Annotated in this window: 49 protein-coding genes, 1 tRNA gene and 1 pseudogene; 11 read left to right on the top strand and 40 right to left on the bottom strand. The window is 73.8% G+C overall.

All coding sequences use genetic code 11. From position 1 onward, the window contains the following. Window positions 1-172 precede the first annotated feature (172 nt). From C5507_RS16635 to C5507_RS16615, 5 genes are all read right to left on the bottom strand, one after another. Window positions 173-505, bottom strand: a complete 333-nt coding sequence (locus C5507_RS16635; protein WP_091932660.1) for a small basic family protein — start codon at window positions 503-505, stop codon at window positions 173-175. Window positions 506-509: 4 nt separating this feature from the next. After that, entirely contained in the window at window positions 510-1,421 is a 912-nt protein-coding gene (locus C5507_RS16630; RefSeq protein WP_242611019.1) for a DUF881 domain-containing protein, read from the bottom strand. Beyond that, window positions 1,418-2,086 (bottom strand): cardiolipin synthase ClsA, encoded by a 669-nt coding sequence (gene clsA, locus C5507_RS16625; RefSeq protein ID WP_104529626.1) that lies wholly within the window; start codon window positions 2,084-2,086, stop codon window positions 1,418-1,420. Before clsA ends, C5507_RS16630 begins: the two co-directional genes overlap by 4 nt. A gap of 149 nt (window positions 2,087-2,235) precedes the next feature. Beyond that, entirely contained in the window at window positions 2,236-4,311 is a 2,076-nt protein-coding gene (locus C5507_RS16620) for an elongation factor G-like protein EF-G2 (RefSeq protein ID WP_104529625.1), read from the bottom strand. Between the two features lie 185 nt (window positions 4,312-4,496). Beyond that, window positions 4,497-5,021, bottom strand: coding sequence for a DUF2243 domain-containing protein (locus tag C5507_RS16615; RefSeq protein WP_104529624.1), 525 nt, complete (start codon window positions 5,019-5,021; stop codon window positions 4,497-4,499). 55 nt (window positions 5,022-5,076) lie between these two features. Here C5507_RS16615 and C5507_RS16610 point away from each other — a divergent pair, with 55 nt between their 5' ends. Then, window positions 5,077-5,277 (top strand): hypothetical protein, encoded by a 201-nt coding sequence (locus tag C5507_RS16610; protein ID WP_104529634.1) that lies wholly within the window; start codon window positions 5,077-5,079, stop codon window positions 5,275-5,277. 135 nt (window positions 5,278-5,412) lie between these two features. On the opposite strand, the gene C5507_RS16605 is transcribed toward C5507_RS16610, so the two are convergent. The 9 genes from C5507_RS16605 to C5507_RS16565 all read right to left on the bottom strand — a co-directional run bounded on the left by C5507_RS16605 (window position 5,413) and on the right by C5507_RS16565 (window position 16,245). Then, entirely contained in the window at window positions 5,413-6,861 is a 1,449-nt protein-coding gene (locus C5507_RS16605) for an FAD-binding oxidoreductase (protein WP_104529623.1), read from the bottom strand. Further along, entirely contained in the window at window positions 6,858-8,369 is a 1,512-nt protein-coding gene (gene mqo, locus C5507_RS16600; protein ID WP_207225694.1) for a malate dehydrogenase (quinone), read from the bottom strand. The genes C5507_RS16605 and mqo overlap by 4 nt, the downstream gene beginning before the upstream one ends. Window positions 8,370-8,382: 13 nt before the next feature. Then, window positions 8,383-9,309 carry an AEC family transporter gene (locus tag C5507_RS16595; RefSeq protein ID WP_104529622.1) on the bottom strand — a complete coding sequence of 309 codons (927 nt, stop codon included), beginning with the start codon at window positions 9,307-9,309 and terminating at the stop codon, window positions 8,383-8,385. Further along, entirely contained in the window at window positions 9,306-10,169 is an 864-nt protein-coding gene (locus C5507_RS16590; RefSeq protein ID WP_104529621.1) for an ATP-grasp domain-containing protein, read from the bottom strand. Before C5507_RS16590 ends, C5507_RS16595 begins: the two co-directional genes overlap by 4 nt. Then, on the bottom strand, window positions 10,162-11,694 hold the full coding sequence (locus C5507_RS16585; protein WP_104529620.1) for an aldehyde dehydrogenase (NADP(+)): 1,533 nt from the start codon (window positions 11,692-11,694) through the stop codon (window positions 10,162-10,164). Before C5507_RS16585 ends, C5507_RS16590 begins: the two co-directional genes overlap by 8 nt. A gap of 31 nt (window positions 11,695-11,725) precedes the next feature. Continuing rightward, window positions 11,726-12,895, bottom strand: coding sequence for an L-talarate/galactarate dehydratase (locus tag C5507_RS16580; RefSeq protein ID WP_242611018.1), 1,170 nt, complete (start codon window positions 12,893-12,895; stop codon window positions 11,726-11,728). Window positions 12,896-12,925: 30 nt separating this feature from the next. After that, window positions 12,926-14,257, bottom strand: coding sequence for an enolase C-terminal domain-like protein (locus C5507_RS16575; protein WP_104529618.1), 1,332 nt, complete (start codon window positions 14,255-14,257; stop codon window positions 12,926-12,928). A gap of 25 nt (window positions 14,258-14,282) precedes the next feature. Next, entirely contained in the window at window positions 14,283-15,197 is a 915-nt protein-coding gene (gene kdgD / locus C5507_RS16570; RefSeq protein WP_104529617.1) for a 5-dehydro-4-deoxyglucarate dehydratase, read from the bottom strand. A 148-nt stretch (window positions 15,198-15,345) separates the two neighbouring features. After that, entirely contained in the window at window positions 15,346-16,245 is a 900-nt protein-coding gene (locus C5507_RS16565) for a LysR substrate-binding domain-containing protein (protein ID WP_104529616.1), read from the bottom strand. A 149-nt stretch (window positions 16,246-16,394) separates the two neighbouring features. On the opposite strand from C5507_RS16565, the gene C5507_RS16560 reads away from it, so the two are divergent. The 4 genes from C5507_RS16560 (at window position 16,395) to C5507_RS16545 (ending at window position 20,031) form a co-directional block, all read left to right on the top strand. Continuing rightward, entirely contained in the window at window positions 16,395-17,402 is a 1,008-nt protein-coding gene (locus C5507_RS16560) for a tripartite tricarboxylate transporter substrate binding protein (protein WP_104529615.1), read from the top strand. A gap of 76 nt (window positions 17,403-17,478) precedes the next feature. Then, window positions 17,479-18,114, top strand: a complete 636-nt coding sequence (locus C5507_RS16555) for a tripartite tricarboxylate transporter TctB family protein (protein ID WP_104529614.1) — start codon at window positions 17,479-17,481, stop codon at window positions 18,112-18,114. Window positions 18,115-18,127: 13 nt separating this feature from the next. Then, complete coding sequence (locus C5507_RS16550) at window positions 18,128-19,645, top strand: tripartite tricarboxylate transporter permease (RefSeq protein ID WP_104529613.1); 1,518 nt, start codon at window positions 18,128-18,130, stop codon at window positions 19,643-19,645. After that, a complete protein-coding gene (locus C5507_RS16545; protein ID WP_104529612.1) occupies window positions 19,642-20,031 on the top strand; it encodes a universal stress protein in 390 nt (129 codons plus the stop codon). Before C5507_RS16550 ends, C5507_RS16545 begins: the two co-directional genes overlap by 4 nt. Window positions 20,032-20,125: 94 nt before the next feature. On the opposite strand, the gene C5507_RS16540 is transcribed toward C5507_RS16545, so the two are convergent. From C5507_RS16540 to C5507_RS16490, 11 genes are all read right to left on the bottom strand, one after another. Further along, a complete protein-coding gene (locus tag C5507_RS16540; protein ID WP_104529611.1) occupies window positions 20,126-21,292 on the bottom strand; it encodes a mandelate racemase/muconate lactonizing enzyme family protein in 1,167 nt (388 codons plus the stop codon). 83 nt (window positions 21,293-21,375) lie between these two features. After that, on the bottom strand, window positions 21,376-22,269 hold the full coding sequence (locus tag C5507_RS16535) for a LysR family transcriptional regulator (protein ID WP_104529632.1): 894 nt from the start codon (window positions 22,267-22,269) through the stop codon (window positions 21,376-21,378). Between the two features lie 312 nt (window positions 22,270-22,581). After that, window positions 22,582-22,655 (bottom strand) — tRNA-Pro (locus C5507_RS16530). An 85-nt stretch (window positions 22,656-22,740) separates the two neighbouring features. Then, entirely contained in the window at window positions 22,741-24,087 is a 1,347-nt protein-coding gene (gene der, locus C5507_RS16525) for a ribosome biogenesis GTPase Der (protein WP_104529610.1), read from the bottom strand. Then, window positions 24,084-24,785: a (d)CMP kinase gene (gene cmk, locus C5507_RS16520; protein ID WP_242611017.1), complete on the bottom strand. Its 702-nt coding sequence runs from the start codon at window positions 24,783-24,785 to the stop codon at window positions 24,084-24,086. Before cmk ends, der begins: the two co-directional genes overlap by 4 nt. 32 nt (window positions 24,786-24,817) lie before the next feature. Further along, complete coding sequence (aroH, locus tag C5507_RS16515; protein WP_104529609.1) at window positions 24,818-25,180, bottom strand: chorismate mutase; 363 nt, start codon at window positions 25,178-25,180, stop codon at window positions 24,818-24,820. Between the two features lie 90 nt (window positions 25,181-25,270). Continuing rightward, entirely contained in the window at window positions 25,271-26,347 is a 1,077-nt protein-coding gene (locus tag C5507_RS16510; RefSeq protein WP_104529608.1) for an ABC transporter ATP-binding protein, read from the bottom strand. Between the two features lie 120 nt (window positions 26,348-26,467). Next, on the bottom strand, window positions 26,468-27,970 hold the full coding sequence (arfA, locus tag C5507_RS16505; protein ID WP_104529607.1) for an arabinosylfuranosidase ArfA: 1,503 nt from the start codon (window positions 27,968-27,970) through the stop codon (window positions 26,468-26,470). Continuing rightward, on the bottom strand, window positions 27,970-28,983 hold the full coding sequence (locus C5507_RS16500; RefSeq protein ID WP_104529606.1) for an acetylxylan esterase: 1,014 nt from the start codon (window positions 28,981-28,983) through the stop codon (window positions 27,970-27,972). Before C5507_RS16500 ends, arfA begins: the two co-directional genes overlap by 1 nt. Beyond that, the gene (locus tag C5507_RS16495) at window positions 28,983-31,337 is read right to left on the bottom strand and encodes a beta-xylosidase/alpha-l-arabinosidase (protein WP_104529605.1); all 2,355 of its coding nucleotides are present in this window, start codon (window positions 31,335-31,337) and stop codon (window positions 28,983-28,985) included. The genes C5507_RS16500 and C5507_RS16495 overlap by 1 nt, the downstream gene beginning before the upstream one ends. Before the next feature lie 124 nt (window positions 31,338-31,461). Then, window positions 31,462-32,733 carry an endo-1,4-beta-xylanase gene (locus C5507_RS16490; RefSeq protein ID WP_104529604.1) on the bottom strand — a complete coding sequence of 424 codons (1,272 nt, stop codon included), beginning with the start codon at window positions 32,731-32,733 and terminating at the stop codon, window positions 31,462-31,464. 137 nt (window positions 32,734-32,870) lie between these two features. On the opposite strand from C5507_RS16490, the gene C5507_RS16485 reads away from it, so the two are divergent. The 4 genes from C5507_RS16485 (at window position 32,871) to C5507_RS16470 (ending at window position 37,253) form a co-directional block, all read left to right on the top strand. Next, window positions 32,871-34,136: an ABC transporter substrate-binding protein gene (locus C5507_RS16485; RefSeq protein WP_207225692.1), complete on the top strand. Its 1,266-nt coding sequence runs from the start codon at window positions 32,871-32,873 to the stop codon at window positions 34,134-34,136. Window positions 34,137-34,143: 7 nt separating this feature from the next. Beyond that, on the top strand, window positions 34,144-35,124 hold the full coding sequence (locus C5507_RS16480) for a carbohydrate ABC transporter permease (protein ID WP_104529602.1): 981 nt from the start codon (window positions 34,144-34,146) through the stop codon (window positions 35,122-35,124). Between the two features lie 37 nt (window positions 35,125-35,161). After that, on the top strand, window positions 35,162-35,998 hold the full coding sequence (locus tag C5507_RS16475; protein WP_104529630.1) for a carbohydrate ABC transporter permease: 837 nt from the start codon (window positions 35,162-35,164) through the stop codon (window positions 35,996-35,998). A 154-nt stretch (window positions 35,999-36,152) separates the two neighbouring features. Then, window positions 36,153-37,253 carry a LacI family DNA-binding transcriptional regulator gene (locus C5507_RS16470; RefSeq protein ID WP_207225691.1) on the top strand — a complete coding sequence of 367 codons (1,101 nt, stop codon included), beginning with the start codon at window positions 36,153-36,155 and terminating at the stop codon, window positions 37,251-37,253. Window positions 37,254-37,266: 13 nt separating this feature from the next. On the opposite strand, the gene C5507_RS16465 is transcribed toward C5507_RS16470, so the two are convergent. The 7 genes from C5507_RS16465 to ald all read right to left on the bottom strand — a co-directional run bounded on the left by C5507_RS16465 (window position 37,267) and on the right by ald (window position 43,836). After that, window positions 37,267-38,115, bottom strand: coding sequence for a pseudouridine synthase (locus C5507_RS16465; RefSeq protein WP_104529601.1), 849 nt, complete (start codon window positions 38,113-38,115; stop codon window positions 37,267-37,269). Between the two features lie 195 nt (window positions 38,116-38,310). Next, entirely contained in the window at window positions 38,311-39,150 is an 840-nt protein-coding gene (gene scpB, locus C5507_RS16460; protein WP_104529600.1) for an SMC-Scp complex subunit ScpB, read from the bottom strand. Continuing rightward, window positions 39,147-40,037, bottom strand: a complete 891-nt coding sequence (locus C5507_RS16455) for a segregation and condensation protein A (protein WP_104529599.1) — start codon at window positions 40,035-40,037, stop codon at window positions 39,147-39,149. Before C5507_RS16455 ends, scpB begins: the two co-directional genes overlap by 4 nt. 25 nt (window positions 40,038-40,062) lie before the next feature. Next, a complete protein-coding gene (locus C5507_RS16450) occupies window positions 40,063-40,578 on the bottom strand; it encodes a hypothetical protein (RefSeq protein ID WP_104529598.1) in 516 nt (171 codons plus the stop codon). A gap of 76 nt (window positions 40,579-40,654) precedes the next feature. Continuing rightward, window positions 40,655-41,560 carry a ParA family protein gene (locus C5507_RS16445; RefSeq protein ID WP_104529597.1) on the bottom strand — a complete coding sequence of 302 codons (906 nt, stop codon included), beginning with the start codon at window positions 41,558-41,560 and terminating at the stop codon, window positions 40,655-40,657. Between the two features lie 210 nt (window positions 41,561-41,770). Next, a complete protein-coding gene (locus C5507_RS16440) occupies window positions 41,771-42,682 on the bottom strand; it encodes a site-specific tyrosine recombinase XerD (protein ID WP_242611016.1) in 912 nt (303 codons plus the stop codon). Window positions 42,683-42,720: 38 nt separating this feature from the next. Further along, complete coding sequence (gene ald / locus C5507_RS16435; protein ID WP_104529596.1) at window positions 42,721-43,836, bottom strand: alanine dehydrogenase; 1,116 nt, start codon at window positions 43,834-43,836, stop codon at window positions 42,721-42,723. A gap of 231 nt (window positions 43,837-44,067) precedes the next feature. Between ald and C5507_RS16430 the strand changes: the two genes are divergently transcribed. Continuing rightward, window positions 44,068-44,694, top strand: a complete 627-nt coding sequence (locus C5507_RS16430) for a hypothetical protein (RefSeq protein ID WP_104529595.1) — start codon at window positions 44,068-44,070, stop codon at window positions 44,692-44,694. Window positions 44,695-44,805: 111 nt separating this feature from the next. Here C5507_RS16430 and C5507_RS16425 read toward each other — a convergent pair whose 3' ends face one another. The 8 genes from C5507_RS16425 to steA all read right to left on the bottom strand — a co-directional run bounded on the left by C5507_RS16425 (window position 44,806) and on the right by steA (window position 55,331). Next, window positions 44,806-45,405 (bottom strand): NUDIX domain-containing protein, encoded by a 600-nt coding sequence (locus tag C5507_RS16425; RefSeq protein WP_104529594.1) that lies wholly within the window; start codon window positions 45,403-45,405, stop codon window positions 44,806-44,808. Continuing rightward, complete coding sequence (pyrG, locus tag C5507_RS16420; protein ID WP_242611015.1) at window positions 45,405-47,141, bottom strand: CTP synthase; 1,737 nt, start codon at window positions 47,139-47,141, stop codon at window positions 45,405-45,407. Before pyrG ends, C5507_RS16425 begins: the two co-directional genes overlap by 1 nt. Next, on the bottom strand, window positions 47,116-49,488 hold the full coding sequence (locus tag C5507_RS16415) for an alkaline phosphatase family protein (protein WP_104529593.1): 2,373 nt from the start codon (window positions 49,486-49,488) through the stop codon (window positions 47,116-47,118). The genes pyrG and C5507_RS16415 overlap by 26 nt, the downstream gene beginning before the upstream one ends. Continuing rightward, window positions 49,485-50,630, bottom strand: a complete 1,146-nt coding sequence (locus tag C5507_RS16410) for a glycosyltransferase family 4 protein (RefSeq protein ID WP_104529592.1) — start codon at window positions 50,628-50,630, stop codon at window positions 49,485-49,487. Before C5507_RS16410 ends, C5507_RS16415 begins: the two co-directional genes overlap by 4 nt. Further along, a complete protein-coding gene (gene murJ / locus C5507_RS16405; RefSeq protein ID WP_104529591.1) occupies window positions 50,623-52,251 on the bottom strand; it encodes a murein biosynthesis integral membrane protein MurJ in 1,629 nt (542 codons plus the stop codon). Before murJ ends, C5507_RS16410 begins: the two co-directional genes overlap by 8 nt. A gap of 97 nt (window positions 52,252-52,348) precedes the next feature. Continuing rightward, window positions 52,349-53,206 carry a hypothetical protein gene (locus C5507_RS16400; protein ID WP_104529590.1) on the bottom strand — a complete coding sequence of 286 codons (858 nt, stop codon included), beginning with the start codon at window positions 53,204-53,206 and terminating at the stop codon, window positions 52,349-52,351. After that, on the bottom strand, window positions 53,203-54,147 hold the full coding sequence (locus tag C5507_RS16395) for a copper transporter (RefSeq protein ID WP_104529589.1): 945 nt from the start codon (window positions 54,145-54,147) through the stop codon (window positions 53,203-53,205). Before C5507_RS16395 ends, C5507_RS16400 begins: the two co-directional genes overlap by 4 nt. Next, window positions 54,144-55,331 carry a putative cytokinetic ring protein SteA gene (steA, locus tag C5507_RS16390; protein WP_104529588.1) on the bottom strand — a complete coding sequence of 396 codons (1,188 nt, stop codon included), beginning with the start codon at window positions 55,329-55,331 and terminating at the stop codon, window positions 54,144-54,146. The genes C5507_RS16395 and steA overlap by 4 nt, the downstream gene beginning before the upstream one ends. Before the next feature lie 166 nt (window positions 55,332-55,497). Here steA and C5507_RS16385 point away from each other — a divergent pair. Continuing rightward, a pseudogene (locus C5507_RS16385) lies at window positions 55,498-55,768 on the top strand (hypothetical protein); the annotation flags it as partial.

Here is a 55,768-nt window from a genome sequence, read left to right as displayed (position 1 = left end):
CCCGGTGCGACCGCCGGCTCGGCCGGGTCCGTCGCCGCGGGCCGGGCCGGCTCCGGCGGCGCCCCCGGCGGGGGCACCGCCGGCTCGGGGGGCTCCGGGTCGGGGACCGCCGGGTCGGGGACCGCCGGGTCGGGGACCGCCGGGTCGGGGACCGCGGGGGTCTGCGGCCCGGTCATGCGCGGAAGACGTGCCGCCGGATGGCCGCGGCGTTGCCGAAGATGCGGATGCCCAGCACCACGACCACCGCCGTGGACAGCTGGGCGCCCACCCCGAGCTGGTCGCCCAGGAAGACGATCAGCGCCGCCACCACGACGTTCGAGACGAACGAGATCACGAAGACCTTGGCGTCGAAGATGCCGTCCAGGCGCGCCCGGAAGCCCCCGAAGACGGCATCGAGCGCCGCGACCACGGCGATCGGCAGGTAGGGCTGCAGCCACAACGGGACCGTGGGGTCGAAGACCAGCCCGAGGAGGACTCCCGCCGCGAGTCCGAGGATCGGGATCACGGGGTCAGCCTCCGGGGGTGGGGTCGGCGCCGGGCACCCGGCGGGTATCCAGCGGTTCGGCGGATCGCAGCTCCGGTGAGCCGGCGGCGGGAAGGGACAGCTCGTCCTCCTTGGCGAACTCGAAGCGGAGGCCGAAGTTGAGCGAGTCCTCGGCCAGGGCCTGGACCTGGGGGTTGAGCAGGAAGGCCGAGGCGAGCGCGTCGGGGTCCCCGATCGCGGCGACCACGTAGGGGTTGGTCACCGGCCGGAAGTCCACGAGCACCGCTTCCCCGGCGAACCGGATCGCGCTGGTCGGGCCCAGCCGCTGCCCGTTGATGCTGATGGCCTCGGCGCCGACGGCCCAGAGCGCGTTGACGACCCGCTGCAGGTCGCCGTCCTGGACCCGGCCGCGAGGATCGGTCGCGGCGGTCCCGCCGCCCACGGGGTCGTCGTCGGCCTCGGCCTCGGCGTTGGCGAGCGTGACCAGCAGGCCCGGTCCGGTGACGGGGACGGCGCCGGTGCCCTGCTCGGCGCGCGCGAGCGCGTCCAGCGCCCGCTGGCCCACCGCGGTCGCGGCCAGCAGGTCGTCGCTGGTCCGGCTCACCTCGACGCGGAGCTCCTCCAGCTGGGCGGCCAGCTCGTCGCTGAGGGCGGACTCCTCCTGGATGTCGCTCACCAGGGCCTCGCGGATCTCCTGGCGGCCCTGCGCCTTGGCCGCGGCCTGGTCGTAGGTGACGGCGACGAGCACGCCGGCCACCGCCATGGTCAGGGCCACCAGGGCCTGCCCGCGCCACCGCGGCGGGGGCTGCTGCTCACCACGGGCGGCCCGTGCCTCCGCGGCTTGCGCGTAGGCGGGGTCGAGCGTCTCGGCGAGCACGTCGTCGAGCAGGGAGGCGCCCAGCGATCGGATGCCGCCGGCCGGACGGCCGGCGGTCACGAGCGGTTCCCGGACCGGGCGGCCCGCTCCCCGGCGACGATGCCGATCACCTGGATGACGTAGAAGGCACCGGCCAGCAGGTACAGAACCGTCCCCCAGATGGTGAACGCCCAGGCGAAGGGCTCGGCGATCGTGGCCAGCAGGCCGTCGCCGTCGGCCAGCAGCAGGCCCGGGAAGGCGTACAGCAGCAGGAACGTGGCCGCCTTGCCCAGGTAGTGCACCTGCAGCGGCGGGTAGCCGTAGGCGCGCAGCACCAGCAGCATCACGCCCAGGACGAGTTCCCGGCCGACCAGCAGGGCCACGAGCCACACCGGGACGAAGTCGCGCAGGGCCAACGCCACCAGCGTGCAGACGATGTAGAGCCGGTCGGCCGCCGGGTCCAGCAGCGCGCCCAGCCGGCTGCCCTGGTCCAGCCAGCGGGCGATCTTGCCGTCGGCCCAGTCGGAGATCCCCGCGGCCATCAGGACGACCATCGCCCAGAGGTCCTCCTCGGGCCCGAGCAGCAGCCACAGGAACAGCGGCACGCCGAGCAGCCGCAGGACCGACAGCGCGTTCGGGACGGTCCAGATCCGGTCGGGCAGGTCCTCGCGGTCCCCGACCCGCGGGGCGCCTACGCCGTCCCGCGGCACGGCCGGGGACGCCGACGGCCCGTTCGACGACGTCACGATCCCTCCAGCCCCTGCACCACCGTGCCCGAGGCTAGTGGAAGGACCTCCTGCCCCCCACCACTCGCAGGCTCGCGGCGGGTCCCTGCAGGAGGCCACCCGGCCCCGGACCGCTCGCACGCGCGCGGCGGGTCCCCGCCCGCGGCGGGTTACGCGGGGACGGCGAGCGTCGACGGAGCGGGCTCGTAACCCAGCGGCCGCCGGTCGAAGCCGCCGGTGCCGTGGCTGACCGAGCGCAGCGCGCCGGGGTAGCTCAGCAGCTCGACCTCCGGCACCTCGGCGCGCACCGTGACGCGGTCGCGGTCGGGATCGGCCTCGCTCCCGGTCACCCGGGCCCGCCGCGAGGACAGGTCACCCATCACCGCACCCACGTACTCGGCGGGGACCCGGACCTCCACCTCGCACCACGGCTCCAGGACCCGGGTGCCGACGGCCGCGACCAGCTCGCGGAGCGCCAGCGCCCCGGCGGCCTGGAAGGCGGCGTCGGAGGAGTCCACCGAGTGCGCCTTGCCGTCGACCAGCGTCACCCGGACGTCGACGATGGCCCGGTCGCCGTGCACCCCCCGCTCGGCCTGGGCGCGGAGCCCCTTCTCCACGCTCGCGTGGTACTGGGACGGGACGGTGCCGCCCACGATCCGCTGGTCGAAGACGACGCCCGAGCCCGGCGGCCCCGGCTCCCCCTCCACGACCACCACGGCGTACTGCCCGTGCCCACCGGACTGCTTGACGTGCCGACCGGTCACCCGGGCCGGACCGCACAGCGTCTCCACCAGGGGCACCCGCACCGGGACCGTCGTGACGCCCACCCCGTGGCGGGTCCGCAGCCGGTCCAGCAGCACCTCCGCGTGCCCCTCCCCGACGCACCACAGCAGCAGCTGCCCGGTCTCCGGGCGGCGCTCGAGGCGGACGGTGGGGTCCTCGGCCACGAGCCGGGACAGCGCGGTGGCCATCCGGTCCTCGTCGGCATGGGTGGCCGCCTCCACCGCGACCGGCAGCTGCGGCACCGGCAGCTCCCAGGCCGGCACGAGCCAGGGGTCCCCCGGCTCGCTGAGCGTGTCGCCGGTCTCGGCGGTGGTCAGCCGGGCCACGGCGCAGATGTCCCCCGCCGGGCAGTGGCCCACCGGTCGCAGCGCAGAGCCCAGGGGCGCCGACAGGACGCCGACCCGCTCGTCGGCGTCGTGGTCGGGATGGCCCCGCTCGGCCAGCCCGTGGCCGGACACGTGCACGGCGACGTCGGGTCGCAGGGTCCCGGAGAAGACGCGGACCAGGGAGACCCGGCCGACGTAGGGGTCCGTCGTCGTCCGCACCACCTCGGCCACCAGCGGCCCGTCGGGGTCGCAGGACAGCGACGGGGCGGGTGAGCCGTCCGGCCGGGTGACCGGTGGGCAGCCGTGCTCCATAGGGCAGGGAAATGCCGAGACCAGCAGGTCGAGCAGCTCGGGGATGCCGACGCCGGTGAGCGCGGACACGCACAGCACCGGGTGGAAGTGGCCCCGCGCGACGGCCGTCTCCAGGTCGGCGACGAGGTCGGGCACGGCGAGTGCATCGCCGGCGAGGTAGCGCTCCATCAGCGTCTCGTCCTCGCTCTCGCCGATGATTCCCTCGATCAGCTCGGCGCGGAGCCGGTCGGCGTCCGGGGCACCCCCGTTCTCCCCCGGCGGTTCCAGCAGGGAGATCAGGCCCCGGGCGGCGCCGTCGGGCCCGCGGTCGACCAGGTGCATCGGATAGACCCCCTCCCCCAGCATCAGCTGGGCGAGCCGCACCGCCTCGTCGACGTCGGCCCGCGGCCGGTCGATCTGGGTGAGCACGACGGCGCGCGGCATGCCGACGGCGGCGCACTCCTGCCACAGCGCCTGGGTGGCGGCGTCCATGCCGTTGACGGCGGAGACGACGAACAGCGCGCTGTCGGCGGCCCGCAGGCCCGCCCGCAGCTCCCCCACGAAGTCCAACGAGCCCGGGGTGTCCAGCGCGGTGATGCGGTGCCCCGCGTGCTCGACGGTGGCCACGCCGAGCGAGACCGACCGCTGCTGGCGGACCTCGATCTCCTCGCTGTCCAGGCACGTGGTGCCGTCCTCGACCCGGCCCGCACGCGGCACGGCGCCGGTGGCGGACAGCAGGGCTTCGGCGAGCGTGGTCTTCCCCGCTCCGGAGTGGCCGACCAGGGCGACGTTGCGCACGCGCTCGGCCGGCCGTGGCGCCGGGGCCGGGGGGAGGTCCCTGCCCATGGCCGCTCAGCCCTGACCGGCCGGCGCCGGGGCCGGCGGTCGACGAGGTGGGGACGGAGCGACGTCGGCGCTCTCGGCGGATGCGTCCACGGTGCCTCCCGAGGCGGTGGTGTGTCCTGCGTCACAGCCTGCCGCGTGGACGGGGCGCGCGACAAGACCCGGCGGCCCGGTGCACGCACCGTGCCTCACCGCTCCCGCGCGGCGGCCCTCCCGGCCAGACGCGCCACGCCCCGGCGGTGCAGCAGCCAGCCGCCGACGATCAGCAGCACCCCGAGGGCGAGGAAGCCCAGGTCCCAGCTCAGCGGCGCGCCCAGGTCGTCCCGCACGTGGTGCACGCCGAGCAGCTGGTGGTCGATGAGCCCCTCGACGAGGTCGAAGATCCCCCAGCCGGCGAGCACCAGACCGAAGTGGAAGCTCCAGCTGGGCGCGATGCGGCCCTGCCGCCAGGCGACGAGCGCGGTGACGGTGCCGGCGAAGGCCAGCACCCAGGTGGCGAGGTGGAAGAAGCCGTCGGCGACGGTGTTGATCTCCAGCCCGGCCAGGGTCGTCGGCTCCCGCCCCTCGACCGAGCTGAGCATGTGGTGCCACTGCAGGATCTGGTGCAGCACGATGCCGTCGACGAAGCCGCCGAAGCCGAGCCCGTAGAGCAGCCCGGTCGCCCGCGAGGGCAGCCGTGGCCGGTCGGTCGTGGTGTCCGCTCGCTGCGCCATGCCGCTGCGCTACCCCGTCGTCCCCGCGGCACGCCCGCGTCGCATGCTGGTGGCCATGAGCTCCGACCACGCGGCCGGCCGCGACCAGAACACCGGGCAGGCGCACGCCGTCCTGCGCTCGACGGCCGACCTGCCCGCGCCGTGGGCGGCGATCTGCGGGGCGTCGGTCGGCGTCGTCCAGGGGAGGTGGGACGGCCCTCGGGGCACCAGGTCGGCCGACCCCTGCCCCGAGTGCACCCGCCTCGCCGCCGGCTGACCGGTCCCTTCCCTCGTCGCCGGCAGGTGCCCGTCCGGTCCGACTCGTGGAGATGTTGGGGATAACGGCTCACGCGCGTCCGGCCGGCCGGCGGTCCCCAGCACCGCAGCGAGCCGCCCCCTCGGTCTCCGGCTGCTACCGCTCGGCTCGGGCGACGCCGTCCTCGCGAGGGAGCACCTTGCCCGGGTTCATCAGCCCGTCCGGATCGAAGAGCTGCTTGAGTCCTCGCATCAGCTCGAGCTCGTACGCGTCCTTGTAGTCGGCGATGACGTCGCGCTTGCTCTGCCCGAGGCCGTGCTCGGCGCTGATGCTCCCGTCGAAGCTGCTCGTCGAGTCGTAGACCACCCGCGCCAGCTCCTCCGCCACCGCACGGAAGTCGTCGTCGTCGCTGCCCGCCGGCTTGCTGAGGTTGTAGTGCAGGTTGCCGTCGCCGATGTGCCCGTAGGTGACGATCCGGATCCCCGGCACGGCCTTCTGGAGTGCCCGATCGGTCTGCTCGACGAACGCGGGGATGCTGCTCACCGGCACCGTCACGTCGTGCTTCAGGCTCGGTCCCTCGAAGTTCTGCGCCTCCGAGATGCCCTCGCGCAGTCCCCACAGCTCCGCGACCTGGGCCGAGCCGGACGCCACGACCGCGTCCGCGGCGACGTCCCGCTCGAACGCCTCCTCCAGCGCCGCCTCGAGGAGCCCGCCCAGCCCGGCGTCGGGCAGCGTGTCGCCGAGCTCCACGAGGACGTACCACGGATGGACGGCGTCGAGAGGGTCGCGGACGCCGGCCCGGTGCGCGAGCACGAAGTCGACGCTCTGCCGCGACATGATCTCGAACCCGGTCAGCCGGTCGCCGCACAGCGCGCGCACGATCCCGATGAGGTCGACCGCGGCCTGCGGCGACGGGAGCGCCACCCACGCGGTCGCCCGGCTGCGCACGGCCGGGAACAGCTTCAGCACCGCGGCGGTGATGACGCCGAGGGTGCCCTCCGCCCCGATGAACAGGTGCTTGAGGTCGTAGCCGGTGTTGTCCTTGCGCAGTCCGCGCAGACCGTTCCAGATGCGCCCGTCGGGCAGCACGACCTCCAGCCCGAGCGTGAGATCGCGCATGTTCCCGTACCGCAGGACCCCCGTGCCGCCGGCGTTGGTCGCGAGGTTGCCGCCGACCGTGCAGCTGCCCTCCGAGCCCAGCGAGAGGGGGAAGAGACAGCCCTCCGCAGCGGCGGCCTCCTGCACCGCCTGCAGCACGACGCCGGCCTCCACCGTCACGGTCTGGTTCACCGGGTCGATCCCCCGGACGCGGCGCATGCGGTCCAGGGACAGCACCACCTGCCGGCCGGAGTCGTCAGGCATCGAGCCACCGCACAACCCGGTGTTGCCGCCCTGGGGCACGACCGCGACACCGGCGTCCCGGCAGGTGCGGACGACGGCGGCGACCTCCTCGGTCGTCCCCGGCCGCACGACGGCCGCCGCCCGGCCGGAGTAGGCGTTGCGCCAGTCGGTGAGGTACCGGCCCATGTCGGCCGGGTCGGTGATCAGGCCGGCCTCCCCCACTGCGTCACGGAGCAGGGACGGGACGTCGGCGACGGCGCTCATGCGGGCTCCTCGGGAGTGGCGGGGCCGGATGGGTCGAGACGGAGCACCCGCCGGGCCGCCGCAACGCGTGCCGGCAGTTCGTCCGGGTCCGCGCGGGAGGGGTGCGCGGCGGGTGCGAGCTCCCGCAGCCGCGGGCTCCACTCCGCCATCCGGTGCGGGAAGCTCGCGGCGAGGACGTCGACCATCGCCGACACCGCCGTCGAGGCGCCCGGGGAGGCACCCAGCAGCGCGGCCAGCGTGCCGCCGGCGGAGGTGACGATCTCGGTGCCGAACCCCACCATCGCCCCTCGGCCGCCGGCCATCTTGAGCACCTGCACGCGCTGACCCGCCGTCACCAGCTCCCAGTCCTCGGCCCGCACGTCGGGGACGAACCCGGCGAGGGCGGCCAGCCGCGCCCGCTGCGGCTGGGCGATCTGCCGCACCAGGTACGCCATGAGCGCGCGGTTGTCCCGGGCCGAGGCCGCCAGCACGGGCAGGTTCGTGCGCCGCACGGATCGCGGCAGGTCGGTGAGCCGCCCGGCACGCAGGAAGCGCGGCGAGAAGGCGGCGAACGGACCGAAGAGCAGGTACTCCCGTCCCTCCACGGTCCGGTGGTCCAGGTGCGGCACGGAGATCGGCGGCGCCCCGGGGGCGGCGTGGCCGTAGACCTTGGCGTGGTGGGCGGCGACGAGGTCCGGCCGCGACGTGCGCAGGAACTGGCCGCTGATCGGGAAGGCACCGTACCGCCGGACCTCGGGCACCCGGGCACGCTGCAGCAGCGGCAGCGTGCCCCCGCCGGCCCCGACGAAGACGTACCGCGCCCGCAGCCGCCGCCGCGCCCCGGTGCGCCGGTCGCGCACGTCCACGAGCCACGCGCCGCCGTCCCGGTGCAGGGAGCTCACGTCGTGCCCGGTCCGCACGACCGCGCCCGCGCGCTGCAGGCCCGCCAGGAGCCGGCGGGCCAGGACTCCGAAGTCGACGTCGGTGCCATGCCGTGAGCGGGTGAGCGCGACCGGCTCGCCCCCGGGCCGCCGGCCGCCGAACATCAGGGGCGCCCAGCCCGCCAGGACGTCGGGGTCGTCGCTGAACTCCAGGTCGGCGAAGAGCGGGTGGTCCCGCAGGGCCGCCCAGCGGGCGCGGAGGTAGCCCACCCCAGCCGCCCCACGGCCGAAGCCGAGGTGCGGCACGGGGCGGACGAAGTCCCCGGGCGCCCCGAGGACCCCCCGCTCGACGAGGTCCGCCCAGAAGACCAGCGACGTGGCGAACTGCTCCCCGATCTCGACCGCAGGGGCGGCATCGACGGAACCGTCTCCCCGCCGGGGCGTGTAGTTGAACTCGCAGAGGCCGGCGTGCCCGGTGCCGGCGTTGTTCCAGGCGCTGGAGCTCTCCAGCCCGGCCTCCTCCAGCCGCTCGACGACGGCGATCCGCCAGCCCGGCTCGAGCTCCCCCAGGAGCGTGCCCAACGTGGCGCTCATGATGCCGCCGCCGAGCAGGACGACGTCGTGGTCCTCCACCGGGATCCCGGTCACGGTTCTCTTCCTCTCATCCGAGCAGCAGGGCGACGCCGACGAGCACGGGGACCGACAGCACCGTGCTCAGCAGGATCACGTCCCGGGCCAGCAGCGTGCCCCGGTCGTAGGTCGCCGCGTAGACGAAGACGTTCTGCGCGGTGGGCAGCGCCGAGGTGACGGTGACGGCGAGCAGCTCGACGCCGTCGAGCCCGGCCCCCCAGCGACCCAGCGCGTAGGCGATCGCCGGCATGACGAGGTTCTTCAGGACGACGGCCAGCCACACCTGTCCGGCCAGCGCGCCGGCGGCCGGCCGCGGAGCGCCGTGCAGGGTCATGCCGTAGGCCACGAGCGCGGCCGGCACCGCGAGCGCGGCGATCAGCCGGATCGGTTCGAGCACCTGGTCGGGCAGCTCCAGCCCGCTGGCGGCCAGCAGCAGACCCAGCGCGCACCCGATCACCACCGGGGTCCTGAGCGGCTGCAGCAGCAGCGTCCGCCAGGACGGGGCGCCACCGCCGGCACGGGAGCCGGCGAGCACGGCCAGCCCGACCGGCGCCATCACCAGCACCTGGAAGAGCAGCACCGGCGCCACGTAGGCCGCGTCGCCGAGGATGTACACCGACACCGGGATGCCGAGGTTCCCCGCGTTCACGTAGGCCGAGGACAGCGCTCCGGTCGTGAGCTGGGCGGCCGGCAGGCGCCAGCGCCACCGGGCCAGGCCGGCGAACAGCAGCGCGGTCACCACGGCGCTGCCCGCCGTGCCGACGAGGCCGGCCGACAGGACGGCGTGGGTGTCGGCCTCTCCGAGGGTGAGGAACAGCAGGGCCGGGGTCGCCACGAAGAACGACAGGCGGGACAAGATGGTGGGGGCGCCAGCCCCGAGCACCCCGGTGCGGCCCACCACCCAGCCGACCGCGATCACCGCGCCCAGGGCCGCGAAGCCGCCCAGCACCCCGCTCACCGGGACAGTTCCGCCTCCACGGCGCGGACCAGCGCCGACGCCCCCTCGGGAGCCTGCGGGAGGAAGAGGCTCGGTTCGGTGAGCTCCAGCTCGAGGACGACCGGGCGGCCGTGGGCGCCGTCCACCAGGTCGATCCGCGCGTAGAGCGGGGACCGGGCCCCGGGCACGAGCCCGCCGACCGCCGCGAACACCGCCTCGGCGACCTCGCGCTGGCCGGCCGTGGGGTCCACCCTGCGCAGGTCGCCGCGGCTGTCGCGGTCCTGCCGGACCCCTTCGCCGCGCCTGAGCAGCGGGCCCTTGCGGACCGCGTGGGAGAAGCTGCCGCCGAGGAACAGCATCGCGGTCTCACCGGCGTCGTCGACGCTGTCCAGGTACGGCTGCACCATGGCGGTGCGCCCCCGGTCGGTCAGCTCGGCGACGTGCGCCAGCGTCGCCGCCCGGTCCGGCCACCGGGCGGTGTCCCGCGAGCCGGCCGAGACCGACGGCTTCACGACCCACTCCCCCGCGTCCGGCAGCTCATCGGCACGCACCGGGTTCCACACCGTCGGCACCACCGGGAGACCGGCCCGCTCGAGATCGCGCAGGTAGGTCTTGTCGGTGTTCCACCGCAGCAGCGCCACGTCGTTGCGCAGCCGGTCCACGGACGCCGCCCAGCCGAGGAACTCCTCCAGCCGCCAGGCGTAGTCCCAGCAGGACCGGACGACGGCCAGGTCGTAGCCGGCCCAGTCCACGGCGGCGTCGTCCCAGCGGACGAGGTCGACGGCGAGCCCGGCCTGCCGCATCGCCGAGCTCGCGAGCGGCAGGTCGGGGTCGACCCGGAGCCCCCGCTCGGAGCTGACGAGGGCGATCCGTTCACTCACGGGGCAGCTGCAGCTTCCCGTCGATCCGCCGAGGGATGCCCTGGTAGCCGTCGGTCAGCTCCTCGGGCAGCACCTCCTGCGGTGCGCCCTGCCACGTGACCGGACGGAGGAACCGGCGGATGGCACTGGTGCCGACCGAGGTGTGCTGGGAGTTGGTGGACGGCCACGGCCCCCCGTGGTGCTGGGCCCAGGAGACCGCGACGCCCGTCGGGTAGGCGTCGTAGACCAGCCGGCCTGCGCGGGTGCGCAGCTCCTGGGAGATGGCCAGCGGCAGCTCCGTCTCGCCCTGCCCGCGCAGCACGGTGGCGGTCAGCGACGACGGCATCGCGCCCAGCGCCGAGAACAGCGACTTCTCGCCGTCGTAGCGGGCGACGACCGAGACCGGGCCGAAGCACTCCTCGGTCACCTCGTGCGGCAGGTCCGCGGCGGTGGTCTCCAGCAGCAGCGGGGTGGCCAGGAAGCCCGGCCCGTCCGCCTCGTCGCCGGAGGCGACGGTCCCGACACCCGGCAGGCCGGCGAGCGAGGCGGAGATCCGCCGGTAGGAGTCGGCGATGCCGGCGTTGAGCAGGACCTGGGGCGCGCTGCCGCGCACGGCCTCGGCCATCGCGGCGACGACCGCGTCGCCCTCGGCGCCCTCGGGCACGAAGGCCAGCCCCGGCTTGGTGCAGAACTGCCCCGCGCCGAGGGTGAAGGAGGCGACCAGCTCGCGGCCGACCTGCTCGCCGCGCTCGGCGGCCGCCCGCGGGGTGACGACCAACGGGTTGAGGCTGGAGAGCTCGCCGAAGAACGGCACCGGGTCCGGACGGCGCTCGATGATCTCGAGCAGGGCCCGGCCGCCGTTCACCGATCCGGTGAAGCCCACCGCCCGGATCGCCGGGTGCGCCACCAGCTGCGCGCCGGCCTGCAGGCCGTGGACGATGCCCAGCGTGCCCTCCGGCGCTCCCGTGGCGGACGCCGCCCCGGCCAGCACGTCGAACACCAGCTGCGAGGTCGCGGGGTGGGAGTGGTGCGCCTTGACGACCACCGGGCAGCCGGCGGCCAGCGCCGAGGCGGTGTCGCCGCCCGGCACCGAGAAGGCGAGCGGGAAGTTGCTGGCGCCGAAGACGGCGACCGGACCGATCGGCACGAGCATGCGGCGCAGGTCCGGCCGCGGGCCCATCGGGGTGTCGCCGGGGTGGTCGATCGTCGCCTCGAGGTAGCTGCCCTCCTGGAGGACCTCACCGAACAGCCGCAGCTGGTAGCAGGTCCGGGTGAGCTCGCCGTTCAGCCGGGTGGCGCCCAGGCCGGTCTCCCGGTCGGCCACTGCGACGACGTCCTCCCGGCGCGCCTCGAGCGCGTCGGCGAGCGCGACGAGCAGGGCGGCCCGGCCGGCACGGCCCATCGCGTCGAGCGCCGGGAAGGCGGCCAGGGCTGCGGCGCACAGGCGGTCGACCTCGTCGGGGGTCGTCTCGGGGGCGACGACCTCGACCTCCTCCCCGGTGCGCGGATCGATGCTGACGACGCCGGTGGCGGGAGATGCGGTCATCGGGTGCTCCTCGGGGTGGTGCGGACGGCGGTCAGTGCGGGGCGTCGATGCGGACGGTGTCCACGGTCCAGGCACGGGCCTGGTCGGTGAGCGTCACGCCGAGCCCGGGACGGTCGGAGAGGTGCATGCGGCCGTCCCGGATCTCCAGCCGCTCGTGGAACAGGGGGTGCAGCCAGTCGAAGTGCTCCACCCAGGTGCCGTGCGGATAGGCCGCGGCGAGGTGCAGGTGGATCTCCATGGCGAAGTGCGGCGCCAGCTGGAGGTTGCTGTGCTCGGCGAGCGCCGCCAGCTTGAGGAACTGGGTGATCCCCCCGATCCGGGGGGCGTCGGGCTGGATGATGTCGACCGATCCCTGCCGGATGAGTTCGTAGTGCTCGGGGACGCTGGTCAGCATCTCACCGGTGGCGACGGCGGTGTCGAGCGTCCGCGCGAGCTGGGCGTGGCCCTCCGCGTCGTAGGCGTCCAGCGGCTCCTCGATCCAGGTGAGGTCGAACTCCTCCAGCGCGCGGCTGACCCGCATCGCGGTGGGCCGGTCCCACTGCTGGTTGGCGTCGACCATGAGCGGGACGGCGTCGCCGATGTGCTCGCGCACCGCGCGCACGCGGCGCAGGTCCTCGGCCGAGTCCGGCAGGCCCACCTTGATCTTGATGCCGCCGATGCCCTCGGCGAGCGTGCGGGTGGCGTTGTCCTTGACCTGCTCGATCGACTCGTGCAGGAAGCCGCCCGAGGTGTTGTAGCAGCGTACTGAGTCCCCGTGGGCGCCCAGCAGCTTGGCCAGGGGCAGCCCGGCGCGCTTGGCCTTGAGGTCCCAGAGGGCGATGTCGATGGCGGCGATGGCCTGGGTGGAGGCCCCGCTGCGACCGACCGAGGCACCGGCCCAGACCAGCTTGGTCCACAGCCGGGCGATGTCGCTCGGGTCCTCGCCGATGAGGTCCGGCGCGACCTCCCGGGCGTGCGCGAACTGGGCCGGCCCGCCGGCGCGCTTGGAGTAGCCGAAGCCGACACCCTCGAGACCGGCCTCGGTGCGGATCTCCGCGAACAGGAAGACCACCTCGGTCATGGGCCGCTGCCGGCCGGTGAAGACCTTGGCGTCGCTGATCGCGTTCGCCAGCGGCAGGACGACCGACGACAGCGTCACCGACTCGATCCGGTCGACGACGGCGGGGCTGTCGGTGCGGACGACCGAGGGGACAGCGGTCACGGGGCGCTCCAGGCTGTGGGTGGGGATGGATCAGCGGACGAGGCAGGGGCGCTTGGGGTCGAACTCCCAGCCGGGGACGAGGTACTGCATGGCGACGGCGTCGTCGCGCGCACTCAAGCCCTGCTCGAGGTAGAGCCGGTGGGCCTCGTCGAGAGCGTCCCGGTCGAGCTCCACCCCCAGGCCCGGCGTGGTCGGCACGGCGATGGCGCCGTCGCGGATCTGCAGCGGCTCCTTCGTGAGCGGCTGGCCGTCCTGCCAGATCCAGTGGGTGTCCAGCGCCGTGATCTCCCCGGGCGCCGCGGCGCCCACCTGGGTGAACATCGCCAGCGAGATGTCGAAGTGGTTGTTGGAGTGCGAGCCCCAGGTGAGGCCGAAGTCCGAGCACAGCTGGGCGACGCGTACCGAACCGCGCATGGTCCAGAAGTGCGGGTCGGCCAGCGGGATGTCGACGGCGTTCGTCCGCACCGCGTGCGCCATCTGCCGCCAGTCGGTGGCGATCATGTTCGTCGCGGTGGGCAGCCCGGTGGCGCGCTTGAACTCGGCCATCACCTCGCGGCCGGAGAAGCCGCCCTCGGCGCCCACCGGGTCCTCGGCGTAGGCCAGGACGCCCGCCAGGTCCCGGCACAGCCGCACGGCATCGGCCAGCAGCCACCCGCCGTTGGGGTCCAGGGTGATCCGCGCGTCGGGGAACCGGCGGGCCAGGGCCCGGACGGCCTCGACCTCCTGCTCCCCCGGCAGCACCCCGCCCTTCAGCTTGAAGTCGGAGAACCCGTACCGCGCCTGCGCCGCCTCGGCCAGGGCGACGACCGCCTCCGGCGTCATCGCCTCCTCGCGCCGCAGCCGCTCCCAGTCGTCGGCCGGGTCGGTCTCCCGCAGGTAGGGCAGGTCGGTGGAGGTGCGGTCCCCGACGTAGAAGAGGTAGCCCAGCATGGGGACGCTGTCGCGCTGCTGCCCCTCACCCAGCAGCTCCGCCACCGGCACGCCGAGGTGCTGGCCCAGCAGGTCCAGCAGCGCCGACTCCAGGGCGGTGACGGCGTGGATGGTCGTGCGCAGGTCGAAGGTCTGCAGGCCGCGCCCGCCGGCGTCCCGGTCGGCGAAGGTCGTCGCGACCTCGCGCAGCAGGCTGCCGTACTCGGCGACCGACCGGCCCACCAGCAGGTGCCCGGCGTCGGTGATCGTGCGGCGGATCGCCTCCCCGCCCGGCACCTCCCCGAGGCCCGTGCGGCCCTCGGAGTCGGTGACGATCGCGATGTTGCGGGTGAAGAAGGGTCCGTGGGCGCCGCTGAGGTTCAGCAGCATGCTGTCGTGCCCGGCTACGGGCACGACCTCGACGGCGATCACGGTGGGCGTTCGGTCGCTCATCGCTGCTCCTCCTCGTCGGCCGGGCTCAGGAGACCCTGGAGACCAGGGTCGTCAGCTCCGCCAGCTCGGTCTCGGTGAGGTCGGTCAGCGGCGGGCGCACCCGGCCCCCGTCGCGGCCGACGGCGGTGAGCCCGGCCTTGACGATGGACACCGCGTAGCCCTTGGTGCGGTCGCGGATGTCGATGTAGGGGATCACGAAGTCGTTGAGCATCGCGTAGACCGCCGTCCGGTCCTGCGCCCGCACCGCGGCGTAGAAGCGCAGCGCGAACTCGGGCAGGAAGTTGTACAGAGCCGAGGAGTAGGTGCTCACGCCGAGCTGGAGCAGCGGGAGGGCGAACGTCTCGGCGGTGGGCAGGCCCCCGACGTAGATCAAGCGGTCGCCGACCTTGGCGTAGGTCCGCGTCATCTGCTCGATGTCGCCGACGCCGTCCTTCAGCCCGATGAGCGTGGGGTTGCGGTCGGCCACCTCGGCGACGGTGCTGTCGGTGAGCACGGCGTTGGCGCGGCTGTAGACGATGACGCCGAGATCGGTCGCCCGGCACACGGCGCCGATGTGCTCGACGAGGCCGGCCTGGCTGGCCTCGGTCAGGTACGGCGGGAAGAGCAGGATCCCGGAGGCGCCGGCCTCCTCGGCGGCCTGCGCCTGGGCGACCGCCTGGGCGGTGCTCCCGGTCGCCGGGGCCAGGACGGGTACCCGGTCGCCCGACTCCTCGACGGCGATGCGCAGCACGCGGTCGATCTCCGCCGAGGTCAGCGAGAACCCCTCGCCCGTGCCGCCGGCCGCGAAGAGCCCGGCCACGTCGAAGCTCGACTGCCAGGCCAGGTGCTCCCGGTACCGGGCCTCGTCCACGCGCAGGTCGGCGTCGAAGTGGGTCACCGGGAAGGACAGCAGGCCGGACTTCAGCCGGTCGGCGAGAGCGTCGGGGGGCAGCAGCGTCACGGGATCAGGTCCTCGGGGTTCCGACGGGTCCGCGCGGTGCCACGACAGGACGTCGGCGGGCACGAGCGGTGGTCGGCGTCACCGTAGGAAGCGCCCACGATGCGTGTCCAAGAGTTGTTTCGCATCGTTCGATGCCCTTCAGGCATCGTCAGCCGCCGGTGGGCGCCTCGGTCCGCTCCAGCAGCTCGAGCACCCGCCACAGCGCCGGGTTGCGGGACTCCCGCACCCAGAGCAGGTGCAGCTCCACCGGATCGGGCACCGGCGTCTCGAGCCGGGTGAACCCGATCCCCTCGATGGGCAGGCGCGCCGCCGAGGCCGGCACGAAGGCGATCCCGCGCCCGGCGGCGACGAGCCAGAGCATCGTGAGCACCTGGCTGACGGTGTGCACGGCGTTCCCCGAGGCCGACGGCACCATGCTGACGACCAGGTCGTAGAAGTACCGCGCGCGGGTGGGCGAGTGCATGACGACCGGCTCGGCGGCCAGGTCGTCGGCCACCACGTCGCGCCCCAGGTCCAGGAGCCGGTGCCCCACGGGGACGGCGACGAGCAGCGCCTCGCGCTGCAGGAGCCGCGACCCGAACGTGTCGGCGTCGAAGGGCGGACGCGCCAGACCGAGGTCCACCTCCTCGGCGAGCAGCGCGGCGACCTGCTCGCGGGTGACCATCTCCTGCAGGTCGAGACCGATGTCCGGCAGGCCCCGGTCCACCTGGTCGAGCAGCCGGCCGAGCGTGCCGTAGGTGGAGGCGGCGGTGAAGCCGATCCGCACCACGCCGCGGGATCCGGACGACACCCGGCGGGCGAGCTCGGGAGCACTGTCGGCCAGCGACAGGAGCCTCCGCGCCTCGGCCAGGAACACCTCGCCGGCGGCGGTGAGCGCCACCCTGCGGTTGTCCCGCTCGAGCAATTGGGCGCCGACGACCCGCTCGAGCTTCTGGATCTGGCGGCTGAGCGGGGGCTGCGTCATCTTCAGCCGCTCGGCCGCTCGCCCGAAGTGCAGCTCCTCGGCGACGGCCAGGAAACCGCGCAGCTGCTCCAACGTGAACGCCATGCACGCAAGGTATCAACCCATGCCTCATTGATCTTGGACACGCATCCAGTGCGCTCCATACGCTCCGCTGCGTCCCCGGTGAGTGACCCCACTCACAGCGGCACGACCGTCCGCACACAGCTGAGAAGCTGCACGTAGAGGAGATCGACATGACCACCAACCACCGTGCGCGCCGCTGGGCGGCGACCGGTGCCGGACTCGCTCTGGCCGTCTCGCTCGCCGCGTGTGGCGGCAACGTCGGGGGCGGCGGGTCGGACGCCGAGGGCGAGGAGTTCCCCGGGGGCGACCCGATCACCATGTTCGTGGGTCAGGACCCGGGCGGGAGCACCGACCTGATCGCCCGTGCCGCCGCCGAGATCCTCTCCGACGAGCTCGGGGTCGCCGTCACCGTCGAGAACAAGCCGGGCGCGAACGGCGCGCTGGCGGCCCAGGAGCTGGCCGGCGAGGAGCCCGACGGCCACACGCTGATGGTCTACAACGGCAGCCTCGCCTACATCACCCCGCTCGCCAGCGAGGATGCGCCCGACATCGCCGACTTCGACATCGTCACGGGTCTCTCGCTCGACGACTACGTGCTCGTCACCGCGCCGGACTCGGGCTTCAGCACGGTCGAGGACCTCGCTGCCGCCGGCCGCCCCATCACCTTCGGCACGACCGGTGTGGGCACCGGCAGCCAGCTCTCCCAGGAACTGCTCTTCGCCCAGGCCGACATCGACGCGACCGCCGTGCCCTTCGACGGCGGCTCGCCCACGCTGACCGCCGTGCTCGGTGGCCAGGTCGACGTCGGTTCCATCCAGCTCGGCGAGGCCATCGAGCAGATCGGGGCCGGCGAGCTCACCCCGATCGTCACGTTCGCGGAGGAGCGCCCGAGCTACCTCCCCGACACCCCGACCGCCGTCGAGGCCGGGTACGACGTGCCGGTCCAGCAGTCGCGCGCCGTCTTCGCCCCCAAGGGCGTGCCGGACGACGTCATGCAGACCCTGCGCGACGCCTTCCAGACCGCCTTCGAGGACGAGGGCTACCAGCAGTTCAACGAGGACAACCTGCTCACGCCGAACGAGCTCGACGGTGAGGAGATCCGGGAGAACTGGACCGAGAACCTGGAGAAGTACCGCGCAGTCGTCGAGGAGTACAGCATCGACCTCGGCGGCGAGTAGTCGCCGGAGACACCAGGCAACCCCCGCACCGCAGCACTCGAGTCATGAGTGCGCCGAGCTCCAACGAGGAGTGCTCATGACCTCCGCCCACGACGGGGCGCACACCCCGGGGAGCCCCGGCGGCCGCACGGCCGCCGGGGCCACCCCCCAAGGGGACCCCGGACCCGTGCCACCGGCCCGCACGGTGGAGGACGTCGACCGGACGCCGTCGTCGTTGCACGACCTCGAGGACGCCGTCCACCAGCTCGAGCACGACGCGGAGCACCGCCCACCGCCGGCAGGCACGACCACGAACCTGGTCGTCGCCGGCCTGGTCGTGGCTCTCGGCGCCGCCGCGCTGGTCGGCTCCCTGTCGCTCGGAGCCGGTAGCGCGGGCAATCCCGGCTCCGGCACCTGGCCGATGATCCTGAGCCTCGCGATCGTCGTCCTGGGTCTCGCGCTGGCGGCCAGCGCCCGCGGCACGTCGGACACCGAGCGGTTCTCCCGCTCCTCCTGGCTGGTCCTGGCCGGGCTGGGCACGATGGTCGTCTTCGTCGCCGTCATCGAGGTCATCGGCTTCGAGATCCCCGCGGCACTGCTCGCCTTCGTCTGGCTGCGCTTCCTCGGCGGCGAGGGCTGGCGCACCTCGGTCATCACCAGCATCGGCGTGGTGGTGGCCTTCTACCTCATCTTCGTGGCGGCCCTCTCGGTCCCCATCCCGCACCTGTTCTAAGAGGAGCGTCTGCGTGGACCTCGCCCCGGTGCTGAACGGCTTCACCGTCGTCCTGGAACCGACCAACCTGCTGTACTGCCTGATCGGCGTCGTCGTCGGCATGCTCGTCGGCGTGCTGCCGGGCCTCGGCCCCGCCGCCACGATCGCGATCCTGCTGCCGATCACCATCGGCCTGGAACCGGTGACCTCGGTCATCATGCTGGCCGGCATCTTCTACGGCGCCCAGTACGGCGGCACCATCACCTCGGTCCTGCTCAAGCTGCCCGGCGAGGCCTCGTCGGTGGTCACGGTGTTCGACGGCCACGCCCTCGCCCGCCAGGGCAAGGCGGGCACCGCACTCGGGATCGCGGCGATCGGCTCGTTCATCGGCGGCACGATCTCGATCGTCGCGCTGTCCTTCCTCGCCCCGGTCGTCGCCAGCTTCGCCCTCGACTTCGGGCCTCCGGAGTACACCGCGCTCGCGCTGCTCGGCATCCTGCTGGTGGCGACGGTGAGCAGTGGCAGCCGGCTCAAGGCGATCGTCGCCGCCTGCATCGGCCTGCTGCTCGCCACGGTCGGCCGGGACGCCTTCACCGGTGGTGAGCGCTTCACCTTCGGCAACCTGAACCTGGCCGACGGCCTGGACTTCGTGCCCATCGCGATGGGCCTCTTCGGCCTCGGCGAGATCCTCTACAACCTCGAGGAGCGGCACACCTCGGTCCAGGCGCCGGCGAAGGTGGCCAACGTCTGGCCGTCGCGCAGGGACCTGCGGCAGTCCTCCGGCGCCATCGGACGCGGCTCGGTCCTCGGATTCGTCCTCGGCATCCTGCCCGGCGGCGGCGCGACCCTGTCCTCGCTCGCCGCCTACGCGGTGGAGAAGAAGCGGTCGAAGACGCCGGAGCGGTTCGGCAAGGGCGCGGTCGAGGGCGTGGCCGGCCCGGAGACGGCCAACAACGCCGCCGCGACGTCGTCCTTCATCCCGCTGCTCACGCTCGGCATCCCGGCCAACGCCACCATGGCCGTGATCTTCGGCGCCCTGCTGATCGCGGGCGTCCCGCCGGGGCCACGACTGGTCACCGACGAGCCGGAGCTCTTCTGGGGTGTCGTCAACTCGATGTACATCGGCAACATCCTGTTGCTGATCATGAGCATCCCGCTCGTCGGGCTGTTCGTGAAGATCCTCCGGGTACGGCCGGCGATCCTCGCCCCGATCACCGTCCTCATCACGCTGATCGGCGTCTACACCGTCAACAACAGCACGTTCGACATCCTGCTGGTCATCGTCTTCGGCGTGCTCGGTTACCTGATGAAGAAGGTCGGCTTCGACCCGGGCCCGCTGCTGCTGGCCTTCGTCCTCGGCACTCTGCTCGAGGACTCGCTCCGCCGGTCGCTGCTGATCTTCGACGGCGATGCCCTCGGCTTCTTCGGCCGGCCGATCTCGGGAACCCTGCTGGTGGCGTTCCTGCTGGTCGCCTTCCTCCCGTTGATCGGCAAGGCACTCCCCCGCCGGCGTCCCGCCGAGCACCCGAGCGACACCAAGGAGCTGGTATGACCGTCCTCGTCGGCTACGTGCCCACGCCGGAGGGCGACGCCGCCTTCACCGCGGCCCTCCAGGAGGCCAGCCGCCGCGCCGAGCCGCTGGTCGTCCTCAACTCGCCCCGCGGTGGTGCGCCGGTCAGCGTCGACGTCGCCCCCGACGAGGCCGTGCGACGCATGACCGAGCGTGCCGCGGCCGACGGGGTCCCCCTGGACCTCCGGCAGACCGCCCACACCGGCGACGCGGCCGACGAGGTGCTCCGCGTGGCGCGGGAGGTCGACGCGTCGGTGATCGTCATCGGCATGCGCAAGCGGTCACCCGTGGGCAAGCTGCTGATGGGCAGCAGCGCGCAGCGCATCCTGCTCGACGCCGACCGCCCGGTCCTGGCCGTCAAGCCCTGATCTGCGGTTCCTCTCCGTCGCGCTGACAGCACTGCCCTGTCCACGGGCGCTCCCCGCCGGGCGAGGCGTGGCAGCGCCCGCGGACAGGACCCGGTCACTCGTGGAGCCTGCGGAGCACGTCGAAGAAGGCCCGCTTGCCCTCGAAGCCGATACCCGGCATCTCGGTGAGCCCGACCCGGCTGTCGCGCACCACGGCATCGTCGGCGAAGCCGCCGGTGGGCTGGAACTCCCCGGGGTAGGACTCGTTGCCGCCGAGCTTCAGGGCCGCGGCGATGTGCAGGGAGAACTGGTGCCCGCCGTGCGGGATGCACCGGCGCGAGGACCAGCCGTGCTGCGCGAGCATCTGCTGGATCCGCAAGTACTCCGTGAGCCCGTAGCCGAGGGCGGGGTCGAACTGCAGGTAGTCGCGGTCCGCGCGCATCCCGCCGTAGCGGATGAGGTTGCGGGCGTCCTGGAGGGAGAACAGGTTCTCCCCGGTCGCGATCGGGCCGCGGTAGTGCTCGGCCAGAGTCGCGTTGAGCCGGTAGTCCAGCGGGTCGCCGACCTCCTCGTACCAGAAGAGCCCGTAGGGCTCGATCGCACGGCCGTACTCCAGGGCGGTGTCCAGGTCGAAGCGGCCGTTGACGTCGACTGCCAGCCGCGAGCCGTCGCCGTCGAGGACGTCGAGGACGGCCTCGATGCGCTCGAGGTCCTCCGACAGGTCAGCGCCGCCGATCTTCATCTTCACGACGCGGTAGCCCTGGTCGAGAAACCCCCGCATCTCGTCCTGCAGCTCGCGCAGGCCCTTGCCGGGGACGTAGTAGCCGCCGGCGGCGTACACGAAGACCGAGTCGTCGGGCTGCCCGTCGCCGTACCGGTCCGACAGGTACCGGTACAGCGGCTGCTCGGCGAGCTTGGCGGCCAGGTCGAACAGCGCCATGTCCACCACGCCCACCGCGACGGAACGCTCGCCATGGCCACCGGGCTTCTCGTTGCGCATCATCAGGTCCCACGCCCGGGTGGGGTCCAGCTCACCGGCCTCGTCCAGCAGCGCGGACGGATCGGCGTCGAGCAGGCGCGGGAGGATGCGGCGGCGCAGGATCTCACCGGCGCTGTAGCGGCCGTTGGAGTTGAAGCCGTAGCCGACCACCGGCTTGCCGTCGCGCACCACGTCGCTGACGATCGCCAGGATCGAGCAGTCCATCGAGCTGAAGTCGATCCAGGCGTTGCGGATCGAGGAGCTGATCGGGACGATCCCTTCGTGCACTGACAGGATCTTCATCGCAGGCGTCATGCCACCAGTGGACCGGACTGCGCTCCGCGGGTCCAAGACCTAGATCCTCGCCCTTCGACAGGCCCCGCCTATCAGACGGACGGGGTCTCCACCGCCTGCGCCGACTCCAGGAAGGCCGCGGCGGCCGGGCTGAGCCGACCCGACCGGTACACCAGCGACACCTGCAGGACATCGGGGCAGTCCAGCGCGCGGACGGCAGCACCGGCCGACCGGGCGAGCGACTCCCACGAGTCGGGGACGATGGCGACCCCGACGCCTGTCAGCACCAGCGGCAACACCGCCTCGCGGTGCTCCACCTCGACCGCGAACCGGATGTCCGGGGCCTGCAGGCGGATCGAGTCAGCCACGCGGCGCATTCCGGTCCCTCGCTGGCCGACGATGAGCGCGTGGCCGGCGAGATCGGCCGGGTGCACGGGGTCCCCGGCGGGCAGGGCCGCTTCGTCCTTCGCCAGGAGGGCGAAGCGCTGGGTCTCCAGATCCAGACACATCAGTTCCGGTGACGCCGGCGCGGACAGATCGGTGGCCACCAACCCGAGTTCGGCGTCGCCGGTGGCGAGCATCGCCTGCACATCGGTGGGCGTCCGCCCGCCGCGGACGGTGAGCTGCACCAACGGATGCCTGGCGGCGAAGGCGGCGATCATGCCGGTGAGCGGGCTGACCGACTGCGAGGGCATCGTCGCGACGACCAGCTCCCCACCCAGCAACCCGTCGACGGCCGCCACGGTCGTCCGGGCCAGGTCCAGTCCGCGCATCACCTCACGGGCAGGACCGATCAGTGCCCGTCCGGCAGCGGTGAGCACCAGACGCCGTCCGGTGCGGTGGAACAGCAGGCTGCCGAGGTCCCGCTCCAGGGCCCGCAGCGCCTGGCTGACCGACGGCTGGGCGACGTAGAGCTGCTCGGCCGCCCGATGCACGCTGCCGGCGTCGACGACGGCGAGGAAGTACCGCAGCAGCCGGGTGTCCACGATCCACCTCCGCTCACAGAAGACGCCGACCGCCTTGCCGGCGACCTGATTCTCGACCGATGCACCCGGAGGCGGTTCCACCGGCCCGATGCACGGACGGCGCGAGGCGTTCCTGCGCCCGGTCCCCGAGGGTGCGCGGACTCCGATCCCTGGTCCCGAGGAAGCTCGGGGACTGCGCCGCCCGCGAGAGGGGTCCGCGATGTCTTCCGTCATCCATGGCTGCCGGTCACCACCATGTGGGGGGACCAGGCCCCGGGTGAGCAGGCAGGGGCCGTTCCGGATCTCTCCGGAACGGCCCCTGCGCGTCCACTGTCGGGCTGACAGGATTTGAACCTGCGACCCCTTGACCCCCAGTCAAGTGCGCTACCAAGCTGCGCTACAGCCCGCGTGCCGCCCGCCTGCCCGGAACCCGGGCTGCGCGACGACCGCCCCGGAAGATTACCGCACGTCCGGAGCCGCCCTCGACGGTGGTCAGCCGCGCTTGGCGTCCTTGTCCCGGCCCTCGCGGACCTTCACCGAGATCTCGATCGGCGTGCCCTGGAAGCCCCACTGCTCGCGCAGCTTGCGCTGCAGGAACCGGCGGTAGCCGGCCTCCAGGAAGCCGGTGGAGAAGACGACGAACCGCGGCGGCCGGATGTCGGCCTGCGTCACGTACTTGATCTTCGGGGCGCGCCCGCCACGGGCCGGCGGCGGCGTCTCCTGCACCAGGGCGCGGACGAACGTGTTGAGCTCCGCCGTCGGCACGCGGGTCTCCCACGAGGCGATCGCGGCGCGCAGGTGGTCGGCCAGCTTGCCCACGCCCCGGCCGGTGGACGCGGAGATGTTCACGCGCGTCGCCCACTTCACGTGCGCGAGGTCGCGGTCGATCTCCCGCTCGAGCTGGGCGTGCCGGTCCTCGTCGAGGGTGTCCCACTTGTTGAAGGCCAGGACCAGCGCGCGCCCGGCCTCCACGACCTGGGTGATGACCCGCTGGTCCTGCTCGCTGATGACCTCGTCGGCGGCCAGCAGGACGACGCAGACCTCGGCGGCCTGGATGGCGGCCTCGGTGCGCAGGCTGGCGTAGTACTCCATGCCGCTGGCGGTGTTGACCTTGCGGCGCAGGCCGGCGGTGTCGACGAACCGCCACTCCTCACCGCCCAGGCTGACGATCGAGTCGACCGGGTCGACCGTGGTGCCGGCGACGGAGTCGACGACCGAGCGCTCCTCCTTGGCCAGCCGGTTGATCAGGCTGGACTTGCCGACGTTCGGCCGCCCGACGAGCGCCACCCGGCGCGGGCCGCCCTCCTCGAGCTGCTCGCGGGGCGCCTCCGGCATCGCCTCGAGCACCAGGTCGAGCAGGTCGCCGCTGGAGCGGCCGTGCAGCGCGCTGACCGGCTGCGGCTCCCCGATGCCGAGGCTCCACAGCTCGGCGGCGTTGGCCTCGCTGCGCTCGTCGTCCACCTTGTTGGCCACCAGGATCACCGGGCGGTCGCTGCGCCGCAGCACCCGCGCGGCCGCCAGGTCGGTGTCGGTGGCCCCGACCTGGCTGTCGACGACGAAGACGATGACGTCGGCGGTCTTCATGGCGTGCTCCGCCTGGCGGGTGATCGACGCGCCGATGCCGGTGGCCTTGGGGTCCCACCCACCGGTGTCCACGACGGTGAACCGCTTGCCGTTCCACAGCGCCTCGTAGGCGATCCGGTCACGGGTCACGCCCGGGGTGTCCTGGACGACGGCTGCCCGCCGGCCCAGGAACCGGTTGACCAGCGTCGACTTGCCGACGTTGGGGCGGCCGACGATCGCGACCACCGGCAGCGGGCCGGTGCTCTCCTCGGTCACGCCCGCTCCCCGGCGGCGACCGTGGAGGTGGCCAGCTCGACCACGCGGTCCACGACGCCCTGCTGGTCCAGGTCGGTGCTGTCGACGACGACGGCGTCGGCGGCCGGGCGCAGCGGGCTGTCCTCCCGGCTGCTGTCGAACTCGTCCCGGCGGCGCAGGTCGGCGGCGAGCACCGCGACCTCGTCCGGCGCGGTGATGCCGAGCTGGCCGGCGCGCCGCTGCGCACGCGCCTCCGGGCTCGCCGTCAGGTAGACCTTGAGCGTGGCGTCGGGCAGCACGACGGTGCCGATGTCGCGCCCCTCGACCACCACCGGGCCGGCAGAGGCGACCAGCGCGCGCTGCTGGTCGACCAGCTGCCGCCGCACCGCGGGCACGGCCGAGACGGCCGACACCGCGCGGGTGACCTCGACGCCCCGGATGCGGGCGGCGACGTCCACGCCGTCGACCTGCACCAGCTCGGTGGCGGCGTCGGTGCCGACCTCGATGCGGGCCGCGGCCACGGTGCGGGCCACGGCGTCGGCGTCGGCGGGGTCGACGCCGGCGTCGAGCACCGCGACGGTGGCCGCCCGGTACATCGCCCCGGTGTCGAGGTAGGCGGCGCCCAGGTGGGCAGCGACGCCGCGCGCCACGCTGGACTTGCCGGTGCCCGACGGTCCGTCGAGGGTCACCTGGCCACGGAAGGTCATCTGCTCACTCACTGCTCTCTCCGCCCCGGTGGGGCGATGCTCGCTCACTGCGCGATGTCGCGGCGGAGCGCGACCGCGCCCCGCAGGTAGACGTGCTGGATGTCGGCCCGGGCCCGGGGAGTGTCGGCGTGCGCCATGAGGCGGAGCACCCGGGGCAGGGCGTGCGGCACCGCGATCTCCGTGGCGCACATCAGGGGCACGTCACCCAGGCCGAGCTCCCGCGCGGCCAGCGCGGGGAACTCCGAGACCAGGTCGGGCGTGGCCGTGAACAGGATGCTGATCAGGTCCTCGGAGCCCAGCCCGTTGCGGTCCATGACCGTCGCGACCAGCTCACGGGTGGCCTCGAGCACCTGCTCCCGATCGTCCGCCTCGACCTGCGTCGCGCCCCGGATGGCTCGGACGGCCATGCACTCTCCTCGTTCGCCCCAGGCACGCCGGATCGCCGGGTGCCTCGGACGAGTCTAGGGAGCGTGCGCCACCGGCCTCCGCCCTGCGGGTCAGTCGCCCAGCCGCCGGCCGCTCGTGACGTCGAACAGGTGCACGTGCCCCTGGCGCGGCAGCACGTGGATGACCTCGCCCCGCTGCGGTGGGCGGCGACCGTCGACGCGGGCGGTGATGACGTGGTCCGTGCCGTCGAAGGCTGTGCGGCCGTACACGTAGGCGTCGGCGCCGAGCTCCTCCACGACGTCGACCTCGACGGCCAGACCCCGGTCGGCGATCTCCAGGTCCTCGGGCCGGACGCCGACCTGAACGGTGGGGTCCGACGCCTGGCCCAGCACGTCGCGGGGCACCGGGAAGACGTCGTCGCCGAACCGGACACCGCCCTCGACCTGCGGGAGCGTGAAGAGGTTCATGGCCGGCGAGCCGATGAACCCGGCGACGAAGGCGTTGACCGGCCGGTCGTAGAGCTCGCGCGGCCTGCCCACCTGCATGAGCAGACCGTCCTTGAGCACGGCGACCCGGTCGCCCATCGTCATGGCCTCGACCTGGTCGTGGGTGACGTAGACGGTGGTGATGCCCAGCCGGCGCTGCAGCTGGGCGATCTGGGTGCGGGTCTGCACCCGGAGCTTGGCGTCGAGGTTGGACAGCGGCTCGTCCATGAGGAACACCTGCGGCTGGCGGACGATCGCCCGACCCATCGCCACCCGCTGGCGCTGGCCACCGGAGAGCGCCTTGGGCTTGCGGTCGAGGTAGTCCTCCAGGTCCAGCAGCTTCGCCGCCTCGGTCACCCGCTCGGCGATCTCGGACTTCCGCATCCCCGCGATCTTCAGCGCGAAGCCCATGTTGTCGGCCACCGTCATGTGCGGGTACAGCGCGTAGTTCTGGAAGACCATCGCGATGTCGCGGTCCTTCGGCGCCACGTCGGTGACGTCGCGGTCACCGATGAGGATCCGGCCGTCGGTGACGTCCTCGAGGCCGGCGAGCATCCGCAGCGACGTGGACTTGCCGCAGCCGGAGGGGCCGACGAGGACCAGGAACTCGCCGTCCTCGACCGTGAGGTCCAGCGCGTCGACCGCGGGCCGCTCGGCGCCGTCGTAGACCCGGGTCGCGTGGTCGTAGGTGACCGTTGCCATGTCCTGCTCCTGTCTCGTCCTCCGGCGGCGTCGCCGGGGTCTGGGAAGTGCGTTGGTGGGGGGTGGATCAGGGGTGCCCGGCGGTCGGCTGCGGGGGGACGCCGGGAGTTCCTCGCCCGGTCAGCACAGCGAGACCGCCGTCCAGGAGACCGGCGGCAGCGTCACGCGCAGCGTGCCGTCGACCACCGCTGCCCGGGCGTTCGGCCGCAGCCCGACGCAGTCCTGCCGGTCGGTCGTGTTCGCCGCGTGCGGATCGGGGTCGGACAGCGTCAACGCCTCCGCGACCGTGCCGAGGGCCAGCGGAGCGAGGTCCACGGACACCTCCACCTCCTCGGTCTGCGAACGGTTGACCAGGAAGAGCGCGGCCGCGCCGTCGTCGGCGGTGACCGCGGCGTCGACGAGAGGCACCTCCCCGTACCGGGCGGTGTCGTACCCGGGACCGTCGACGCGCACGGGCAGGGCGACGCCGCGGGCGAGGCGGGAGGTGGTCGCGAACGGGAAGAAGGTCGACTTGCGCCACGCCGGCCCGCCGGGCTCCGCCGCGATCGGGGCGATGACGTTGACGAGCTGGGCGATCGACGCGCTGGTCACCCGGTCGGCGTGCCGGATCAGCGACATCAGCAGGCTGCCCACCACGACGCCGTCGGCCACCGTGTAGGGCTCCTCGCTGAGAACGGGGGCGAGCGGCCAGTCGTCGATGCCCGTGGCGAGGTCCGCCGGGACCCGGGACAGGTACCAGACGTTCCACTCGTCGAAGGAGACCTGCATCGTCTTCCCGCTCCCGCGCACGGCCTTCACGTGGTCGGCGGTGGCGACGACGGACTCGATGAACCGGTCCATGTCCGTGGCCGACGCCAGGAACGAGCCGAGGTCGCCGTCCTTCTCCTCGTAGTACGCGTGGCAGGAGATGAAGTCCACGTCGTCGTAGGCGTGGGTGAGCACGGTGCGCTCCCACTCGCCGAAGGTCGGCATGGCGGCACTCGAGGAGCCGCAGGCGACGAGCTCGAGCCCCGGGTCCAGCTGCCGCATCGCCTTCGCGGTGCGGGCGGCGAGCTTGCCGTAGTCGTCGGCGGGCATCTGGCCGAGCTGCCACGGACCGTCCATCTCGTTGCCCAGGCACCACATGCGGACGTCGAACGGCTGCACCCGCCCGTTGCGGACCCGCTGCTGGGCCAGCGTCGTGCCGGCGGGCACGTTGGCGTACTCGAGCAGGTCCAGCGCCTCCAGCGTCCCGCGGGTGCCGAGGTTCAGGGCGAGCATGAGCTCGGCGCCGACCTTCTCCAGCCAGGACGCGAACTCGTGCAGCCCGACCTCGTTGGTCTCCGTGCTGTGCCACGCGAGGTTGAGCCGCACGGGGCGCTGGTCGCGCGGGCCGACGCCGTCCTCCCAGCGGAAGCCGGAGACGAAGTTGCCGCCGGGGTACCGGACGGTCGTCACCCCCATCTCCCGGACGAGGTCGATCACGTCCCCGCGGAAGCCCTCCTCGTCGGCCTGCGGGTGCCCGGGCTCGTGGATGCCGCCGTACACGCCGCGCCCCATGTGCTCGACGAAGGCACCGAAGAGCCGGCGGGACACCGGACCCACCGGTCGTCCCGGGTCGACGGTGAGGCGCGCCCGGAGCATCAGTCCCCCAGCCCGCGGGGCGTCGGCCGGCCGGCGGGGGCGTCCAGGACGCCGCGGAGCCAGCCGAGCTGCTCGCGCTGCTGGTGGGCCTGCCCGCCCTCGTGGTCGTTGTACGGGTAGACCGCGATCTCCTTCGGGCCGGCGTAGGCGTTGTACGCGGCGAAGACCGTCGACGGCGGGCAGATCTCGTCCATGAGCGCGACGGAGAACAGCGCCGGGGCGGACGCCGCGCGGGCGAGGACCGCGCCGTCGAAGTAGCTCAGGGTCCGGAACACCTGGTCCACGCGGTCCCGGTGCGCCTTCAGGTAGCGCACGATCTCGCCGTACGGGTCGCCGGCGGCGACCCGGGTGGCGCGCGGGAAGTCGCAGAGGAACGGCACGTCGGGCAGGACTGCCGCGACCCCGCGCGCCAGGGCCGCGACGGCCAGCGCGATGCCGCCGCCCTGGCTGATGCCGGCCACCGCCACCCGGTCGCCGTCGACGTCGGGGTGGTCCCGCAGCAGCTCGAACGCCCTGGTCGCGTCGGTGTAGACCCGCCGGTAGTAGTAGTCCTGCCGGTCCTGCACGCCGCGGGTCAGGAAGCCCGGCTGCGCGGCTGCGGCGCCCACCGGGTCACCGGTGTCCCCCACGGTCCAGCCGCTCCCCTGCCCGCGGGTGTCGACGACGAGCTGGGCGAACCCGGCCGATGCCCAGAAGACGTGCTCGTGCGGCAGTCCCCGTCCGCCGTTGTAGCCCTGGTACTGGACGACCCCGGGCAGCTGCCGGTCCCCGCGCAGCGCCCGGGCGGGCAGGTGCAGCCAGGCGCGGACCTCGGAGCCGCCGAAACCGGCGAAGGACACGTCGGAGGTCTCGACGGTCACCAGGCCGGAGTCGACCGGGGTCCAGGACGCATCGAGCGGCCGCTGCCCCGCCTCGGCGAGGGTGGCCGACCAGAAGTCCTGGAGGTCGTCCGGCGCCGGGAGCCGCGGCCGGTAGCGCCGCAGCTCCTCCAGCGGGAGGTCCGAGTGGGGCATCAGCCCGCGCTTCCCGCGGCCGGCCGGTGCTCGACCACGGTTTCCGGGTGCAGGCGGCGGTCCACGCCGACCGTCCGGCGGCTGCCGCCGAGGGTGAACCGGAGGACCTGCCGCACGTCGGCGCTGGAGGCGCCCACCCGGAGCTCCACCTCCCCCGGCTCGACGATCCGGGCCCCCGCGCGCCCGGTGAAGGACGTGAGGTCGGCGTGCAGGGTGAACCGGACGGTGGCCGCGCACCCCGCCGGGAGGTCGACCCGCCGCGCCGCGAGGAGGGACTGCACCGGGCGCACCACCTCGGCGGCGGGGTCGTGCAGGTACACCTGCACGACCTCGGTGACCTCGCGGTCGGTGTCGTTGCGGAGCTCGACCTCCACCTCGGCCGTCCCGTCGGTGTCCCAGCCGGGCCCGCTGGTCGCGCGCACCCCCGCCCACGTCGCCGCGCCGTAGCCCAGCCCGTGTCCGAAGGGGAACAGCGGGGTCGGGTCCACCGAGCTGACGTCGGTCCGCCCGCCCAGGGGCGAGGCGAGGTAGGTGCTGGGCTGGCTGCCGCCCTCCCGCGGGAAGCTCACCGGCAGCCGGCCCGACGGGCCCACCCGGCCGCTGAGGACGTCGGCGATCGCCGGACCGCCCTCCTCTCCCGGGAAGAACCCGCACAGCACCGCGGCCAGTCGGTCGACCTGCCGGGACAGCTCGTAGGGGCGGCCGCTGAGCAGCACGAGCACCACCGGCTTCCCCGTCCCGAGCAGCGCCTCCAGCAGCTCCTCCTGACGGCCGGGCAGTCGCAGGTCCACCGCGTCGCAGCCCTCGCCCGAGGTGCCGTTGCCGAACAGCCCGGCCTTGTCCCCGAGGACGGCGACCACGACGTCGGCGTCGGCCGCCGCGCGTACGGCGGCCTCGATCCCCTCGTCGTCCCCGCCCAGGACGGGGCAGCCCTCGGCGACGACGACGTCGAAGGCCTCCGGTGCCTCCTCCAGCGCGTCGGCCAGGGTCGGGATGTCGACGCCCACGGGCACGTCGGGGTGGTGGACGCCGACGTGCATCGGGAAGGAGTAGCAGCCGAGCATCGCCTGGGCGGTGTCGGCGCGGGGACCCACGACCGCCAGGCGCGCCCCGGGACGCAGCGGCAGCGTCCCGTCGTTGGCCAGCAGGACGACCGAGCGGCGCGCGAGGTCCCCCGCCACCGCCCGGGACTCCTCCGGGTCGAGGGTGACCGCGCCGTCGGTGACCGCCGGCGCGTCCGGCGACCAGCCGGGGTCCAGGAGGCCGAGCTCGCACTTCTGCAGCAGCACCCGGCGCAGCGCCCGGTCGACCAGCGCCTCGTCGACGGCGCCGTCGCGGACCGCCTGGACCAGCGGCTCGCCGTAGCAGGCCACGGTCGGCAGTTCGACGTCGATCCCCGCCTCGAGGGCCAGCGCAGCGGCCTCGGCGGGCGAGCCGGCCACGGCGTGCAGCGTCTGCAGGAAGGCGATCGAGAAGTAGTCGGCGACCACCGTGCCGGTGAACCCGTAGGTCTCGCGCAGCAGCGTGGTGAGCAGCGCCGGGTCCCCGGCCGCGGGCACGCCGTCGGTGTCTGTGTAGCTGTTCATGACCGAGCGCGCGCCGGCCCGCAGGGCCATCTCGAAGGGCGGGAGGAAGACGTCGGCGAGCTCCCGGGGCCCGACCGACACCGGCGCCAGGTTGCGGCCCGCCCGCGAGGCGGAGTAGCCGACGAAGTGCTTCAGGGTGCTCACGATGCCGCTGGACTCCAGGCCGCGCACGTACGCGCTGCCGATGGTGCCCACCAGGTGCGGGTCCTCGCCCATGGTCTCCTCGACCCGCCCCCAGCGCAGGTCCCGGACGACGTCGAGGACCGGGGCGAGACCCTGGTGGACGCCGAGCGAGCGCATGCTCGCCCCGATGAGCGCGCCCATGCGCTCCACGAGCCCGGGGTCGAAGCTGGCCGCCCAGCACAGGGGCGAGGGGAAGACGGTCGCCGACCACGCCGCCAGGCCCGTGAGGCATTCCTCGTGCACCAGCGCCGGGATCTCGAAGCGGCCGGCCGCCATGATCTGCCGCTGGCTCTCCGCCAGGCCCTTGGCGCCGACGAACGGGTCCACCGGCGCCGTCCCGAACGGCCGGGTGAGCTGGCCCAGGCCGCTGCGGATCAGCTCCTCCCAGTCCACGGGTGCGGCGGCCATGTCGTGCTGGTGCGGCGCCACCTCGCCCTCGGTCGCATCGATGCCCACCCAGACGCCGTAGAGCTGGGCGACCTTCTCCTCCAGCGTCATGCGGGAGATGAGGTCCGCGACCCTGTCCCCGGCCGGGGCCTCCGGGTCGCGCCAGAGCGCGGGATCGATGTCGGCGTTGATGACCATGCCTGGGAAGTCCGTCCTGTTCGTCGGTGCAGATGCGGCGGACCGGGGTCGCCCGTGCCGGGGCACGGCGGCGGCAGGGCGCTGCGCCCGCAGCATCCTGCCCCGGTCGGGGGTAATGGACAGGTCAGGTCAGGGTGACCACCGGCGTCGGCGCGTCGGGCCGCAGCTGCCAGGTCGCGGAGCGGTCGCCGACCGAGACCGAGTAGTCGCCGGCCCAGCCGGCGACGGTGACCCGGCCCTCCCCGTCGGTGCGCAGCCGGGTCGGGTCCAGCCACCAGTCGCCCTTGACCAGGCCCCGCAGGGCGACGTAGGCGGGCTTGGGACTGCCGTCGGCGCGCACCAGGCCCGCCGGCGCCCCCAGCCACGCGCCCCGGTCGGTGAGGCCCCAGTAGGTCACGGCCTGCACCGAGGGGTGGGCCAGCAGGGTCCGGTAGTGGCGGACGACCTCGTCGGCCTGCCGCTCCTCGCCCTCGGGCGTCGAGGGCCAGGAGTCGACCTGGTGGTCGTTGAGGTCGACGATCTCCGGTGGCATGAGGTCACCGGAGACCAGCGTCGTCTCGGTCCAGTGCAGCGGGAGGCCGTAGCGGGCGAACCGCTCGAGCACCTCCAAGGTCCGCTCCTCGCCCCAGTAGCCCTGGTGCATGTGGCTCTGCAGGCCGATCGCGTCCACCCGGACGCCGGCCTCCAGGACGCCCTCGATCAGGCACTCGTAGGCGGTCGACAGGTTGAAGTCGTTGAGGACCAGCGTGGTGCCGGGGTTCGCCCGGCGCGCCTCCTCGAAGGCGAGGCGGATGGTCGGGATCCGGCCGATGCGGCGGCACAGGGCGGTGATCGCGTTCTGCCGCTCCTCGTTGGCGAACACCGGCATGATCACGACCTCGTTGATCGCGTCCCAGGTGTCGACCAGGCCGGCGAATGCCGTGACCTCGCGCCGGACCCGCAACCGCACGACCTCCTCGACCTCGGTGGCCGAGTACCCGCGCAGCCAGTCCGGGGCCAGCGTGTGCCAGACCAGCGGATGGCCCTTGACGGACACCCCCCGGTCCCGGAACCACGCCGCCGTCGCCTGCAGCCGTCGCGTGTCGGGATGCCCCTCCACCGGCTCGAAACCGGCCCAGTAGAACGGCAGCGTGGCGGTGTTGAACACCTCGAGCCACAGGTCCTCGAGCTGCTCGGCCGCCTCCGGCCCGGCGCCGCCGAAGACGTTCTCGCGCGCTGCTCCCTGCTCCTCGCCGGCCGGCCCCACGAAGTCGAAGCCGATGTTGCCGAAGGCGAAATCGTGCCTGACCTGCGCCACCAGCACGTCGGTGTCGGCGCAGACGGAGCCGTCGGGGCGGCGCACGGTGAGCGTGGCCTCGGATCGCCGGACGGCGTCGACGGCGGTGACGGGGGTCATGGCGCGAAATCGTTATCGACAACGATTGACAGCGCAAGCCCTTGCTGCAACCTTCTCGTTGCGTGTCCCACGCCACAAACGGCGTGCGGCGAGACGAAGGGGTCAACATGCGGCGTTCGGGGCGAGCAGCTCTCTCGGTGCTGTGCAGCAGCGCGGTGCTGCTGACGGTCAGTGCCTGTGGCAGTGGCGGTGACAGCAACGCATCGGGAGGCGACGAGAACACGATCACCTGGTGGCACAACTCGAACAACGAGCCCGGCAGGGGCTACTACGAGCAGGTCGCCGAGGACTTCGAGGCCGCGAACCCCGGTGTGAACGTCGAGGTCGAGGCCGTCGCCCACGAGGACATGGTCGACCGGCTCGAGGCCGCGTTCCAGAGCGGTGACCTGCCCGACGTCTACATGGAGCGCGGCGGCGGCGAGCTCGCCGATCACGTGGAGGCCGGTCTGGTCCGCAACCTTTCCGAGGACGCGGCGGAGGAGATCGAGAAGCTCGGCGGCAACGTGGCCGGGTGGCAGGTCGACGGCGAGACCTACGCGCTGCCGTTCTCAGTCGGCGTCGTGGGCTTCTGGTACAACACCGCGCTCTTCGAGGAGGCGGGCATCACCGAGGCCCCGGCCACGATGGCGGAGCTCTCCGCCGCCATCGAGCAACTGAAGGCCGCGGGCATCACGCCGATCTCGGTCGGCGCCGGCGACAAGTGGCCGGCCGGGCACTACTGGTACTACACGGCGCTGCGGGCCTGCGGGCAGGACGTCCTCGAGGACTCCGTGACCAGCCTCGACTTCAGCGACCCGTGCTTCGTGCAGGCCGGCGAGGCGCTGCAGGACCTCATCGAGACCGAGCCCTTCAACCCCGGCTTCCTGACGACCCCCGCGCAGGAGGGCGCCACCTCGGCCTCGGGTCTGCTCGCGACCGAGCAGGTCGCCATGGAGCTGGCCGGCCACTGGGAGCCCGGAGTCATGCAGGGCCTCACCGAGGACAACGAGGGCCTCGGCGAGAACACCGGGTGGTTCCCGTTCCCGGCGATCGAGGGCGGCGAGGGTGACCCCGAGGCACAGCTCGGTGGCGGTGACGCCTGGGCGGTCTCGCAGAACGCTCCGGACACGGCGGTCGACCTGGTGAAGTACCTGCTCTCCGACGAGGTGCAGCAGGGCTTCGCGGAGAACGACATGGGGCTCCCCACGAACCCCGCCGCCACCGACTCCGTCTCCGACCCGGCACTCGCCCAGCTCCTCGAGGTGCGTGACGCGGCGCCGTACATCCAGCTCTACTTCGACACCGCCTTCGGGGCCTCGGTCGGTGGCGCGATGAACGACGCGATCGCGCTGATGTTCGCCGGGCAGGCCTCGCCGGAGGACATCGTGGACGCCACGCAGCAGGCAGCCGACCAGGAGAAGTGATCCGCAGATGACCAGAGTGACCGCTGCGCCGGCGTCGACCGACCCCGGCGCAGCGGTCACCCGGGGCGCGGACGCGCCCCGGGTGACCGGACGCCGCCGGAACACGTTGCGCCGGCAGCGCCTCGAGATCCTCCTGTTCGTGACGCCGGCGCTGGCGCTGATGGCGATCTTCGTCGTCTACCCGGTGTTCTCCGCCGCCCGGATGTCGTTCTACCGCTGGAAGGGCTTCGGCCCGATGGTCGACTTCGTCGGCCTGCAGAACTACCTCCGCGTGCTGGCCGACGACGTCTTCACCGACGCGGTCGTGCACAACTTCACCATCGTCTTCGCGTCGATCCTGGTGCAGCTGCCGCTGGGCCTGGCGCTCGCGCTGCTGCTCAACCGCCGCATCAAGGCCCGCGGGCTGCTGCGCACGATCATCTTCGTCCCCTACGTGCTGGCCGAGGTCATCGCCGGCGTCGTGTGGTTCCAGCTGCTGCAGCCACGCACCGGCCTGCTGGAGCGGATGCTGTCCTCCGTGGGGATCCCGGTCCCCGAGCAGGGCTTCCTCGGCACCCCGGACCTGGCGCTCGCCACCGTCTTCGTCGTGCTCACGTGGAAGTACCTGGGCCTGGCCGTGCTGCTGTTCCTGGCCGGCCTGCAGGGCGTTCCCGACGAGCTGCACGAGGCGGCGCAGCTCGACGGCGCCTCCTGGTGGCAGGTGCAGCGCCGCATCGCCGTCCCGCTCATCGCGCCGACCATCCGCACCTGGATCTTCCTGTCGATGATCGGTTCGCTGCAGCTGTTCGACATGGTCTGGATCCTCACCGGCGGGGGGCCGGCCAACGCGACGACCACGATGGCGACGTACCTGATCAGCCAGGGCACCCAGCGCAGCAACTACGGCATCGCCGGCGCCGCGTCGGTGGTCCTGTTCCTCATCGGTTTCGCGATGGCGGTCGCCTACCAGTTCCTGGTGCTGCGCCGCGACACGAAGGCCGACGCATGACCCGCATCGAGCAGGCACCCGAGGGGAGGGCGCGGTGATGGCGCGACGATCGACGACGTACGGACGGGGAGGCCCGTTCGTCTACCTGGTGGCGCTGGCCGTCGTGGCGGTCACGCTCGGGCCGGTGCTCTACGGCGCGCTCGGCGGCTTCCGGACCAACGCGCAGCTGGCGCGCGACCCCGCCGGGTTCCCCGACCCGTGGGTCCTGAGCAACTACACGAACGTGCTCGGCAGCGCCTCGTTCTGGCGCTACACGATGAACTCGACGGTGATCGCCGTCATCACGACGGCGGTGGCGGTGCTCGCCGGGGTCATGGCCGCATACCCCCTGGCGCGCTACCAGTTCAAGCTCCGCGAGCCGCTGTTCATGGTGTTCGTCCTCGGCCTGCTCTTCCCGGCGGCCGTGGCCATCGTCCCGCTGTTCATCCTGGTGACCCGGGACCTGCAGCTGGGCAACACCTGGTGGGGCGTCGCGCTGCCGCAGGCGGCGTTCGCCCTGCCGGTGACGGTGGTGATCCTCCGGCCGTTCCTGATGGCGCTGCCCAAGGAACTCGAGGAGGCGGCCATGCTCGACGGCGCCTCGCGGGTGGGCATCTTCTGGCGGATCGCCCTCCCCCTGTCCATGCCGGCCCTGGTCACCGTCGGGGTGCTGGCCTTCGTCACCTCCTGGAACGCCTACCTCCTCCCGCTGCTCCTGCTGCAGGGCGACAACCGCACCCTGCCGCTGGGCGTGGCCGACTACTCCACCCAGTACTCGGCCGACACGGCGGGCGTGCTCGCCTTCACCACCATCGCGATGATCCCGGCGCTCATGCTGTTCCTCGCCATGCAGCGCCGCATCGTCAACGGGCTCCAAGGGGCGGTGAAGGGCTGAGCCGGGTAGATGCCGGAGGTCCGTCCCCGGACGGGCCTCCGGCACCCGGCCCCCGTCGCCGCACGCCAGGAGGCAGGCGGCAGCCGCCCGGGGATGTGGTCCAGTTCCACCGCACGACCGCCATGCACCGCGACCGACCGACGAGAGGTTGTCCATGACGCTCGACTCATCCCTCGACGGCGAGCTCGTGGCCGGGAGGATCGGCGTGGGCGCACACCCCGGGGCTCCCGGGCTCCCCGCCCCGACCCTGCGCGGTCGCGTGACGATGCAGCAGGTGGCCGCCGAGGCCGGCGTCTCCATCTCCACCGTGTCCAAGGTGATCAACGGTCGGTACGGGGTCTCCGCCGAGACGATCGACCACGTCACGCAGGTCATCGAGCGGCTCGGCTACGAGGCCAGCCTCGTGGCACGGAGCCTGCGCAACCGCCGCACGAACGTCATCGGCGTCCTGGTCATGGACTTCGAGCCCTTCAGCACCGAGGTCCTCAAGGGTGTCGCCGACGCGATCCACGGCTCCGGCTACGAGCTGATCGCCTACTCGGCCGGTGGTCACGTCGAGGCGCAGGTGGGCTGGGAGCGGCGTTCCCTCACCCGGCTCATGGGATCCCTCGTCGACGGCGCCGTGCTCGTCACCCCGACGGTCACCGACGTGCAGACCGACGGACCGGTGGTGGCGGTCGACCCGCACACCGGCCCCTCACGGCTGCCCTCGGTGGCCGCGGACAACCTGCAGGGCGCCCGGCTGGGCGTGGAGCACCTGCTCGGCCTGGGCCACACCCGCATCGGCATGATCACCGGCCGGTCCGACCTGCTGTCCGCCCAGCAGCGCGAGCAGGGTTACCGCGAGGCGCTGGCCGCCGCGGGACTGTCCGCGGACGAGCCGTTGATGCGGTGCGGCGAGTTCGACCCGGAGGTGGCGCGCGAGGCGGCCCGCGAGCTCCTGTCCCTGCCCGAGCCACCGACCGCGGTCTTCGCCGCCAACGACCTCTCCGCGATCGCGACGCTCGAGGTGGCCGCCGAGCTGGGTGTGGACGTGCCGCGGCAGCTGTCCGTCGTGGGCTTCGACAACATCCCGGAGTCCGCGATGGCCGATCCGCCGCTGACCACCGTGCAGCAGCCGATCCGCCGGATGGGCGAGGAGGCCACCGTCATGCTCCTCGGCCTCATCGCGGGCGGGAACCTGGCCGGTCCGCACCGCACGCTGGCCACCTCGGTGGTGGAACGGGCGTCCACCGCTCCCCCGCGGGAGGCGTGACCAGCAGACGCCGTCAGAGGCCGACGATCTCCTCGAGGGAGCCGACCTCGCTGCGGCTGAGCTTGCGGATCGAGCCGCTGCGCATGCGCTGCAGCTGCACCGGCCCCACCGCCGTGCGGGTCAGCCGCGAGACGGGCAGCCCCACGTGGGCCAGCAGCCGGCGCACGATGTGCTTGCGTCCCTCGTGCAGGACGACCTCGACGACCGACTGCCCGGCGTGGGTGTCGACGATCCGGAAGGAGTCCACCTTCACCGGGCCGTCGTCGAGCTCGACGCCGGACCGCAGGCGGCGGGCCATGTCCCGCGGCACCGATCCCGACACCTGGGCCAGGTAGGTCTTGCGCACCCCGTAGGAGGGGTGGGCCAGCCGGTGGGCCAGCTCGCCGTCGTTGGTGACGAGCAGGAGGCCCTCGGTGTCCTGGTCGAGCCGGCCGACGTGCACCAGCCCGGGAGCCAGGTCGCCGACCATGTCGCCGATGGTCGGGCGGGCCCGGTCGTCGCTCATCGCGGTGATGACGCCGGCGGGCTTGTTGATCGCGTAGGTCACGCGGTCGTCGCGGATCTCCAGCCGCACGCCGTCGACGGCGATCTTGTCGGTCCGCGCGTCCACCCGCATGCCCTGCACCTGGACCTGCTTGCCGTTCACGCTGATCCGGCCGGCGTCGATCATGTCCTCGACCACGCGGCGGGAGGCCACGCCCGCCCGCGCCAGAACCTTCTGCAGCCGCTCGCCCTGCCGGTCCTCGCCGTCGTCGTCGGCGGCCGGCCGGTCGCCCGGGTGCGCCGGGGCCAGCTCCATGTCCTCGGACCAGCCGTCGCCGGCCTCGGTGGTGCTCTCGTCGTTCGGGGTCCCGGTGCTCATCGCCGTCCAGTGTCCCACCTGCCGGAACGCTCCCCCGCGACACCGCCCCTCCGATCCACCGGCGCTCGGCCGCGCGGCACCCACGAGCTGCGCCCGACCCGACGCCGGTCACGTCGTCCGGTGGGACGAGCCCGCCCGGTTGTCCGCCGACGCGGCGGCGTTCCTGCGGGACCTCGCCTGAACCGCCCGGGCTGCTCAGGCGTCGGGGTGCTCGTCCAGCACCGCGGCCGTGTCGGGCAGCAGCGGGGCCAGCTCCGGCAGCTCGGCCAGGCTGGTCAGGCCGAGCCGCTCCAGGAACAGCGGCGTCGTACCGTAGAGCCCGCCCCCGGTGTCCGGATCGGATCCCACCTCGTGCACCAGTCCCCGGGTGATCAGGGTGCGCATCACCCCGTCCACGCCCACGCCGCGGATGGCCGAGACGCGGGCGCGGGTGACCGGCTGGCGGTAGGCGATGACGGCGAGCGTCTCCAGGGCGGCCTGGGTGAGCCGGCTGCGCTGCCCCTCGCCGAGGTACCGCTCCACGACGGCGGCGTGGTCGTCGCGGGTGTAGAGGCGCCACCCCTCGCCGACGCGCCGCAGCGTGATGCCGGCCGAGCGCTCGTCGTAACCCGACGCCAGTGCCACCAGCCCGTCGCGCACCTGTTCCGGCGAGCAGCGCAGCGCGGCCGCGAGAGTCTCCTCGTCGACCGGGTCGTCCACGACGAACAGCAGCGCCTCCAGACCGCCCCGCAGCTCCACGGGGTCCAGGAGTTCCAGCGGCTCGGGGTCCGGCTCGGGCTCGGGCTCCGCCGCCGGCGCTGGTCCGGGCGTGCGCGACAGCAGCGGGAGATCGTCCTCGTCCGGTACGACCGGCACTGGTTCGTCGGGGACCGGCCGCTCCCCCACGCGGGAGGCCAGCGCGGCGGCGACGGCGTCCCAGGTGGCCGGATCGGCGTCGCCGCGCTGCTCGGCCTGTTCCCGGGTGGCGGCCAGCTCGGCGGCCAGCGCGTCCCAGCTGATGGGCGTGCGCTCCTGGTCGGGGCGTTCCTCGGTCACGCGTACTCCTCGTCGGGATCGTGCGCGGCGGGGCCGTCGCCGTCCGGGCCGCGGTCGTCGCTCGCCGGGTCGTCGACTGCGTCGTCGTCGTCCTGGCCCGCCTCACCGGTCCACCGGACGTGCAGCTCACCCAGTGGCGTCAGCTGCTCGAACACCACCCGCTGCTGGCGGTACAGCTCCAGCAGCGCGAGGAAGCGGGCCACCACCTCCATGGTGTGCTCGCAGTCCGCGGTCAGGGCACGGAAGCTGCCGGCACCGGTTCGGCGCAGGTGGTTGCGCACGGTCAGCAGCTGCTCGGCGACGCTCACCGGCGGGGCGTGCAGGTGGGAGACGCTCACCGTCTCCGGCAGCCTGGGTGCCAGCGCGCGAGCGGCGAGCGCGGCGAACTGCCCGGGCGTCAGGTCCAGCAGCACCTCGGGTACCAGCGCGGCGAACCGCGGCTCCAGCGCGGCCTGCCGGGGGTAACGGAGCGCCGCCTGGGCCTCCCGCTCGCGCAGGAAGGCCGCCGCCTGCTTGTAGGCCTTGTACTGCAGGAGACGCGCGAAGAGCAGGTCGCGGGCCTCCAGCAGCTCGAGGTCCTCCTCGTCGTCGACGTCCGCGGCCGGGAGCAGTCGCGCGGCCTTGAGGTCCAGCAGCGTGGAGGCGACCACGAGGAACTCGCTGGCCTGGTCCAGGTCCAGCTCGCCGCCCAGCGCGCGAAGGTGCGCGATGAACTCGTCGGTGACCTGGGAGAGCGCGATCTCGGTGACGTCGAGCTTGTGCTTGCCGATCAGCTGCAGGAGGAGGTCGAACGGCCCCTCGAAGTTGGTGAGCCGGACCGTGAAACGCGCAGGAGCGGCCCCGTCGGCCGGGTCGGCCGCCGGAACCGCTCCAGCGTCGGTGCTCACGCCGGGGAGCGTAAGCGGCGAGTCCTCAGTTGCCGCGCAGGCGGCGGACCAGGACCGAGTCCTCACCGCGCTCGTCCAGGTCGGCCAGCAGGACCGAGACAGCCTCGCGGACGATGCGACCGCGGTCGGCCGCCAGGCCGTGCTGGGCGCGCAGGCTCAGCCGGGCCGTCTCGAGGGCGACGAGGTCGTCGGCGGAGATGTAGACGGTGATCTTCTCGTCGTGCTTGGTGCGCTCCGCACGTCCGCGCGCCGGGCGCCCGCGGGTGGGCACCTTGGGCTGCAGGACCTGCACCGGCGCCGGCTCGGCCGGTCCGGTGCGGAAGGCCGCGAGGTCGTCGCCCTCGGCACCGCCGGGGACCAGCGTCAGGGGCATCCCGCTGTCGGCGGCCTCACCGCCGCGCCGGGCCGCGCCCGCGCTGCGCAGCGCCGGGGAGCTGGCCGCCGTCGGCAGGCTGGGCAGCTCGGTGACCTCCGGGACCGACGTGGTGTCGGTGCGACGGAAGAGCTCCGACGCACCCGGCAGAACAGGCCGGCGCGTCATGCCGACACCTCCTCGCTGGCGCTCGTCGGCAGCATGACCCGGGTCGCTGCGCCCATGTGTGATCTCGCCAGCTCGATCACAGAGCCAGCACCTCCTTGGCGAGGTCGCGGTACGCCGAGGCGCCCGTCGACGTAGGGGCCCACGTGGTGATCGGCTGCCCGGCGACCGTGGTCTCCGGGAACCGCACGGTGCGCTGGATGACGGTTCGGAACACGGTGTCGCCGAAGGCCTCGACGACCCGGCTGAAGACCTCCCGGCAGTGCACCGTCCGGGAGTCGTACATGGTGGCGAGGATGCCGTTGATCTCCAGCGACGGGTTGAGCCGCTCCTTGACCTTGTCGATCGTGTCGACGAGCAGGGCGACACCGCGCAGCGAGAAGAACTCGCACTCCAGCGGGATCACCACGCCCTGGGCGGCGGTGAGGGCGTTGACCGTCAGGAGCCCCAGCGACGGCTGGCAGTCGATGAGGATGTAGTCGTACTCGTCCCGCACGTCGGCGAGCACGCGCAGCAGCGTCTGCTCCCGCGCCACCTCGCTGACCAGCTGCACCTCGGCGGCCGACAGGTCGATGTTGCTCGGCACCAGGTCCAGGCCGGGGATGTCGGTGTGCACCAGGACGTCGCGGAGGCTGGTCCGCCGCTCCATGAGCGCGTTGTAGATCGTCCGGTCCATGTTCTGCGCCGGGATGCCCAAGCCGACCGACAGCGCACCCTGCGGGTCGAGGTCGATGAGCAGCACCTTGCGGCCGAACTCCGTCAGCGCCGCGCCCAAGTTGATGGTGGACGTGGTCTTGCCGACGCCGCCCTTCTGGTTGCACATCGCGATGATGTGCGCGGGCCCGTGCTGCGTCAGCGGCTTCGGGTCCGGGAGCCGGCGCTGGCGCGCCTTGGCCGGGTCCAGCCGCAGCGCAGCCGCCCCCATCTCGGGGTCGGTGTCGTGCGGGCGCGCGACGGCATGGGCCGCGTCCGCTCGGATCGCCATGGGTCTGATGCCTCCACCTCGTCCCCGATCCGGACGTTCCGGGTGCGGCCAGCCGTCCTGTCCGCTCGGGTGACACAGACGTTAGGGAGAAGGAGAGATCCACCCAAGGCGGCACGCCGTCGACGTGTCGACATGGCGACGAATGCCAACCACTGTGACTGCTCAAGCCGAACGGGCGACAAGGTCTGCCAACCCGAGCCTGCACACCTGTCAGGTCAGAGCACGTGGATGGCTCGTCGCGTAGACCTCGCGCAGCCGGTCGACGGTCACCAGCGTGTACACCTGCGTGGTCGTCACCGACGCGTGCCCGAGGAGTTCCTGGACCACCCGGACGTCCGCGCCGCCGTCGAGCAGGTGGGTGGCGAAGCAGTGCCGCAGCGTGTGCGGGCTCAGCTCCGCGGTGAGACCGGCGCGCTCGGCCGCCGTCCGCAGGATCGACCACGCGCTCTGCCGGGACAGCGGCCCGCCGCGGACGTTGAGGAAGAGCGCACCCCCGCGGACGCCACCCGAGGAGTTCGCTGCGAGCGCCGGGCGGGCCCGCACCAGGTAGTCCTCCACCGCCCGCAGCGCGTAGCTGCCCACGGGGACCACGCGTTCCTTGCCCCCCTTGCCCTTCAACCGCACCGTCGCCTGCCCGCGGTCCAGGTCGTCGACGGCGAGCCCGACCGCTTCGGAGATGCGCGCCCCGGTCCCGTAGAGCACCTCGAGCAGCGCGCGGTCGCGCAGCCCGCGCGGCCCCTCCAGCGAGCCGGCCGCCTCGATCAGCGCGATCACCGACTCCACCGGCACCGCCTTGGGCAGCCGGCGGGCCGGCGTGGGCGGCCGGACCTCGTGCGCGACGTCGTCGGGCACCAGCCCGTCGAGCAGGGCGAACCTGTGCAACCCGCGGACGGCGACCACCGCCCGCGCCGCCGACGTGGCCGACAGCGGCGGGTGGTCGTCGTCGCCCTGGCGCAGCGCGGTCAGGAACCCCGCCACGTCGGACTCGGCGACCTCCCCCAGCCCCCGCACCCCGGCGGTGACCAGGTACTCGGTGTAACGCCGCAGGTCCCGCCGGTAGGAGGCGATGGTGTTCTGCGCCAGCCCCCGCTCGACGGTGAGGTGGTCCAGGTAGCCGGTCACGACCCGCTCGACGTCGGGACCCGCGGACGTCGCGATCGTCAGGTCAGCACCTCCTCCAGCGGAACGGCCTCCATGCCGTGGGCCTCGGCGACCTCCGGGAGGACGACGTGCCCGTCGACGACGTTGACGCCGTGGGCCAGGGCCCGATTGTGGCCGACGGCCGCCACGGTGCCGTGCCCGGCCAGGGCCATCACGTACGGGAGCGTCACGTTGGTGAGCGCATGGGTGGAGGTGTTCGGGACGGCGCCGGGCATGTTGGCCACGCAGTAGAACACCGACTCGTGCACGCGGAAGGTGGGCTCGTCGTGCGTGGTCGGCCGGGTGTCCTCGAAGCAACCGCCCTGGTCCACGGCGATGTCGACCAGCACCGAGCCCGGCTTCATACGGGCGACCAGCTCGTTGCTGACCAGCGTGGGCGCCTTGGCGCCGGGAACCAGGACCGCGCCGATGACCAGGTCTGCGTCCAGGACCGCGCGCTCGACCTCGTAGGCGTTGGAGGCCACGGTCTGCAGGTGGCCCTGGTAGATCCGGTCGGCGGACCGCAGCTTGTCGATGTCCCGGTCGAGGACGACGACCTCGGCCTGCATGCCCAGCGCGATGGCCGCGGCGTTCATGCCGGACACACCGGCGCCGATGACCACCACCTTGGCCGCGTAGACCCCGGAGACCCCGCCGAGCAGGACCCCTCGGCCGCCGTGCGCGCGCTCGAGGCAGTGCGCCCCGACCTGCGGTGCCATGCGACCGGCGACCTCCGACATCGGGGCGAGCAGCGGCAGGGCGCCGTCGGCGGTCTGGACCGTCTCGTAGGCGATGGCGGTCGTCCCGGAGGCGACCAGGGCGTCGGTGCACTCCCGGGACGCGGCGAGGTGGAGATAGGTGAAGAGGGTCTGGCCGGCACGCAGCCGGCCGTACTCCTCGGCGACGGGCTCCTTGACCTTGAGCAGCAGGTCGGCGTCGGCCCAGACGTCGTCGGCGGAGGCGAGGATGCGCGCGCCGGCGGCCACGAAGTCCTCGTCGGGGATCGAGGACCCCTCCCCCGCCCCCTGCTCGACGAGCACCTGGTGCCCGGCCCTCGTCAGCTCGGTCACCCCGGCCGGCGTGAGCGCCACCCGGTACTCCCGGTTCTTGACCTCTCGGGGAACCCCGACCCGCATCGACTGCCTCCTGGTCCGGCATCCGGCGCGTCGAGGGTGACGACGGCCTTCCCACCGCATCGTGGACGCACCCGGTCCGGGCACGCCTCGGCCGGAGTGTGGCATGCGACACGCTGAGGCCCGCGCACGTGCGGGTCGACGGCCCCCGGCGGGTGCCCGGACTGCCGGACCGGTCGCGCTGGCCGACGATGACGGGGGCCCGCCCCGTCCCGTTCCCCGGAGGACCCCTGGATGCGCTTCTACGCCGAGCACCCCGCGCTGCGCGGCCGCCAGGTGGCGGCCGATGCCGGCGTGCTGCTCTGGACCGTGCTGTGGGTCCTGGTCGCCCGCATCGTGCACGGTGCCGTGCTCGTCCTCGCCGAGCCGGGGCGGGCGGTGGAGGACCTGGGGCGGTCGGTGCAGGGCTCGATGGGGTCCGCCGCGTCGGCGGCCGAGGACGTACCGGTCGTGGGCGACGACCTCGCCGCCCCGTTCGAGGCGCTGGCCGGCGCCGGCGGCTCGGTCACCGGCGCCGGGCGGTCGGCGCAGGAGGCGGTGGACACCCTGGCCCTCGTGCTGGCGGTCGTCCTGGTGCTGCTGCCCGTGGGCTGGCTGCTCTCCCGCTGGCTGCCCTGGCGGCTGCGCTACGCGCTGGAGGCCGGGGCGGTGCGGCAGCTGCTGGCCGCCCGCGCCGACCTCGACGTCCTCGCGGCGCGCGCGCTGGCCACCGCTCCGCTGCCGCGGCTGGCCACCCTCCCGGACGGCACCGGCGCAGCCTGGCGGCGCGGCGACCCGTCCGCGGTGCGCGCCCTGGCCGCGCTCGAGCTCGCCCGCCTGGGGCTGCGGCTGCCGCCCCAGGACCCGGAGGGCCCGCGCTGAGGCGGGTCCACCCGCGTCACCGGACGTGCAGCCGCGCCAGGGCACGGCTGCACGTCAGCCCGTGCGGCCGAACCTGCCCGGGCGCTCGCCCGCACGGGGCAGGGAGGGCGATCAGGAGGCGTCGACCGGGCGCAGCCGCGGCCGGGTGGCCCGGGCCTGCGCGGCGGCCAGCAGACCGACGACGGCGGCGGCGTTGCGGATGTCGCCGTCGAAGACCCGCTGGACGGCGTCGGCCAGCGGAACCCGCTCGACGGTGAGGTCGAGCTCCTCGTGCTGCACGGTGAAGCCGTGGGGCCGGGCCACCGGGGACAGGTCCTCGGCGAGGTAGACCAGCACCATCTCGTCGCAGAAGCCCGGGCTGCTGTAGTGCGTGGTCAGCAGCGACCAGCGGCCGGCGGCGAGCTCGACCTCCTCGGCCAGCTCGCGCTTCGCCGTCTCCAGCGGGGGCTCGCCGTCGGAGTCGCGCAGGCCGGCCGGCAACTCCCACAGGTAGGCGCCCAGCGGGTGCCGGTACTGGCGCAGGAGGACCACGCGGTCCTCGTCGTCGACGGCCACGACCGCGACCGCGCCGGGGTGGCGGACGAGGTCACGGACGCTGTCCCCTCCCCCGGGCATCGCCACGGTGTCCCGCTGCAGCGAGATGATCGGCCCCTCGAAGACCGTCTCGCTGGCCAGCACGCGGTACTCGTGCGCGGGTGCCTGCTGCGGCATCAGATGCCGACCTTCTCCGGCTCGTCGATCGGCACGGGCAGCCGCGCCGCCTCCTGGTAGTCCACCGCCGCCTGCACGAACCCGGCGAACAGCGGGTGCGGCCGGGTCGGCCGGCTCTTCAGCTCCGGGTGCGCCTGGGTGCCGACGAAGAAGGGGTGCACGTCCTTCGACAGCTCGGCGAACTCGACCAGCGTGCCGTCCGGCGAGGTGCCCGAGAACACCAGCCCTGCCTCGCCGAGCCGGTCCCGGTAGGCATTGGCCACCTCGTAGCGGTGCCGGTGCCGCTCGGTGATCTCGGTTGCGCCGTAGACGCCGGCGACGACGGAGCCCTTCTGCAGGTGCGCCGGGTAGCTGCCCAGGCGCATCGTGCCGCCCATGTCGCCACGGCCGGCCACGACGTCGAGCTGCGTGGCCATGGTGGAGATGACCGGGTCGGCGGTGTCGGGGTCGAACTCCGTGGAGTTGGCGCCCGCGATGCCGGCCAGGTTGCGGGCTGTCTCGATGACCATGCACTGCAGGCCGAGGCACAGGCCCAGGGTGGGGATGCCGTTGGTGCGGGTGTACCGGATCGCGCCGAGCTTCCCCTCGATGCCGCGGACGCCGAAGCCGCCGGGGATGCACACGCCGTCGACCCCGGCCAGCGCCTTCTCGGCGCCCTCGGGGGTCTCGCAGTCGTCGGAGGGGACCCAGCGGATCTGCACGCGGCTGCGGTGGGCGAAGCCGCCGGCGCGCAGGGCCTCGGTGACCGACAGGTAGGCGTCGGGTAGGTCGATGTACTTGCCGACCAGGGCGATCGTGACCGTCTGCTTCGGGGAGTGCACCCGGTCGAGCAGGTCACCCCAGACGGTCCAGTCGACGTCGCGGAAGGGCAGGCCGAGGCGGCGGACGACGTAGGCGTCCAGGCCCTCCCGGTGCAGCACCTTGGGGATGTCGTAGATCGAGGGGGCGTCGGCGCAGGAGATGACGCCTTCCTCGTCCACGTCGCACATCAGGCTGATCTTGCGCTTCAGGGCTTCCGGGATCTCCCGGTCCGACCGGCACACCAGGGCGTCGGGCTGGATGCCGATGTTGCGCAGCGCAGCCACCGAGTGCTGGGTCGGCTTGGTCTTCAGCTCACCGGAGGGCGCGATGTAGGGCACCAGCGAGATGTGCAGGAAGAAGCAGTTGTCCCGGCCGATCTCGTGCCGCACCTGCCGGGCGGCCTCCAGGAAGGGCAGCGACTCGATGTCGCCGACGGTGCCGCCGATCTCGGTGATCACGACGTCGACCCGCTCCGCGCTGTCGGCGCCGGCCATGATGCGGCACTTGATCTCGTTGGTGATGTGCGGGATGACCTGCACCGTGTCGCCGAGGTACTCGCCGCGCCGCTCCTTGGCGATCACGTCGGAGTACACCTGGCCGGTGGTGACGTTGGCCCGGCCCGAGAGGTCGATGTCGAGGAAGCGCTCGTAGTGCCCGACGTCGAGGTCGGTCTCCGCGCCGTCCTCGGTCACGAAGACCTCGCCGTGCTGGAACGGGTTCATCGTTCCCGGGTCGACGTTCAGGTAGGGGTCCAGCTTCTGCATGGTGACCCGCAGCCCTCGGCTGGCGAGCAGCGCACCCAGCGAACTGGCGGTCAAACCCTTGCCGAGAGAGGAGACAACCCCGCCGGTGACGAAGACGAACTTCGTCGGTTGGCTGTTGTGCAGGAGGCTGTAGTTCCCGGCGTGCTCACGTGTTCCAGACGGTCGACCCACGGGAGACGACCGTAACACGGCCGGGGGCGTCCGCCAGGCCGGAGTGGGCAGCACCACCCCGGGTCTCCCCCCGACCGGTCGGGTCCGCCTCGGGAGCGGCCACCAGCCACACCAGCAGCGGCACGAGCACGGCCGCCGCGGTGGCCGGCAGCGCGACGCCGGAGTCGTTGACCGCCGCTCCGATGGTCAGGCTGAGCAGCGTGGCCAGCAGGGTCGCACGCAGCACGGCGGCGTCTGCGGCCGGCAGCCCCGCCGGGGTCCGGGCCGGCCGCCCGCCGGATGCGGGCGCGCTGCGCAGCCGCCCTCCCGCCCGCAGCAGCCAGAAGGCGGCCACCAATGCGACCGGCAGCAGGAAGGCCAGGGGGCTGTTGAGCAGGATGCCGACGTTGGCCTCCGCCTTGCGGCTGATCACCGTCCACGCCTCACCGGTGAGCACCTGCTCGACGAAGCGGCCCAGGTGGGTCCGCTCCTCCGGTGGTCGCAGCCAGTCCAGGACGGCCACGCCGCCGACGGCCACCACGGCGGCGCCCAGGGTGGCGGCCAGCCGCAGCACCGTCACCCGGACCCCGGTGAGCAGCATGGCGAGCAGCAGGAAGCCGGGCAGCGCCGCCAGGACACCGCCGAAGTCCCGGCCGAGGGACGGCGTGCCGATGACCGCCACGGCCAGCACGCCGGCGAGGACGACCACCGTGCCGGTCACGAGCCGCCGTCGCGCGGCGGGCGCGCGCCGGCCGAGCACGGTGGCCAGGGCGGCGGTGACCGCCAGCGCGGCGACCGCCAGCAGGCCGAAGGAGAGGTTGCCGTAGCCGGTGAACCGGCCCGCGACGATCGCGTCGTAGCCCAGCGGGCCGTTGAGCTCCAGGGAGGAGCCGGTCAGCACGTCGCCGACCAGCGTCCCGAGCGTGACCGCCAGCACCGCCAGCGGGGGTCCGAGGCGCCGTCGGCGCCAGGGCCCCAGCAGGGCGACGGCGACGACGGCCAGGTCGGCGACGACGACCGCCGCGACGAGGGCCTGCAGCGGCGCGGCGGTCCGCTCCCAGGGCCAGATCCCGGCGAGGTAGGTCGCCACCGGCAGCGCGGCGACGGCGAGGCAGGCCAGCCGCAGGGCCGGCCGTGCCCACCGGTACCGCCCCGCCAGGCCCCTGCCCACGACCAGCACCCCCGCGGCGACGACGAGGGCGCCGGCGCCGACGAGCGTCCAGAAGAAGCCCCCGGTGTTGCGGTGGTGGGTGAGGGCCGCGGTGTTCACCTCCTCCAGCCCGGCCACGCTCGCCGCGAGGTCGGGCCGCTCGCCCGTGGCGCGCAGGGGCTGGCCGTTCATCGCGGCCGGCCGCTCGAGGCCGAGCGCCCGCAGCGCGGTGGGGGCCAGGTCGATCAGCTGCACGAACGGCACCCGGCCCGTGCTCGCCGACACCAGCCAGCCGGTGCCGAAGCCCGGCCCCTGCGCCATCCCGACGTGCAGCTGCGCACGACCGTCGTTGACCTCGGAGATGCCGGCGAGCAGCACGAGCGTCTCCCCCGGCAGCGCGTCGACGGCGTCCTGCAGGCGGCCCACGGCCTCGTCGATCCGGCCCAGCGCCGTCGCCCGCGGCAGGGGCTCGGTGCCGTCGTCGGTCTGCTCGGCTCCCGGGCGGCCGGCGTCGGTGAGCTGGTCGAGGGAGACCAGCGAGAGCGGGCAGGCGCTCAGGACGGCCGCGATCTCCGCCGGGTCCGACGGGAGCACCCGCTCCGAGGCGAGCTCGACACCGGGGGCCGCCGCCGCCAGCGCGGCGGCGCGCCCGATGACGGAGGCGCACCCCACCTCGGCACCCAGCGCGCCCGGCTGGGCCCCGAACCGGACCGTGCCCGGGTCCTCGGCGATGCGGGCGACGGTGGCCCGCGGGTCCCCGAGGGCCACCGCCGCCACGCGCTCCTGCAGGCCGCAGTGGGTCAGCGAGGTGTCCAGCACCGGTTCGTCCGGTCCGGGCTGCTCGGCCGGTGGGACCTCCCCCGGCTCCGTCGGCGGGGTCGGCACCGGCACCGGCGGCAGGCCCTGGTCCGTGCCGGGGAACCGCGCCCGGTTGCCGGCGCCCAGGGTGGCCCAGCCGTCGAGCAGGCAGCTGGTGGACCGGGCGGCACGCACCGACACCGAGCCGATGCTGGACTCCCCCGCCATCGCCCACAGCCGCGGTGTGCGCCCCTGGTCGACGTCGGCCCAGGTGAGGCCGGGGATGCCGACGACGACGACCCGGTCGGCCGCGTGGTCCACGCCGCCGTCCCCGACCGCGCCGGCCGGGGCCGCCACCCCGAGGAGCAGGCCGAGCACCAGCAGCAGGAGCGCGGCGGCACGGGGCCCCGGCGCGCTCATCGGCGCGGCCGGGCGGGCGCCTCGAGCAGCTCGCGGTAGAGCTCGGCCAGCTGGGCGGCCGTGGCCTCCTCGTCGGGCCAGGTCGCGGCCTGCCGCAGCCCCGCCTCGGCGAGCTCGGCGGCGTGGGCGCTGTCGCAGAGCACGCGGACGACCGCCTCGGCGAGCGCCACGGCGTCCCCGGCCGGGACGAGCTCGGCGGCGTCGCCGAGCAGTTCGGGCAGCCCGCCGACGCGGGTGGCCACCAGGGGGGTGCCCGCACGCAGAGCCTCCTGGGCGGTGAGCGAGCGCGCCTCCCAGCGCGAGGGCAGCACGCACAGGTCAGCGGCGCCCAGCAGGTCGGCGACGTCGTCACGGCGGCCGAGCAGGGTCACGGGCAGCAGCTCGCGCTGGACCCGGGTGGCCAGCTCGTCGTGCGACGGCCCGTCGCCCGCGACGACGACCAGTGGAGCGGGCCGCACCCGGGGGTCGACCGACCACCGGGCGACGGCCTCCAGCAGGACGTCGTAGCCCTTCTGCGGGTGCAGCCGGCCCACGGCCACGACCAGCGCGCGGTCGTCGACGATGCCGAGCTCCTCGCGCACCTCCGTGCGGGTGCGGGTCGCGGGCGGCAGCGGCGGCGCGGAGACCGGTGCGAGCCGGACGTCCCGGGCACCGAGGCGCCGGGCGTTCTCGGCCAGGTCGGACGACGCCGCGAGGACGACGTCGGCCGCCCGTACGGTGACGCGCTCGAGCTGCTCCAGCACCCGGCGGCGCAGCCCTCCGCCGTCCTGGAGGGCGTTGTGCAGGGTGAGGACCGACCGGACGTCGACGCCGGCCAGGCGCCGGGCGGCGGCGGTCACCAGGCCGGCCCGCAGCCCGTGGGCGTGCACCAGCTCGGTGCCGGCGAGGACGCGGCGGAGGGCACCGGCGGCCCGGGCGTCGGCGGCGGGAGAGAGTCCGGTGGAGATCTCCACCGGGGTGAACCGCGCTCCGCTCGCGGAGAAGGCGAACAGCTCGTCCGTGGCCCGTGGACCGGCGACGGTCACCTCCGCGCCGGCGGCCACCAGCGAGGGCAGGACCGAACGCACGTGGGTGCCCACGCCACCGGTGCTGGTGGCGAGCACCTCGGTGATCCGGCGGTCGAGCAGCGGACGCTCAGCCACCGCGCACCTCCCGCTCCTCCGGCGATCGCAGTTCCCGCAGCGCCTGCGTCAGCGGGACGCGCGCCGTGCCCATCATGACCGCCGCGGCGACGACGAGCACGGTGCCTCCGGCGGCGACCCCGGCGGCCAGCGTGCCGATCAGCGGGCCGTCCGGCACCGGATCGGCGTCCAGGGCCCGGGCCACCCAGAGCCCGGTGGCCGCGCCGAGGCCGGCCGCCAGGAGCGCCGCGGGGCCGGTCCACGCCAGGCCGCGCAGCGCCGCCCCACCGGCCACGCGCGCGACCACGACCAGCAGGCCCAGACCCGCCACGGTGACGCCGAGGGTGTGCCCGAGGGCCAGCGCGAGCGCACGGTCCTCGACGGGGAGCGCACGGGCCAGCACGACGTCCGCGGCGACGGCGAGCAGCCAGCCGCCCAGCACGCACGCGGTCGGCGACCGCCACAGGCCCCGGGCGTACAGCGCGCGGGTCAGCAGGGCCACCAGCCCGTAGCCGACCAGCCCCGGGGCGAAGGCGACGATCGTGTCGCGCAGGGCGGAGACCTGGGCCGCCGCCTCGCCGCCGAGGAACACCCGGGCCAGTGGTCCGGCCGCGGCCGCGACGGCCGCGGCGGCGACGGCCGAGGCGACCACGGTCAGGACGGCGACCGGGGCGAGCGCGCGGCGGAAGCCGATCTCGTCGCCGCTGTCGGCGCGCTCGGCGAGCCCCGGGTACGCCGAGGTGGCCAGCGGCACGGCCAGGGCCGCCCAGGGCAGCAGGAAGACGGTGAGGCCGGCCGCGTAGACGACCTGCGTGCCGTCCGGGGCACCGTCGTTGGCCAGCCGGATGGCGACGGCCGCGACGAGCTGCTGGCCGGCGAGGGTGAGCACCCCGGCCACGGCCAGCCGGCGGACGCGGGGCGCGGCACCGACCGGGAAGCGCAGCGCGGGCCGCAGGCCGAGCCGCAGGCCCCGCATCGGCACGAGCAGGCTCAGGCTGAGCCCCGCCACGCCGAGCGTCGTCCCGACCCCGAGCACCAGCTCGGCGGGCGTGGAGAGGTCCGCCGCGCTGCGGGCGCCGCCCATCCCGGCGAAGACCAGGTAGGCCCCGGCGACGACGAGGCTGGACAGCAGGGGCGCCAGGGCCGGTCCGGCGAAGCGCCGGTGCGCCTGCAGGACACCGGTGAGCACGATGCCGATGCCGTAGAGCACCACCTGCGGGGCGAACACCAGCAGGAAGCGGCTGGCCAGCTGCACCTCGGCCGAGGAGCTCCCACCGCCGAGGAGGAGGCGGGCGATCGGCTCGGCGAAGAACGCGACGAGCACCGCGAGCGGGACGAGCAGCAGGAGGGTCCAGCCCAGCAGTGCCGACGCGGTCCGGCGCACCTGCTCGCGGTCACCGGCGGCGATCCCGCCCGCCAGCATGGGCACCACGAGGCTGGCCAGCGCCCCGCCGGCGACCACCTCGAACACGATGTTCGGGACGTTGTTCGCGGCCAGGTAGGTGTCGCCGGTGCTGTCGGCGCCGACGGTGTTGGTGAAGACCAGGGTCCGGCCGAACCCGGCGAGGCGGGCCACGACCGTGAGCACGGCGATCAGCGCCGCGGCCCCGGCCACCCCGCGAGCCACCTGCCCCGCGCTCACCGGCCCGCCTCCCTGTCCCCCGCGAGCGGGAGGTGCCACCGGCCCGTCGACCGCGTCGGCGGCGCCGCTGCGCCCCCTCGTGAGCTCGCGAGCTCGCTCACGTGGGCAGGCGGCCGAGCCGGTCCAGTTCCCGGAGACCCGGCGTGGCCTCGATGACCCGCGTGAAGCTCACCTTCTCGCTGGCCAGCGTCAGACCGGTGATCGTGGCCAGCGCGCCGATCCGGGCACCCCGCCCCGGCATCGCCGCCAGCCGGAGTCCCAGCAGCGCACCCAGGCCGTTGGCCCCGCAGTCGCCGAGCATGATCCGCTCGCCGAGGTCGGCGGGCAGCACGGCGGCGGTGGCACCGAGCGGCCCGGCGACGAGAGCCCCGGCAGGACCGCCGAGGGCGGCCGCGGCGGCCAGGGCGCCGGCCTTCGCGGCCCGGCCGGGCCGGAGGTCGAGCAGGTTGAGCAGGTTCGCCGTGCCGGCCACCAGCCCGGTGGTGAGCACCCCGTCGACGAGGGCACCGGCCCCGCGGCTGCGGCCGCGGGTGAGCACCGCGGCGACGGCGGCCGCCGTCCCGATCCCGGCCACCTTCACCGTACCCGCCGACACCCGGCCCTCGCGCAGGGCGCGCAGGTGCCCGGCGAGGCCCTTGTCCCGGGCCTGTTCGGGCCGTGCCCCGGCCAGGTCGTCGTAGCCGCCGACCAGTCCGGACACCGTTCCGACGACCGCGGCGGCCGCCCGGGTGCCCGCGGGGGCGCCCAGCACCGCGGTGGCGGTGGCGGACAGGGCCAGGGCGGGGCCCCCGAGCAGGGTGACGGGCCGGTTGGCGTAGTTGGTCCGCCGCCACGGCGCACCGGCCGGACGGCGGTCCAGCGCGGTGACGCCGGCCAGCGCGCCCCGCGCGGCGGCGGCACCGGTCAGGGCGAGCAGCAGACGCGCCCGGCCGGCGTCGGACGTCGAGGGGCTCACGGCGCCGCGGGCACCGGCGGCACCGGCTGGGTGTCCTGCCCGGTGCCGTAGCTGCCCGAGGTGCCCTCCGCCTCGCGGGGCAGCGCCAGCACCGCGCTGATCCGGCCGACGGCGGTGCCGATGTTGTCGACCGTCGAGACGGTCGCGGCGAGTGCGGGGTCGGCCCGGATCGCGCCGACCAGGCCGGCGTCGCCGGCGGAGGCGGCGTTCCCGGCCACCACGGCACCCGAGCCGGTCGTGTCCAGGGCCGTCACCAGCTGGACGAGGGCCGCGTTGCGCCGCTCGGGGTCCTCGCCGTCGATCTCCCCGGAGGTGAGCACGACGGCGAAGTCGGCGGGCGCGACCGCGGCGGTCTCCTGGCTCAGCACGTCCAGCGACACCAGGCCCGCGAGGACCGAGGACGCCGCGGCGGTATCCGGCGCGGCACCGCCGGCCGGGACCATGAGCACCTGGGCCAGCAGGGCGGCCACGAGCGCACCCGCGTCGCCGTCCTCGGGCAGCTGGATGCCGGCGGGCAGGCCGGAGCCGGTCACGTAGCTCTGCAGGCCGGCCTCCGACGAGGGGTCGGTGTACCCGGGCGTGAGCCGGACGACGCCGCTGACCGACCCGCCGGCCTCGGCGACCAGCGCGGTGACCTCCTCGATCGTCTCCGGGCCGACCTCCTCGCCGGTGGCGACGAGCAGCACGGAGCGGCCCTCGAGGCTGTTCCGGACCAGCGCGGGGGCAACCTCGTCCTGGAAGGAGTTGGCCGTGTCCACCTGGGTCTGCAGTGCCTGGGTCTGGTCCTCCAGCGCGCGCTTGTCCTGCTCCAGGTCGGTCACCTGGTTGCGGATGTCGTTGAGGATCGGCTGGTTGAGCTGGGTCGTCCCGATGACGATGCCCAGCGCCACCGCCAGGAAGACGGCGATCAGCGAGACCAGGTGGTAGCGGAAGTCGATCACGAAAGGAGGTTCTCCAGCCAGAACATGAAGCTGTTCCATTGGTCGAGCAGCAGGTCCAGGTAGACGCGCCCGGCGGCGGACACGGCCAGCGCCGATCCGATCGCGAGGAAGGCGGCGAGGACGAGGACCACGAGGGCTGCGGTCGAGATCCGGCTGCGGTACAGCCGGCTGACGCCCTTGGCGTCGACGAGCTTGCCGCCCAGGCGCAGCCGGGTGAGGAAGGTGGAGGCCATGCCGCCCCGGCCCTTGTCGAGGAACTCCACGAGGGTGGCGTGGGTGCCCACGGCGACGATGAGCTTGGCGCCCTTCTCGTCGGCCAGCAGCATCGCGATGTCCTCGCTGGTCGCCGAGGCGGGGAAGGTGATCGCGTCCACGCCGAGGTCCTGCACGCGGGCGAGGCCCGGCGCGCGTCCGTCGGCGTAGGCGTGCACGACGACCTCGGCGCCGCTGGTCAGCGAGTCGTCGCTGACGGAGTCCATGTCGCCGACGATCATGTCCGGCTGGTAGCCGGCCTCGATCAGCGCGTCCGCTCCCCCGTCGACCCCGATGAGGACGGGCCGGTAGTCGCGGATGTAGGGGCGGAGGGCGTGCAGGTCCTCCTTGTAGTCGTAACCGCGGACGACGACGAGCGCATGCCGGCCCTCGATGGAGGTCGTGACGTCGGGGACGCCGACGCCGTCGAGCAGGAGCGCGCGCTCCCGCTTCATGTACTCCATGGTGTTGGCGGCGAACGCCTCGAGCTGCACCGAGAGCCCCGCCTTGGCCTCGGTCATGGCCGCGGCGACCGTGTCCGCGTCGTGGACCGTGCCCTCGGCGACGACGGTGCCGTCCTCGGTGATCAGCTGGGCGCCGTCGAGGCGGACGTGCGCGCCCTCCTTGAGCTTGGCGAAGACGTCCTTGCCCACGTCGTCGAGCAGCGGGATGCCGGCGTTGATGAGGATCTCGGGACCGAGGTTGGGATAGCGGCCGGAGATGCTGGGCGCGGCGTTGACGACCGCGGCGATCCGGCAGCCCACGAGGGCGTCGGCGCTGACCCGGTCGATGTCGACGTGGTCGATGACGGCGATGTCGCCGGGGCGCAGCCGCTTCGTCAGGTTCTTGGTACGGCGGTCGAGCCGGGCGGTGCCCGAGACACCGGACCCCGCATCCTGTGCCCGGCCGCGGCGAACGGTGCCGATGCGCATGGGACTGCATGCTGCCACGCATGGCCCTCCGGTCGATCCTCCGACGCGCCTCCGCGACCTTCCGGTCACGCACCGTGTCCGACACCACTGTGTCGCCGACACGCCCGCGTCGTACGCGCGACCGGTCCAGCGCCACCGTTACCGAGTCGTGACTAACGTTGCCCGCGTGACTGGAGTGGCGGGTGCCCAGACGACCGCGTCGACCCTTCCTCAGGAGGGCGAGGACGCCGCAGAGCCTGTCGGCGCTGCCGTCATCCGGGCGGTTCCGGCCCTGGAGCTGGAGGAACACGGGGAGGCGGAGACCGGCCCGCTGGCACGGCCGGGCACCACTCGCTCCGCCGCTCCCGAGGCATCCGCGGCCCCGGCGGCCGGCGCCCCGCTGCCGCGCGCCGGGGTCGCCGGCGACGTCCCGGCCGAGGCGCTGCCGGGCGGCTCCG

This window comes from Blastococcus saxobsidens, assembly GCF_002938435.1.
Taxonomy (GTDB): domain Bacteria; phylum Actinomycetota; class Actinomycetes; order Mycobacteriales; family Geodermatophilaceae; genus Blastococcus; species Blastococcus saxobsidens.
Note: the sequence above shows the minus strand (reverse complement) of the source record. Positions and strands in the feature narration are given on the sequence as shown.

Coding starts and splice junctions, on each gene's coding strand:
- C5507_RS16620 (WP_104529625.1), bottom strand. CDS start 4,311: ATGGGCAGGGACCTCCCCCCGGCCCCGGCGCCACGGCCGGCCGAGCGC.
- C5507_RS16615 (WP_104529624.1), bottom strand. CDS start 5,021: ATGGCGCAGCGAGCGGACACCACGACCGACCGGCCACGGCTGCCCTCG.
- C5507_RS16610 (WP_104529634.1), top strand. CDS start 5,077: ATGAGCTCCGACCACGCGGCCGGCCGCGACCAGAACACCGGGCAGGCG.
- C5507_RS16605 (WP_104529623.1), bottom strand. CDS start 6,861: ATGAGCGCCGTCGCCGACGTCCCGTCCCTGCTCCGTGACGCAGTGGGG.
- C5507_RS16585 (WP_104529620.1), bottom strand. CDS start 11,694: ATGACCGCATCTCCCGCCACCGGCGTCGTCAGCATCGATCCGCGCACC.
- C5507_RS16575 (WP_104529618.1), bottom strand. CDS start 14,257: ATGAGCGACCGAACGCCCACCGTGATCGCCGTCGAGGTCGTGCCCGTA.
- C5507_RS16565 (WP_104529616.1), bottom strand. CDS start 16,245: ATGGCGTTCACGTTGGAGCAGCTGCGCGGTTTCCTGGCCGTCGCCGAG.
- C5507_RS16560 (WP_104529615.1), top strand. CDS start 16,395: ATGACCACCAACCACCGTGCGCGCCGCTGGGCGGCGACCGGTGCCGGA.
- C5507_RS16555 (WP_104529614.1), top strand. CDS start 17,479: ATGACCTCCGCCCACGACGGGGCGCACACCCCGGGGAGCCCCGGCGGC.
- C5507_RS16545 (WP_104529612.1), top strand. CDS start 19,642: ATGACCGTCCTCGTCGGCTACGTGCCCACGCCGGAGGGCGACGCCGCC.
- C5507_RS16540 (WP_104529611.1), bottom strand. CDS start 21,292: ATGAAGATCCTGTCAGTGCACGAAGGGATCGTCCCGATCAGCTCCTCG.
- aroH (WP_104529609.1), bottom strand. CDS start 25,180: ATGGCCGTCCGAGCCATCCGGGGCGCGACGCAGGTCGAGGCGGACGAT.
- C5507_RS16510 (WP_104529608.1), bottom strand. CDS start 26,347: ATGGCAACGGTCACCTACGACCACGCGACCCGGGTCTACGACGGCGCC.
- arfA (WP_104529607.1), bottom strand. CDS start 27,970: ATGCTCCGGGCGCGCCTCACCGTCGACCCGGGACGACCGGTGGGTCCG.
- C5507_RS16500 (WP_104529606.1), bottom strand. CDS start 28,983: ATGCCCCACTCGGACCTCCCGCTGGAGGAGCTGCGGCGCTACCGGCCG.
- C5507_RS16495 (WP_104529605.1), bottom strand. CDS start 31,337: ATGGTCATCAACGCCGACATCGATCCCGCGCTCTGGCGCGACCCGGAG.
- C5507_RS16490 (WP_104529604.1), bottom strand. CDS start 32,733: ATGACCCCCGTCACCGCCGTCGACGCCGTCCGGCGATCCGAGGCCACG.
- C5507_RS16480 (WP_104529602.1), top strand. CDS start 34,144: ATGACCAGAGTGACCGCTGCGCCGGCGTCGACCGACCCCGGCGCAGCG.
- C5507_RS16475 (WP_104529630.1), top strand. CDS start 35,162: ATGGCGCGACGATCGACGACGTACGGACGGGGAGGCCCGTTCGTCTAC.
- C5507_RS16470 (WP_207225691.1), top strand. CDS start 36,153: ATGACGCTCGACTCATCCCTCGACGGCGAGCTCGTGGCCGGGAGGATC.
- C5507_RS16465 (WP_104529601.1), bottom strand. CDS start 38,115: ATGAGCACCGGGACCCCGAACGACGAGAGCACCACCGAGGCCGGCGAC.
- C5507_RS16450 (WP_104529598.1), bottom strand. CDS start 40,578: ATGACGCGCCGGCCTGTTCTGCCGGGTGCGTCGGAGCTCTTCCGTCGC.
- C5507_RS16445 (WP_104529597.1), bottom strand. CDS start 41,560: ATGGCGATCCGAGCGGACGCGGCCCATGCCGTCGCGCGCCCGCACGAC.
- ald (WP_104529596.1), bottom strand. CDS start 43,836: ATGCGGGTCGGGGTTCCCCGAGAGGTCAAGAACCGGGAGTACCGGGTG.
- C5507_RS16430 (WP_104529595.1), top strand. CDS start 44,068: ATGCGCTTCTACGCCGAGCACCCCGCGCTGCGCGGCCGCCAGGTGGCG.
- C5507_RS16425 (WP_104529594.1), bottom strand. CDS start 45,405: ATGCCGCAGCAGGCACCCGCGCACGAGTACCGCGTGCTGGCCAGCGAG.
- C5507_RS16415 (WP_104529593.1), bottom strand. CDS start 49,488: ATGAGCGCGCCGGGGCCCCGTGCCGCCGCGCTCCTGCTGCTGGTGCTC.
- steA (WP_104529588.1), bottom strand. CDS start 55,331: ATGCGCATCGGCACCGTTCGCCGCGGCCGGGCACAGGATGCGGGGTCC.